The organism is Clostridium sp. SM-530-WT-3G, assembly GCF_012843905.1.
In the GTDB taxonomy this organism is placed as follows: Bacteria; Bacillota; Clostridia; order Clostridiales; family Clostridiaceae; genus Clostridium.
In genome coordinates this window covers 57,672-105,593 of the sequence record NZ_JABAGC010000007.1, presented here as the reverse complement: position 1 = coordinate 105,593, position 47,922 = coordinate 57,672, and the positions used below count along the sequence as shown (strand labels likewise).

The 47,922-nt window shown below is 28.2% G+C and carries 43 protein-coding genes, 1 pseudogene and 1 other annotated feature (1 of these 45 cut by a window edge); of the genes and pseudogenes, 11 read left to right on the top strand and 33 right to left on the bottom strand.

Features of this window, described 5'->3' with window-relative positions; translation table 11 throughout:
- Positions 1–287 precede the first annotated feature (287 nt).
- Positions 288–1,124 (bottom strand): S1-like domain-containing RNA-binding protein, encoded by an 837-nt coding sequence (locus HF850_RS04825; protein WP_169104336.1) that lies wholly within the window; start codon positions 1,122–1,124, stop codon positions 288–290.
- Between the two features lie 397 nt (positions 1,125–1,521).
- Between HF850_RS04825 and HF850_RS04820 the strand changes: the two genes are divergently transcribed.
- Positions 1,522–2,529: a CehA/McbA family metallohydrolase gene (locus tag HF850_RS04820; protein ID WP_169104335.1), complete on the top strand. Its 1,008-nt coding sequence runs from the start codon at positions 1,522–1,524 to the stop codon at positions 2,527–2,529.
- A 24-nt stretch (positions 2,530–2,553) separates the two neighbouring features.
- Here HF850_RS04820 and HF850_RS04815 read toward each other — a convergent pair whose 3' ends face one another.
- A complete protein-coding gene (locus tag HF850_RS04815) occupies positions 2,554–2,883 on the bottom strand; it encodes a hypothetical protein (protein ID WP_169104334.1) in 330 nt (109 codons plus the stop codon).
- Positions 2,884–3,122: 239 nt separating this feature from the next.
- On the opposite strand from HF850_RS04815, the gene HF850_RS04810 reads away from it, so the two are divergent.
- The 3 genes from HF850_RS04810 to HF850_RS04800 all read left to right on the top strand — a co-directional run bounded on the left by HF850_RS04810 (position 3,123) and on the right by HF850_RS04800 (position 4,757).
- Positions 3,123–3,590, top strand: a complete 468-nt coding sequence (locus tag HF850_RS04810) for an Lrp/AsnC ligand binding domain-containing protein (RefSeq protein WP_169104333.1) — start codon at positions 3,123–3,125, stop codon at positions 3,588–3,590.
- Between the two features lie 68 nt (positions 3,591–3,658).
- Complete coding sequence (locus HF850_RS04805) at positions 3,659–3,853, top strand: DUF378 domain-containing protein (protein ID WP_169104332.1); 195 nt, start codon at positions 3,659–3,661, stop codon at positions 3,851–3,853.
- A gap of 184 nt (positions 3,854–4,037) precedes the next feature.
- The gene (locus tag HF850_RS04800; RefSeq protein WP_169104331.1) at positions 4,038–4,757 is read left to right on the top strand and encodes a putative ABC transporter permease; all 720 of its coding nucleotides are present in this window, start codon (positions 4,038–4,040) and stop codon (positions 4,755–4,757) included.
- A gap of 14 nt (positions 4,758–4,771) precedes the next feature.
- Here HF850_RS04800 and HF850_RS04795 read toward each other — a convergent pair whose 3' ends face one another.
- Positions 4,772–6,529 carry a phosphoenolpyruvate carboxykinase gene (locus HF850_RS04795; RefSeq protein ID WP_169104330.1) on the bottom strand — a complete coding sequence of 586 codons (1,758 nt, stop codon included), beginning with the start codon at positions 6,527–6,529 and terminating at the stop codon, positions 4,772–4,774.
- A 345-nt stretch (positions 6,530–6,874) separates the two neighbouring features.
- Between HF850_RS04795 and HF850_RS04790 the strand changes: the two genes are divergently transcribed.
- Both HF850_RS04790 and gltX read left to right on the top strand, forming a co-directional pair.
- Positions 6,875–7,759 carry a ComEC/Rec2 family competence protein gene (locus HF850_RS04790; protein ID WP_169104329.1) on the top strand — a complete coding sequence of 295 codons (885 nt, stop codon included), beginning with the start codon at positions 6,875–6,877 and terminating at the stop codon, positions 7,757–7,759.
- Between the two features lie 206 nt (positions 7,760–7,965).
- On the top strand, positions 7,966–9,423 hold the full coding sequence (gltX, locus tag HF850_RS04785; protein ID WP_206151597.1) for a glutamate--tRNA ligase: 1,458 nt from the start codon (positions 7,966–7,968) through the stop codon (positions 9,421–9,423).
- Between the two features lie 241 nt (positions 9,424–9,664).
- Here gltX and HF850_RS04780 read toward each other — a convergent pair whose 3' ends face one another.
- From HF850_RS04780 to HF850_RS04745, 8 genes are all read right to left on the bottom strand, one after another.
- A complete protein-coding gene (locus tag HF850_RS04780) occupies positions 9,665–10,396 on the bottom strand; it encodes a ribonuclease H-like domain-containing protein (protein ID WP_169104328.1) in 732 nt (243 codons plus the stop codon).
- 14 nt (positions 10,397–10,410) lie between these two features.
- Positions 10,411–11,139: an HAD-IB family hydrolase gene (locus tag HF850_RS04775; RefSeq protein WP_169104327.1), complete on the bottom strand. Its 729-nt coding sequence runs from the start codon at positions 11,137–11,139 to the stop codon at positions 10,411–10,413.
- 226 nt (positions 11,140–11,365) lie between these two features.
- Complete coding sequence (locus HF850_RS04770) at positions 11,366–12,232, bottom strand: putative RNA methyltransferase (protein WP_169104326.1); 867 nt, start codon at positions 12,230–12,232, stop codon at positions 11,366–11,368.
- Between the two features lie 47 nt (positions 12,233–12,279).
- On the bottom strand, positions 12,280–13,449 hold the full coding sequence (locus HF850_RS04765) for an AI-2E family transporter (RefSeq protein ID WP_169104325.1): 1,170 nt from the start codon (positions 13,447–13,449) through the stop codon (positions 12,280–12,282).
- A gap of 151 nt (positions 13,450–13,600) precedes the next feature.
- Positions 13,601–15,289 (bottom strand): arginine--tRNA ligase, encoded by a 1,689-nt coding sequence (argS, locus tag HF850_RS04760; protein ID WP_169104324.1) that lies wholly within the window; start codon positions 15,287–15,289, stop codon positions 13,601–13,603.
- Positions 15,290–15,461: 172 nt separating this feature from the next.
- Positions 15,462–15,683: a binding site (T-box leader), on the bottom strand.
- A 53-nt stretch (positions 15,684–15,736) separates the two neighbouring features.
- Positions 15,737–16,375 (bottom strand): site-2 protease family protein, encoded by a 639-nt coding sequence (locus tag HF850_RS04755; RefSeq protein WP_169104323.1) that lies wholly within the window; start codon positions 16,373–16,375, stop codon positions 15,737–15,739.
- Between the two features lie 197 nt (positions 16,376–16,572).
- On the bottom strand, positions 16,573–17,622 hold the full coding sequence (locus HF850_RS04750) for a dipeptidyl-peptidase IV (protein ID WP_169104322.1): 1,050 nt from the start codon (positions 17,620–17,622) through the stop codon (positions 16,573–16,575).
- A gap of 24 nt (positions 17,623–17,646) precedes the next feature.
- Positions 17,647–18,699, bottom strand: a complete 1,053-nt coding sequence (locus HF850_RS04745; protein ID WP_169104321.1) for a phosphodiester glycosidase family protein — start codon at positions 18,697–18,699, stop codon at positions 17,647–17,649.
- Between the two features lie 244 nt (positions 18,700–18,943).
- On the opposite strand from HF850_RS04745, the gene HF850_RS04740 reads away from it, so the two are divergent.
- Positions 18,944–19,915, top strand: a complete 972-nt coding sequence (locus tag HF850_RS04740) for a biotin--[acetyl-CoA-carboxylase] ligase (RefSeq protein WP_169104320.1) — start codon at positions 18,944–18,946, stop codon at positions 19,913–19,915.
- A 105-nt stretch (positions 19,916–20,020) separates the two neighbouring features.
- Here the strand turns inward: HF850_RS04740 and asnA are convergent, their stop codons facing one another.
- Together asnA and HF850_RS04730 are read right to left on the bottom strand one after the other, a co-directional pair.
- Positions 20,021–21,028: an aspartate--ammonia ligase gene (gene asnA / locus HF850_RS04735; protein WP_347564403.1), complete on the bottom strand. Its 1,008-nt coding sequence runs from the start codon at positions 21,026–21,028 to the stop codon at positions 20,021–20,023.
- A gap of 256 nt (positions 21,029–21,284) precedes the next feature.
- On the bottom strand, positions 21,285–22,238 hold the full coding sequence (locus tag HF850_RS04730; RefSeq protein ID WP_169104318.1) for an L-lactate dehydrogenase: 954 nt from the start codon (positions 22,236–22,238) through the stop codon (positions 21,285–21,287).
- A gap of 225 nt (positions 22,239–22,463) precedes the next feature.
- On the opposite strand from HF850_RS04730, the gene HF850_RS04725 reads away from it, so the two are divergent.
- On the top strand, positions 22,464–23,078 hold the full coding sequence (locus HF850_RS04725) for a 3'-5' exonuclease (protein WP_169104317.1): 615 nt from the start codon (positions 22,464–22,466) through the stop codon (positions 23,076–23,078).
- Positions 23,079–23,225: 147 nt separating this feature from the next.
- Positions 23,226–23,399 carry a rubredoxin gene (locus tag HF850_RS04720; protein WP_169104316.1) on the top strand — a complete coding sequence of 58 codons (174 nt, stop codon included), beginning with the start codon at positions 23,226–23,228 and terminating at the stop codon, positions 23,397–23,399.
- Between the two features lie 52 nt (positions 23,400–23,451).
- On the opposite strand, the gene pflA is transcribed toward HF850_RS04720, so the two are convergent.
- The 16 genes and pseudogenes from pflA to ychF form a co-directional block, all read right to left on the bottom strand.
- Positions 23,452–24,162 (bottom strand): pyruvate formate-lyase-activating protein, encoded by a 711-nt coding sequence (pflA, locus tag HF850_RS04715; protein ID WP_169104315.1) that lies wholly within the window; start codon positions 24,160–24,162, stop codon positions 23,452–23,454.
- A gap of 165 nt (positions 24,163–24,327) precedes the next feature.
- A complete protein-coding gene (gene pflB / locus HF850_RS04710) occupies positions 24,328–26,559 on the bottom strand; it encodes a formate C-acetyltransferase (protein ID WP_169104314.1) in 2,232 nt (743 codons plus the stop codon).
- A gap of 635 nt (positions 26,560–27,194) precedes the next feature.
- Positions 27,195–27,542: a CD3324 family protein gene (locus HF850_RS04705; RefSeq protein ID WP_169104313.1), complete on the bottom strand. Its 348-nt coding sequence runs from the start codon at positions 27,540–27,542 to the stop codon at positions 27,195–27,197.
- 314 nt (positions 27,543–27,856) lie between these two features.
- Positions 27,857–28,531, bottom strand: a pseudogene (gene pyrE / locus HF850_RS04700) (orotate phosphoribosyltransferase).
- A gap of 21 nt (positions 28,532–28,552) precedes the next feature.
- Positions 28,553–29,452 carry a dihydroorotate dehydrogenase gene (locus HF850_RS04695; protein WP_169104312.1) on the bottom strand — a complete coding sequence of 300 codons (900 nt, stop codon included), beginning with the start codon at positions 29,450–29,452 and terminating at the stop codon, positions 28,553–28,555.
- Between the two features lie 20 nt (positions 29,453–29,472).
- Positions 29,473–30,216 carry a dihydroorotate dehydrogenase electron transfer subunit gene (locus HF850_RS04690; RefSeq protein WP_169104311.1) on the bottom strand — a complete coding sequence of 248 codons (744 nt, stop codon included), beginning with the start codon at positions 30,214–30,216 and terminating at the stop codon, positions 29,473–29,475.
- A gap of 44 nt (positions 30,217–30,260) precedes the next feature.
- Complete coding sequence (gene pyrF, locus HF850_RS04685) at positions 30,261–31,130, bottom strand: orotidine-5'-phosphate decarboxylase (protein WP_169104310.1); 870 nt, start codon at positions 31,128–31,130, stop codon at positions 30,261–30,263.
- Between the two features lie 200 nt (positions 31,131–31,330).
- A complete protein-coding gene (locus tag HF850_RS04680; protein WP_169104309.1) occupies positions 31,331–32,530 on the bottom strand; it encodes a dihydroorotase in 1,200 nt (399 codons plus the stop codon).
- Between the two features lie 66 nt (positions 32,531–32,596).
- Entirely contained in the window at positions 32,597–33,019 is a 423-nt protein-coding gene (locus HF850_RS04675) for an aspartate carbamoyltransferase regulatory subunit (RefSeq protein WP_169104308.1), read from the bottom strand.
- A complete protein-coding gene (gene pyrB / locus HF850_RS04670; RefSeq protein WP_169104307.1) occupies positions 33,020–33,946 on the bottom strand; it encodes an aspartate carbamoyltransferase in 927 nt (308 codons plus the stop codon). It abuts the gene before it with no gap.
- A gap of 377 nt (positions 33,947–34,323) precedes the next feature.
- Positions 34,324–35,100, bottom strand: coding sequence for a serine hydrolase (locus tag HF850_RS04665; RefSeq protein ID WP_169104306.1), 777 nt, complete (start codon positions 35,098–35,100; stop codon positions 34,324–34,326).
- A gap of 45 nt (positions 35,101–35,145) precedes the next feature.
- A complete protein-coding gene (locus HF850_RS04660) occupies positions 35,146–36,243 on the bottom strand; it encodes a 6-phosphofructokinase (RefSeq protein ID WP_169104305.1) in 1,098 nt (365 codons plus the stop codon).
- Between the two features lie 479 nt (positions 36,244–36,722).
- The gene (locus tag HF850_RS04655; protein WP_169104304.1) at positions 36,723–37,583 is read right to left on the bottom strand and encodes an undecaprenyl-diphosphate phosphatase; all 861 of its coding nucleotides are present in this window, start codon (positions 37,581–37,583) and stop codon (positions 36,723–36,725) included.
- Positions 37,584–37,672: 89 nt separating this feature from the next.
- On the bottom strand, positions 37,673–38,845 hold the full coding sequence (locus tag HF850_RS04650; protein ID WP_243159405.1) for a hypothetical protein: 1,173 nt from the start codon (positions 38,843–38,845) through the stop codon (positions 37,673–37,675).
- Positions 38,846–38,944: 99 nt separating this feature from the next.
- Positions 38,945–40,672 carry a hypothetical protein gene (locus tag HF850_RS04645; RefSeq protein WP_169104303.1) on the bottom strand — a complete coding sequence of 576 codons (1,728 nt, stop codon included), beginning with the start codon at positions 40,670–40,672 and terminating at the stop codon, positions 38,945–38,947.
- 160 nt (positions 40,673–40,832) lie between these two features.
- Entirely contained in the window at positions 40,833–41,930 is a 1,098-nt protein-coding gene (gene ychF, locus HF850_RS04640) for a redox-regulated ATPase YchF (protein WP_169104302.1), read from the bottom strand.
- 271 nt (positions 41,931–42,201) lie between these two features.
- Here ychF and pdaA point away from each other — a divergent pair, with 271 nt between their 5' ends.
- Together pdaA and HF850_RS04630 are read left to right on the top strand one after the other, a co-directional pair.
- Positions 42,202–43,071 carry a delta-lactam-biosynthetic de-N-acetylase gene (gene pdaA, locus HF850_RS04635; RefSeq protein ID WP_169104301.1) on the top strand — a complete coding sequence of 290 codons (870 nt, stop codon included), beginning with the start codon at positions 42,202–42,204 and terminating at the stop codon, positions 43,069–43,071.
- A gap of 425 nt (positions 43,072–43,496) precedes the next feature.
- On the top strand, positions 43,497–43,637 hold the full coding sequence (locus tag HF850_RS04630) for a clostri-philic family protein (RefSeq protein ID WP_169104300.1): 141 nt from the start codon (positions 43,497–43,499) through the stop codon (positions 43,635–43,637).
- Positions 43,638–43,704: 67 nt separating this feature from the next.
- Here HF850_RS04630 and HF850_RS04625 read toward each other — a convergent pair whose 3' ends face one another.
- The 4 genes in view from HF850_RS04625 to HF850_RS04610 are tightly spaced (at most 32 nt apart) and all read right to left on the bottom strand, a layout consistent with a single transcriptional unit that may run on beyond the window.
- Positions 43,705–44,346, bottom strand: a complete 642-nt coding sequence (locus HF850_RS04625; RefSeq protein ID WP_169104299.1) for a cyclodeaminase/cyclohydrolase family protein — start codon at positions 44,344–44,346, stop codon at positions 43,705–43,707.
- A 32-nt stretch (positions 44,347–44,378) separates the two neighbouring features.
- The gene (locus HF850_RS04620) at positions 44,379–45,602 is read right to left on the bottom strand and encodes an O-antigen ligase family protein (RefSeq protein ID WP_169104298.1); all 1,224 of its coding nucleotides are present in this window, start codon (positions 45,600–45,602) and stop codon (positions 44,379–44,381) included.
- Positions 45,586–46,746: a glycosyltransferase gene (locus tag HF850_RS04615; RefSeq protein ID WP_169104345.1), complete on the bottom strand. Its 1,161-nt coding sequence runs from the start codon at positions 46,744–46,746 to the stop codon at positions 45,586–45,588. Before HF850_RS04615 ends, HF850_RS04620 begins: the two co-directional genes overlap by 17 nt.
- A 4-nt stretch (positions 46,747–46,750) precedes the next feature.
- A protein-coding gene (locus tag HF850_RS04610; protein WP_169104297.1) for a glycosyl transferase group 1 crosses the window boundary here: on the bottom strand, positions 46,751–47,922 show its 3' portion. It continues 121 nt past the right edge of the window; only the last 1,172 of its 1,293 coding nucleotides appear in the window; the start codon falls outside the window, past its right edge; it ends in the stop codon at positions 46,751–46,753.

Genomic DNA, 47,922 nt, shown 5'->3' with positions numbered 1-47,922 from the left:
ATAAACAAATTACATAATAAAATACAATCAGACCGAACTGGCAAGCATTTATTTAAATCACCAAAGATTGCATAGGTCAATTTAAAAATTATTTTTAAATTGCCTTATTAAAGTGCGCCAAATTTTAAATGATGTTTGAAATTCTAATAACATATAGAAAAATAGGCTACCGCCGGAGGATTTTATCCGCCTAGTGCGACAGCCCCATTTTTTTATATAGTCTAATTATTTAAAATCTAATATTTCATAATAAACATTTTAATCATTCAAAAATAGAAATGAACAGACTAAAGTAATCTAGTTCCTTCTTTATCTTGAGCTATAAGTTTCTTTTTCATTAATCCTCCAAGAGTCATCTTGAAATAATTTTTACTTGTATTAAATTCTCTTTTTATATCTTCAGGTGATGATTTATCATTAAATGGCATAAATCCACCATTAGCCTTTAATACTTGTAATATCTTTTCGCTCAATTCTTCTCTTGCGTCAAGTCTCTTCTTTCTAGTTGATATACCTATAGTTCCGTCTTCATATATCCTTTTTACTCTAGCTTTTATTTCTTGACCTGGATATATAAATTCAAAACGTTCATTTGCTAAGATTAATCCTCTATACTTTCCATCTATAGCAACATTTAATGTATTATTTTCATTTGTTTCATATACTATTGCAGAAACTTCATCATTTACTTTATATTTTCCTTCTTCAGCTATTTCTAAGTAAGGATATATCTTTGTAGTACCAGCTAATCTATCAGTCTTATCTATGTACATATAGAATAAGTACTTTTCACCATTCTTTAATTTATAGTTTTGCTCTTTTAGAGGAATAAATAAATCTCTTTCTAACCCCATATCTACAAAAGCACCTATTCCTGTTTGAGCAACAACTTCTAAGTATGCAATTTCTCCAGAAGTTATTAATGGTTTCTTTAATGTCGATATCATCCTATCTTTTGAATCTCTATATACGAATACAGTAAGTGTATCACCTTCTTTTATGTCGTATCCTTTTGTTGCACCCTTTGGTAATAATACTTCATCTCCAAATTTATCTTCTAAATAATATCCAAATTCAACTTTTTTACTTACTTTTAATGTACAATATTGTCCTAATACTATCATTTTTACTCCTCCATCAGCTATCATCAGCTGTATATTTATAATTTCTTATTTCATCCTTTTACGTATTTTTATAGGATTTTTATTAAATTCTATTTTTATTTTATTATTTTCTTGTATCTTATATTTTATTACTTAATTAAAAGTATAATTTTTACACTTATTATTAAAATTTTTCACAATCATACCTTACTATAATATTATTACCTATCTTAACTTTGTTTAATATTATAGCTCCTACTACAATAAAAAATTTTATTCCATTGCATAATTATTTTATAATATTCATCTAAACTAATATAAATACAAAAGTTATTTTATCATTAGATTCTATTCTTGTCATTATTTTAGATTGTCCTCTAATAATATATACTATAAATAATTTTTAGGAGGTATTAAATTGGGTAAAAAGCTTTCAGATAAATCTAATACTCTTGATTTAGACAGCTTAAAATTTTATTATGGTATACCTCACTCTCATTCAGGCTTCTCCACAGGAAGAGGAACTCCCATTGAAGCTTTTGATTATGCACGTCATAATGGTCTTAATTTTTTAATATTAACAGATCATAATAATTATTTAACTAAAACTGTAAGAGTAAAAGGAAACGAATTAAGTAAATGGGAAGCTGCTAATTATCTTTCTTCCCGTTACAATAGAAAACATGAAAATTTTTTATCAATGATAGGTTTTGAAAGTAAAACTAATCCGTTTGGTGATATTAATATAGTCAATCCTTCAAGATTTTTTACTGGAACTGTAAATAATCTTCAACTATTAATGTTATGGATGATTAATAATCCAAATGCTTTTATCTGTATAAATCATCCTCATAAACAGATTGAAAACTTAGAATATAATCCAATCTTAAATAGAATCATTACATCAATTGAAGTTGGGAATGGATCTTATCCAAACAAATACACACGATATGATAAATACTATTATAATCTTCTAGATAAAGGTTGGAAATTAGGAGCTATAAATAGCCAGGATAATCATCGACTCAATTTCGGTGATGATGAAAACTTAACGTGTATTATTTCAAAAGAACTTACTTCTTCCTCTCTCGTTTCAGCTTTTAGATTAAGACATACTTACTCAACTGAATCAAGAAGTCTTATATTGTATTTTACAATTAATAATATATTTATGGGAGCTTCAGTGCCCAAAGCTGACAATAAACTACAATTCTCTATCTTCACCCAAGATTTAAATAATAAGATATCTGAAATTCAAATAATATCAAATGGAGCTACAATTATAAAAAGAATTAATGATTTAAATTTAAAAAGAATAAAATACTTATATAAACACGAGCCTAAAGAAAATGAAACATGGTATGTGATAAAAATTATTCTTGCTGATGGTAAAATTGCTATAAGTTCACCTATATTTAGAGAATAATTAAAAGTCGGAATACTCCGACTTTTAATTATCTTTCTTTCTATTTTTAACTCTATTTGGCTTTGCCTTAGGCTTAATAACAATTTTCTTTTCTTTTTTCTTTGGTCCGCCAGTTTGTAATATTTCCATAAACCATAATAAAAATAATACAATTAAAATTGACAATCCACTACTTAATATTCTATTGATAGCACCTAATCTAAGCTGAATAATAAATAAGATAATTGCAATTGCTAATGGTATCCATTTATTTATACGTACCTTAGTAAATACATACATTCTGCATAAAACATAAGCACCTATCATTACAGCAAGCAAAACTACAAAATAAAGAATAGATAATAATATACTCATTTGCTGCATATCCTCCTCAAATAAAGTCTATAACTTAATATTAAGTTAATTTAACTATATTATCAAGTAGTCTTTAATATATATGTTTCCAAACTAATCCTATTTTGTATATCTAAATACATAATTCCATTATTAATATATTAAAAAAACAAAATTATTTTCACAATATTTCATTTTTTACTTTAATTTTATACTATAATTTGATAGAATAAAAAAAATAGGTTTTAAGAGGTGATATGATGGCTTTAGTTACAAATAGTCATTTAGATGAATTGGATTTACAAATTTTAGAATTATTAATCAAAGATTGTAGAACTCCATATTTAGAAATAGCAAGAATTTGCCATGTTAGTGGTGGTACAATTCACGTAAGAATGAAGAAGATGGAGGACCTTGGTATAATCCGTGGTTCTAGAATCGTTTTAAACTTACCAAAACTAGGTTATGATGTATGCTGCTTCGTTGGTATATATGTTGATACAACTTCTTCTTTTAATTCAGTACTTGATCAAATGTCAAATATAAAAGAAGTTGTTGAATTACATTTAACAACTGGGGATTACTCTATGTTTGCAAAAATAGTTTGTAGTAATATTCTAGATTTACAAGATGTATTACTTAATAAAATAAATAATATTGCAGGTGTTCAAAGAACAGATACTTTCGTTTCTTTATCTCAACCAATAGATAGAAATATTTCTTTATAATACACTTGTATAAAAAACACTCCACTAGTAAATAATATATATATACTATTTAAAGGAGTGTTTTTTATATGAAAATTTTAGATACTATTGCACTTATTTTAATTATAGTCGGTGGAATAAACTGGGGACTTATCGGTTTTTTCCAATACAATTTAGTAGGATCACTTTTTGGTGATTTTTCAGCATTCACAAGAATAATATATGGTTTAGTTGGAATTGCTAGCTTATACTCTCTATCATTCTTTATGAAAGATAGACGTTAATCAAAAAATCACATTTATTCATAAAAGCAATACTTATCCCATTAAATTGTAAGTATTGCTTTTTATTTTTTAATATTTATTTATAAAATCAATAACAAAAATTAATGTTTTTTTAATTTTATTTCTTTCCATCAGGGTATATAATATAATAAATTTCATAATTTATAAAAGGAGGTAAAACGTATTGCATTTAATTTGGAATTTTGATTTTTATAATATAGTATACTTTTTTACTTTTTATTCCTTTTTAGGTTGGTGTATTGAAGTTGCTTATTATTATAAGAATGAACATCGTTTTGTTAACAGAGGTTTTTTAAAAGGTCCATTTTGCCCAATATACGGATGTTCTATAGTATCAATAATAATATTTTTGAGTAAATATAAAACTAATATATTAATGCTATTCTTATTAGGCTTTATATTTACGTCTCTAGTTGAATATATAACTAGCCTCTTACTTGAAAAGCTTTTTAAAGATAAATGGTGGGATTATTCTGATGATCCATTAAATATACAAGGGAGAGTTTGTGTACCATATTCTTTACTATGGGCAACAGGAGAAGTTATAATCATCGAGATTATACATCCTATAGTAAATACTTTAACTTATAAAATACCACCTTTTACAGGAATAATTTTATTTTATATGCTTATTATCTATTTTTTATTAGATTTTTCTTGTACACTAGCTTCACTCATTCAAAAAAATATTTTTTCACCACATTTTGAACTAGCTCTTAATAAGTCTACTTTAAATTCTGCATTAAGAACTTTTGGTGGTGCCGCAATTGAACATATTAGATTTAACAATAAGAAATTTATAGATTATTTTTATCCTAAAAATTTCATAGGAATACTAAATATATTAAAAAAAAAATTAAAAAAGATTAAGGTAATTCCTTAATCTTTTTAGCACATTTAATTATGTTTCATATTCTTTATTTCATTAAATAATTCTACAGCTGCATTTCTTGGTCCATTCTTTTCTTGTCCCTTTACTCCCAGGCATGTTCTTATCTGTCCTACTCTTACTCTATCACTTTCAAACATATAATTAAAATACTTATCGATAAGCTCATCAGTTTCTTTTTGTTTTTGTGCTGGCCCAAATGGATTTGCAAAATATGACTTAACTAATCCCTTTTCAGTAGTAGTTCCTTTAGCCATCCTTGCTCCATCTTTAAATACTTTTACTGCATCTTTCACATTTTCAAAATAACTCAAGTATCTATCACTTTCGCCGACCTCTTCATAATTATTAGCATAAAAGAAGAAATCTACTGGGTGTCCTTTAGTTATTTCTTTATATGATGCTACTGGTACAACCAATCTTGCATTAACTTTATCTGGATTCATGAATATACTTCTATCCATTTCTTTAAAAGCATATCCTTGATCCAAGTCATCAAGCCTTACAAATGCTCCTATTTCTGTTCCATAACCTTTAAGCTCTCCATCTTCAATCTTAAATGTACCCATATCATCAAATATTATAGTCATATCAGAAATATAATCTTCGCTAAGACTTCTGAAGGCTTCAAGGCTTTCTGATTTACCTGCACCACTATCTCCCATTACTACAACATTGGCTTCATCACCACTCTTTAATAATATATTAACCATGGAACCATGAATAGGAAGATATCCTTTTTTTATCATTAGTATATTGTATAAAGTTAATGTCATCTTCTTCATATATCCAAAATAATCTATTTTTTCTGAGTGATTTATATATCCAAGTACTATATCATTTTTCTCATCTTCATAAAATACAGTCTTTAAATCTTCTCCATCATCTTTAGCTCCAAATACAAAAATCATATCTGGTTTTCTTCCCCTAGCCTCTTCACTTCTTGCCATCTCAAATAAATTACATAGTGTTATACCATGTTCCATAAAATCCCTATGAAAATAAATAAAGATTATCTTTCCTCCGATTTTTGCTGGATAGCAAAACCAATGATCCTTATTTATATCTGTATATTTTAATGGATTATAATCTATACTAGTAAACATTCCATCTCTTGTATTTCTTTTAGGATACGTTATAAATGGAGTTTCAAGAAGTATATGATCTATAAAAGGTATATCCTCTAATGCTTCATATCCTTCAGGTCTTACCCATTCTAACTCATGTATCATAATACATGCATTTCCTCCAACTGGAATCTGTCTGTAAACTTTAGGTTGATAACCTAATACATGCATCTCAATTTTTCTATATAGGCTTAAGATTAAATTTGAAAAATTTGCATTAGCTTCAGTAAAGCTAGCAGCAGCAAGCCCTTCTTGTATCTTATACCTATGAACTATAGTATATCTCTCTAAACTTCTCCAAAACAAATAAAAATCTTCTACAAATGTAATAAATTTATCTTTATCACTAAATAGTTTTTCATAAACAGCATTAATTTTGACCACTTCTTCTGCAGTCATTATTGTTAAATATCTTATAACCTCAATTAAATCTGTTCTCATATTTATAATATCTTCAGTATTAAATGAACTATTTAAATATCTATATGATAATGAATTCTTCTTTTTTGCTCTTCTCAAATAAACTTCTAAAGTTCGCCTAAAACCATTACTTTCTAAAACAGATTCAAAACTATTACAATACTTCACTGTAAAGTTTATCATTACCTTATCATTGCTCATAGAAAATTCTTTTTTCATATACAATCCCCCAAATGAAATTTTATGTGATAAATTATTTCATTTTCAACATTTTTTATGCACATTAATTTAATTATAACATATTTTATGCAATTTTCAATTATTGTTTTTTGCATTTATTGTTTAATTTTCTCTATATTATACTTAATTCAGAGTTTATATTATCACTTACCCTCTAGGTACTTGTTTTTTTAATCTATGATCCCCAGATGTTAAATATACGAATATTAAATATTAAAATTTTAAAATAATTCGAACTTTATAGTAGTTTATTTTAAACTTCTATGGTCAATAATTTGAATAACGCACTCTTATTTTTATCTTAAACAAAGAAAGGATTATCCTATGAATTTATTAATACATAAACTAAAAAAAAATATTACTTATCTTATCCCTTTAGTTATTTTAATATTATTATATCTTTTTAATAATTTTTCTATAAATGGTTCATCATATAATTTCCCACCAAATAATATGCTTATCCACTACATTGATGTGGGACAGGGTGATTGTATATTAGTTCAAGTAAATAATAAAAATCTCTTAATTGATTCTGGCCCATCTTCCTCCAAAAATAAACTTATAAAATATCTAAAAAAATTTAATATTTCCAAATTAGATTACGTTATTGCCACACATCCTCATGAAGATCATATAGGTAACATGAGTACAATAATTAATTCATTCAATATCGTAAATTTTTATGCTCCAAAAATTTACGATAATTCTAAAGCTTTCGAAGACATGATTTATTCTCTTAAAAATAAACATCTAAAAATTTTACCTATAATACGTGGTACTGATAGCATAGATTTAGGAGATAATATTAATGTCTCTATTTTTTCACCTATTAATGATTTTTATGATAATTTAAATAATTACTCTACTGTTTTTAAAATTAAATACGGAAGTACCTCCTTTCTATTTACTGGCGATGCAGAAAAAGAAGTTGAGCAGGATATTTTAAATCATAATGATGATATAAGTGCTGATGTTATTAAGATTGGTCATCATGGTTCTACTACATCTACATCTAGTAATTTTTTAAAAGCTGTAAATCCATCTACAGCTATAATTTCTGTTGGAAAAAATAATATATATGGTCATCCAAATAAAGGTACTTTAGATTTACTTATACAAAATAAACTTTCATTATATAGAACAGATATTAATAAAAATATTCTCTTAATTTCAGATGGGAAAACTATAAAAAAGATAAAAAATTTATAACCTTGCATAACGCTAATACTTTCTTATATTATAATGTAAGAAATATTGACAGTGAATATTCATTGAGCTATCATAAAAGTATTGTATTGTTAACGTACAAGTGGCTGTAAATGATATCTAAAATATAGTTTTAGAACCATCGTATACATGCTCTTGTTTTTAAATAATTACATAGATTATTAATAAAATTCATAGGAGTGAAAATTATGTCAGGTAAAATTAGAACAAGATTTGCACCTAGTCCAACTGGCTATATGCATGTTGGTAATTTAAGAACAGCTCTTTATGCTTATCTTATTGCTAAGCATGAAGGTGGAGATTTTATATTAAGAATCGAAGATACAGACCAAGAAAGATTAGTAGAAGGTGCTGTTGATATAATATATAACACACTTAAAATGACTGGTCTTAACCACGATGAAGGTCCAGATATAGGTGGTCCAGTTGGCCCTTACGTTCAAAGTGAAAGAAAAGACATCTATCTTGAATACGCTAAAAAATTAGTAGAAAAAGGTGAAGCTTACTACTGTTTCTGCTCAAAAGATAGATTAGATATGCTTAAAGAAAATGCTGAAGCATTAAAGAGACCATTCAAATATGATAAACACTGTGCTAACCTTTCAAAAGAAGAAATCGAAGAAAATTTAGCAAAAGGTATTCCTTATGTTATAAGACAAAATAACCCAACTACTGGAACAACAACTTTTGACGATGTTATTTACGGAAAGATTTCTGTTGATAATTCAGAACTTGAAGATATGATTTTAATTAAATCAGATGGATATCCAACATATAACTTTGCAAATGTAGTTGATGACCACTTAATGGGAATCACTCATATTGTTAGAGGAAATGAATATCTTTCATCTTCTCCAAAATACAACAGATTATACCAAGCATTTGGATGGGATGTTCCTGTATATGTTCACTGTCCACCAATCATGAAGGATCAACACAACAAATTATCTAAGAGAAATGGTGATGCTTCATTTGGCGACCTTATGGATAAAGGATATTTAAAAGAAGCTGTACTTAACTATATAGCTTTACTTGGATGGAATGATGGATCTAACGAAGAAATATTCAGCTTACAAGATCTAATTGAAAAATTCGATTATAAAAATATCAGTAAGTCGCCAGCTATATTTGATAATGCTAAATTAAGATGGATGAATGGAGAATATATAAGAAAACTTTCTTTAGATGAATTCCATGAATTAGCACTTCCACAATATAAGAAAGTTCTTCATAAGGATTTTGATTTCAAATTTATATCAGAATTATTACACACTAGATGTGAAGTATTAAATGATATTCCAGAACAAATAGACTTCTTAGAAGAATTACCAGAATACTCAACTGATCTTTATGTTCATAAGAAAATGAAGAGTAATGTTGAAACTTCATTAGAAAACTTACAAAAGATTTTACCAGTCTACGAAGCTATTGATGAAGCAGACTGGAATATGGATACTCTTCATGAAAAAACATTTGAATTAATTAAATCTCTTGAAATCAAGAACGGAGTAATGCTATGGCCTATAAGAACTGCTCTTTCTGGTAAATCATTCACTCCAGGTGGTGCATTTGAAATTGCAGTATTACTTGGAAAAGAAGAATCATTAAAGAGATTACGTAAAGGTATAGAACTTTTACAAGCATAATTTTAAAAAACTGTTTCGTATGTAAGTGCGAAACAGTTTTTTAGTTAAGAGTTATAATAGAATAACAAAAAAGGCACTCCAGAATTCTGTTTTTCCAGAAACTCTGAAGTCCCTTTTTAAAAGTAATGTACTGTATTACTTCTAGAAAGTTTTATTGGTGTTTTGTTTATTATTTAATCTTCTTTAGTTAATTTTTTATATATTGCTAGTTCTTATTAATAATGCATTTAATATTACTGGATTAATCTTGATTATCGACTTCAACATCCTCAGTAAAATCTTCGTTATACTCAGCTTGTTGAATTTCCTCTACATCTTCTGCATCTTCATCTAATATATATTTTTTCCAATTGACATAGATATAATAAAGATTAACCACGTCCTGCTCATTATATAATAAAATCTTTTCTATCTTTTCTTCAGGCATTCTTTTAAAATAACTTCTATCTTTCATTACCTTATGAAATGTTTTTGCAAGATTAGACCCACTTATTACTTCGCCTTCTCTTATAATATCAAAAACTTTTTCTAAATTTTTAAGTCCAATAGAGCTGCTTTTATCTTTTTCATATTCTTTCTGAATATCGATAGAATCAAATTCTTCATTAAAATTATAGTAAATTTTATTCTTATTAAATAAATAGTTTATAACGGTAAAATCATTGTTTCCTGAGAAAGTAACAATAGCTTTTTTACCTTCATTCTTTTTTCTTATAAAATAATTTCTCGCAAGATATAGTATATCCACTGCTTCATCCTTATCCTCAATCATATACTGAGTAACCAAGATTTGTCTTTTTTTATGATTATATTCACATGCTCCAAACACCCCAATACACTTGGGTTTTTTATAAACATAATGTTCTAAATCAAAAAAGATCAGCTCATCTGGATTATACTCTCTGCCTTGAGGCTTTATCATAAATTCCTCACTATATTCTTCTACATTCACCTTGTTTTCACGAATAATCACAGTACCACTCTTTCCTATACAAATTGTATATCTTCAATATCTAAATTGTATATTACATCCTTTCTCTCAACAACAACATTAATTTTATCTATTAAACTTCTATCTTTAATTACTTTCTGTAATAACTCTTTAGTAGGATTCATACAATAGGGATGTTTTACTCTCTTAAACATAGTGTAATCTCCTGCCGTATCTCCATACGCATAACTTTCATCTAGATTAATATCATACTTTTCCACAAAGTTATCTATTGCCTTCTCTTTACTAATACTATCCCACATAGGAATTACTTCTCCAGTATATTTGTTGTTTTCATCTATTACATATTTAGCACCAATATAATCAGTAAATCCGTATTTTTCAGCCATCTCTGCAACAAGCTCTGATGGTGATCCAGATATTATTATTAAAGCATGACCATTATCTTTATGCCACTTTATTCTATCTCTTGTAAAGGTATATACTCTATCACCTTTTTGTTCAACTATCTTTTTGGCAATATACTCTATTCTATGATTTTCTAACCCTTTGATTGCTTCCATATAAATATCAATCATTTTTAAAAGGTAATCGTCGTAATCGCCTTGTCTCTTATCCCACCTCATATAATCTGGCCTTACATCATTATACCATCTTTCCTGACCTATAATTTCGTATTTAACCATTTTTTTAAATACTTCTGTAATCAAACCTTCTCTATAAAGAGTTCCATCTAAATCAAAAAAAGCTGCTACTTTTGACATTACCTCACATCCTCTTTTGCGTTTATATTCAAATTTAATTATACTTGATTTTGTTAATACAGAAAAGATTTATAATAAAATTTAATTTGTCTTACTTATATTATATATTTTAACATTCACAATGGAACTACATATATTATAAATGATTTATTTCTTCTGTATATCATAAAAAATTTCTGTATAAAATCTTATATTATATCTTATACAGAAATTATAAAAAGTAACCCTATTTATTTTTCTTAAAAACACCAATCCTCATATCTACAGTAACAGTCATAGATTCATAAGATTCAAGTTTCTCTTTATTCTCTGGAGTTGACTTCCAATAATGAGGTGTCATTTTTAATAAACTTATAAGTTCTTCATTATTTAATGTTATATCAAATGTAATATTCTCTTCTCTCACATATATATTATTCTCTTTATCTGCTTCATAAACTTTTTGATTTAAATTGACTTTATCATATAAAACATCTCTAAGTTGTATTAAATGATTTGTCCTTGGTAGAATCCTTACAAAAACACCATCATCCTTAAGCACTCTATTGCATTCATCTATATCTATAGGACTAAATACAGAAAGAATACAGTCCAAACTCTTGTCTTCTGCTGGTATATGAAAATTATTTCCTACTGCAAGTATACATTCCTTATTCGCTTTAGCTGCATACCTTACAGCATCTTTTGATACATCCATTCCATAAAAATTAGCATTAACATTTCTTTCATCCAAGTAATTTTTTAAATTAAATAAATAATAGCCTTCTCCACATCCTAAGTCTAATAATTCATATTTTCCCTTATTCACCTTTTTATTTATATGTTCAAAAATAATCTCATTAATTTTATCACATATAGGCATATAATAATTTCTATTTAAAAAATCAATTCTTGCCAGTACCATTTCCTTAGAATCTCCAGGATTTTTGCTTCTCTTTTGATTGCTTATAAGGAGATTTACATATCCTTCTTTCGCTATATCATATGAATGATTTTTTTCGCATTTATATGTCTTACCATTTACCTCATCTTTTCTTAATAAATTTTTGCATATAGGACATACTAAAACTGTATTTTCTGATATACTCTTCATAAAGTTATTAACCCCTTTCATCAATAGTGTACCCAATATAAAAAATCTTATTTTTTCTTATCTTTATCTTTGTCAGATTTTATTTCTTCTATATAACTATCTAGACCTTCTTTTTTTACAAGTTCTTCATTCTTAGCCTTAAATTTTGCAAATATCTTATGATAGTATATTCTTACAGTAGCCATTGTAGGAGAGCCTAATATCATACCGATAGGTCCAAGTATTCCCCCACCAAGTGTAACTCCAAAAATAATTGCAAGAGGACTTACTCCAACCTTTTTACCTACAAGTTTTGGTTCTAAATACCATGCATCAAATTGTTGAAGACAAAGAAGCATTATCATAACAATTATTGAAAGTATAAGTGATGAGAATATTGTTACCGTACCAGATACTATTATACCTACTAATGGTCCAAAATAAGGTATCATATTTGTTATTCCTACTACAACTGCAAGTAATGGTGCATATGGAACTCTAAGTATTAATAATCCTATTAATGATATTGTCCCTATTATTGCTGAATCTATGGCTTTAATTCCAACATATGTTCCTATCATCTTATTATAAATTCTTACAAAATTTATTACTCTTTCTCCATTTTTCTCTCTAAGCACCATAAAAGTAATAGTTCTGACTATTTTTAAAAGCTTATCCTTATCTGCTAGTACATAAATTGAAATTAAGAACCCTAAAACTACATTTACAACATTGGATGTCATTGATACTAAATACTTTGCAGATCCTTGTAGTATATCCATAGATATATTACCTATTTGTGCTGCTAAATCTTTAATATTATTCAATAATCCTGCCTGAGAAATAAGTTCATGTATTCTTTCATTCTTAATAGCTTCATTAATCCATTCTTGTGACTTAGTTATATACATCGGTATTTCTGCAGTAATATTTATTATACTATTCACTAAACTAGGAATAGTAAAGAATAGTATTATAAATATAACTGCTATAAGCATTATATATGTTATCAATATAGATATGCCTCTATTTATATGAAACTTCTTTTCTATACCATTCACTATAGGATTCAAAACATATGCACAAATAAGAGCATATATAAATGGTGTTAAAATACTTATCCCCTTATCCACAACCTTAAAAAAATAACTATAATTATCAATAAGTTTATATCCCACAATAGCAATTAATACAAAAATCAACATGTTTTTATACTTGATATTATTATTTAAAAACATGAATATTCATCTCCTTTTATTACTTAATAATATAAATAATCTATTACAAAAAATACTCCATTTATTATTAACTGTAAATTTGAATATATAACAGAAAAAGAGGATATACTTATAGATTAAGTATCCTCCTTTTTAATATTATGTTTTTTTACTACATTTTTTCTACTACATCAATTCCTAGTAATTCTAATCCATTCTTTATAACTTGAAGTGATGCTTTTACTAAATTTAATCTTGTAGCTTTTAAATCTTCATCTTCTAAATTTAATACTGAATGAGCATTATAGAACTTATTAAATCCTTTAGCAACTTCAATTACATATCTAGTTAATATTGAAGGTTCTAACTTATCTAATGCTAAATTAATTACATTATTAAAGTTTCCTAAACTCTTAACAAGTTCAAATTCTTCCTTAGAAGTTAACTTACTATAGTCAACAGTTCCTTTACATTCACCAGCTCTTGCTAAGATACTATTACCTCTTGCATATGCGTATTGAACATATGGACCAGTTTCTCCTTCAAATGATAATATTTCTTTCCAGTCAAATACAATATCTTTTTCCCTTGAATTCTTAAGATATGTAAATATAACTGCTCCAACACCAATCTTCTTAGCTACTTCTTCTTTATTCTTTATTTCATCTTTATCTTTAATAGCTTCCATTGTCTTTTCAACAGCTTCTTTTAATAAATCATCAAGTAATACTATTGAACCATCTCTTGTTGAAAGCTTTCTATCTGCAAATTTAACTAACCCAAATCCTACATGAACACAATCATTAGCCCAGTCATGTCCTGCAAGTTCTAACACTTTAAATACTTGTTTAAAATGAAGTGCTTGTGGTGTACCAACAACATACACGCACTTATAGAAATCATAAGTTTTCTTTCTATACATAGCTGCCGCTAAATCTCTTGTAGCATATATAGAAGCCCCATCAGCTTTTAATACTATACAAGGAGGCATGTTATAATCTTCAAGCATTACAACTTGTGCTCCATTACTTTCTACAAGTAATCCTTTTTCCTTTAATTCATCAACAACAACATCCATTTTATCATTGTAGAATGCTTCACCATTTAACGAATCAAATTTAACTCCTAGTATATCGTATACTCTTTCAAATTCTTTTAAACTTAAGTCTCTAAATCTCTTCCAAAGTGCAGTAGCTTCAGGGTCTCCTGTTTCTAATGCTTTAAAGTTTGCTCTAGCTTCATCTTCTAAACTAGGATCCTTTTTAGCTTCTTCATGGAATTTAACATATATTCTAAGCAATTCATCAATTGGAGCCTTTTCTAAAGCTTCTTCATCAACCCATCTATTATATGCTGATATAAGCTTACCAAATTGTGTTCCCCAGTCACCTAAATGATTTAATCCTATAGTATTGTATCCTTCTTTTTTAAACATTTTATATAAAGAATTACCAATAGCTGTAGTAAATAAGTGACCTACGTGGAAAGGCTTAGCTATATTAGGCGAAGAGTATTCAACACATACAGTTTTACCTTCTCCAATATTTGAACCACCATAATTATCTCCTTCTTCTAATACTTTTTCAATTGTATTCTTTGAAAAAGTTCCTTTATCTACGAAAAAATTTAAATATGGCCCTAAATTTTCTATTTTTTCAAAACCTTCAGTGTTCATAACTTCCTTTAATTCCGCAGCTATCATATTAGGTGCTTTCTTCATAACCTTTGCTAATTGGAAGCATGGGAATGCATAATCTCCCATTTCTGGTTTTGGTGGGATTTCTATTAATTTTTCTATTGTTTCAATATCTAAATCCACATGACTTTTTATTAAATTTGCAACTTTTAATTTATAATCCATAGTTACCTCCTATATTTAGTTGATAATGAAAACTGGTAATCTAAAATTACTAAACCAATTCTACTTACTAGAAAAAATTTAATTATCTTATTTTATCAATTAACATGAATCAATTATTTATTTTATTAATATATTTTTTGCTTTAAAACAAATAAAAATTCGCCTCCTAAAATTAAGAGACGAATTATTCGCGGTACCACTCTAATTGCATAATATCTTAAATATTATGCCACTTATATTTTAACGCAGATTATTATTCCTGCGGCCATCCTTACTCATTTCAGGCGGTTTCTCAGAGGCTCTCTTCCATCTAAATCTATCTTATGAGGCTTACACCAATCCCCTCACTCGCTTAAAGAATCAATCAATGTACTCTTCTCTTCTTCGAATATTTCTATATTAATCTTTAATCATTATACAAAGTGCATTATTCTTTGTCAAGAAATCTTAAAACAGTCCTGCAAAAGCTGATGCAATTTTCATCATAATATTAAGCAACCCATTAGAAGGTATAGATATTATTCTACTACCTGCAACAACAAAAATTACTAAAATAATCATTTGATATTCATAAAACTTTGCTTGATATTTATAAAAAACATCAGGTAATGCATCCCTTAATACATTAAATCCATCTAATCCTGGTATAGGAATCAAATTAAATATTCCTATATTTATATTTATAGAAATAGCCAAAAACAACATACTATATAATACTCCACTTAAACTTCTTGGAAGATATTTATATATTCCACCTACATAAACTCCAAGTATTATAGAAAGTACTATTGCAACTAAGAAATTCATAACAGGTCCAGCTAAGCTTACTTTCAAATCATCTTTGTAATAATTTTTATATGCTGACGGATTAGTCTGTACAGGTTTTGCCCATCCAAATCTAAAAAATATAACTGCCAAAAAGCCTAATGGATCTATATGTACTAGAGGATTTAATGTAAGCCTTCCCTGAAATCTTGGTGTTTTATCTCCTAATCTATCTGCCATAAGTGCATGTGCATATTCATGAAATGTAAAAGCTATAAGCATTCCAGGTATCATCAAGATTATATTTAATAAATAATCCATTTATCTTCTCCTTTTCTATTTTTATTCTATAAGTAAAATAAAATCTATAATTTAATAAGTTTTTATATCAAACTACTTTTTTCATAGTAAACCAATAGAAACCTATTTCAAATATTATAGCATATATCTTATATAACAAAAATAGATAAATGTCTATTTATTATCAACTATACATTTATCTATTTTATAATATTTTTCTATTTTCCAGTACTATCAGACATATTTAATTCTTTATATGATAATTTTCCTTTATTATCTACTGTAGCAATAAAATCTTCTTTAATAGCAAGAAGTTTTCCATCATAAGGTAATTCTTGTCCTGTAGTAAGATTTTTTACAACCCCTGCAAGATTATCATTAATAAGTATTTGGCTCTTATTACTAAAATAAATATCGTTTCTATTTACAACAGCTTCAAGATTCATTGTTGACCACTTTGATGTATCAGTATCAACTTTACCATATATTATACTTGAAATTTTATCTCCATTTAATTCCCCTATGTAAATGACATCTTCTCTATCTATACCTAAAAGTGTAAGATTTTTATTCGAATTAAATACAAGCTCTTTATTAGGACTTGTAACATAAAACTTATTATTAACCTCATCTTCATATACAAGTCTGTCTTCATGAGGTATAACCTGCATATTTCCAAGAACATTTGCTTGTAATGATACTTTGCTAATATCATTATTTATGTCTATTCTGTATACATTGCTCTTTAATCCACCTTTATATACATCTATATAATAAACACCTGTTATAGTAGATTCACTTATTTTTTTAACTTCCATATCTTTTTGATAATTACATATAGTATTAACATAAGTTACAGATGAATCCTTGGGGTTATATGTAATAAGCTGTATTACGCTTTCTCCATTTTTCTCAACTTTTTCAGCTATAATTATCCTATCTCTATCTGAAAGCCATTTATGATATAAAATAGTTCCCTTATCATCTGTTTTTATTTCACTTTTTGTTCCTGTTTTAGTTTCTTCTAAATATAAAGTACCATTTTCATAATAAGTTAGATACTTACCATTGTATGATATATTAATTTTTTCAGATCCTTCAGGAATATAGGCATTTATATCTTTAGTATTTTCTTTATCTATATCTATTTTATTACTCGAAAAATTTGATGAATGTTTAAAAACAAAATTATCTAGAATAAATAATCCTCCGATTTGTAGTATTATAGATAACATTGCCCAGGCAATTATCTTTCTATACCATTTCATAATGTACTTCCTCACCTTTCAGATTTATTTAACAATAACTGCCGTAGGGATAGTTCTTTCACCCATACTATATGATGGCGTATTTCTAACTTCACCATTATAATATAATGTTGTTGATTTACCACCGTCCAAATTAAGCGCATTAACTGCACCAAGTTTATATATAACCTCTTGAGCTTCTTTTAAAGTAGCACCAAGACTGCTAACTCCTCTTCCATCAATAACAAGCAGAATAATTGCACCATCCTGTCTTTGACCAATGACTGTTCTAGGAGCAATTCCCCAGCCTCCATCACCAGACATAGGTGTCATTTTACCATTTATAACAAGCGCAGGTCCAAAACTTAAAGCTTCTTGTATATCCATCTTCTTAAGTTCATCCACTGAATATTTTCCAACTACCATAACACCCTTTTTAGTGATACCAAATAAATCTGTTTTATTTCCAGCACCTAAATCATCATGAATAACTTCTCCACCAGTCATAATTACCCCACTAGGGAAACCTCCATTTCCTGTCCATTGAGCATTAGATGATTGATCTGTAAATGCACCACCATTTACAGCTGCTATTGCATCATTATTTTCTGCAATTTGAGATGTTGTTTCACCTTCAACATTAAGCTTTGAAGTATATCCCACCTTAACTCTTGTAGGATCCTTTATAACTAAATAATATCCATTAAACTTAGGATTATCTGTTAATTCATAAAATTCAATTGTTTCATCTTTTACTGTTGGTATTTTTATCTCAGATACATTTGTTGTTTCATCACTTCCATCTGCAGTGTCATTATTAGTTCCTAAAATTTTAGCTATTTTTTCATCAGACAAAAACCATGTAGCAAGATATTGATGACTCATAGATGTCATTGCAGCTCCAACAAATGTACTTTTAGCGTTTTCAAATGGCCCATATAACAACATAAATGGTGCAGTACACATAGTAAATGCAATTTCAAAAGCTAAAAATGCAATTAATGTCTTTCTTGCCATACCCTTTTTTCTCTTTTTTCCTCTTTTAATCCTTTTTTTATGTTTTTGCTTTATATTTTTACGCTTTTCATTCTTATTCATTACATTATCCTCTCTAGGAATGTCTTAAATTCGCTAACTTTTATAAATATACTAAGTTTAATTATATAGTATTTAAATTCAAAACACAATATTTTCAAATTTTATGCATAAAATACTATTTTATTATCAACAGTCTAATAATTGTTTTTTATCCTTAAGTGTTATCTTGAAATTAATTTTATATATAGTATTATTTTATAAAAACACCATTATTATGCTATAATTCATTTAGGCGGTGAGAATTATGGAAGAAAGAATTATAAACATACTAAAAACATCAAATAATTATGTTTCTGGTGAACATTTAAGTAATGAATTGAATGTATCCCGTACATCAGTATGGAAATATATAAAAAAACTAAAATCAAAAGGATATAAAATCGAAGGAATTTCAAATAAAGGTTATAAACTCATTCAGTCTCCAGATAAACTTACAGAAGTAGAGTTACAACCTCTTCTTAAAACTCATAAAATAGGACGTACTATTTATCATTTTGATAATATAGATTCTACTAATATAAAAGCCAAAGAACTTGCAAAAAGTAGTGTTCCTGATGGAAGTATAATAATAGCGGAAGAACAGACTCTTGGAAGCGGCCGTTTCAACAGAAAATGGTTCTCTCCTAACGGAGGTATTTGGTTTTCTTTATTATTAAAACCTTCTGTACCACCATCTGATGCACCTAAAATAACACAAATAGCAGGAGCTGCTGTTTATAAAACACTAGAATCTCTAAATATTCCTTCAACAATAAAATGGCCTAATGATATACTCATTAATAATAAAAAAGTATGTGGAATACTTGCTGAGATGAAATGTGATATGGAAGCAGTTCATTATTTAATTCTTGGTATAGGCATAAACGTGAACTTGGATAAAAGTGATTTTGATGATAGTATTAAAGAAACAGCTACTTCATTAAAAATAGAATATAACAAGCAGTTTTCTAAAAAGCATTTATTAGCTGATTTTCTTTTTAACTTTGAAAATTTATATAATGATTTTTTAAACAAATTAGATTTATCAAAAACAGTTGAAATATGCAGACAACACTCTAACATCTGGAATAAGAAAGCAAAACTAATCACTTATAATAAAGAAGAAATAGTAACATGTATTTCTCTTTCTGATACAGGTGATCTTATAGTAAGAGATGAAAATGGAATTGAAAAAGCTGTTCTCTCTGGAGAAATAAGCTTTAAATCACTAACATAAAATAACAAAAAATAAGACTTAGAAATTATATAATTTATATTTCTGAGTCTTATCTTCATATTTTTATACTAAGATAATCATATAAATACAACTATCATATTAATCTTATAACAATGTAATATTATGTTCTTCACATATCTTTAAATTTTTATCATCCCATACTGAAGACTGAACTTCTCCTATATGAGCTTTTCTTAATAGATACATACATATTCTTGACTGACCTATGCCCCCACCTATAGTATATGGTAATTCTCCATTTAAAAGCATTTTGTGGAATGGTAATTCTCTTCTATCATTACATCCTGAAATAGTAAGCTGTTTATCAAGTGCAGCCTCATCTACTCTAATCCCCATTGATGAAACTTCAAAAGCTCTTTCAAGTAACGGATAATAGAATATAATATCTCCATTCAATGTCCAATCATCATAATCTGGTGATCTTCCATCATGTTTTTTACCTGATTTTAAAGTTCCCCCAATCTGCATTATGAATACAGCACCTTTTTCTCTTGCAATAAGATCTTCCCTTTCTTTAGGAGTCTTATCTGGATACATATCTTCTAATTCTTGTGTTGTTATAAAGAATATATCTTCTGGCAAGAATTTTTCTTCATTAATCAGCTCATTACATGCAAAAGTTTCTGCACTCTTAAATACTTCATAAATCTTTTTAACTACAGTTTCTAAAGTATCAATATTTCTTTCACTCTTATCAATTATTTTTTCCCAGTCCCATTGATCTACATATATAGAATGAAGATTATCAAGTTCCTCATCTCTTCTTATAGCATTCATATCTGTATATAAACCTTCACCTTTTTTAAAACCATATCTATAAAGGCTATATCTCTTCCACTTTGCTAAAGAGTGGACTATTTGAACTTCCTTTTTTGATTCAAGCAAATCAAAACTCACTGGTCTTTCAACACCATTCAAATTATCATTAACCCCTGTACTTGGCTCAACAAATAAAGGTGCTGAAACTCTTATTAAATTCAATTTTTCAGCCAAAGCCCTTTCAAACATATCCTTTATCTTCTTAATTTGAATTTCTGTTTCAATTAACGAGTATTTAGCTTTGTAGTCTTTTGGAATAATTACACCGTCAATATTCATTTTTTTGCCCCCTAAATTTTATTAATAACTGACTTATATATGTAATTAATATTCAAAAAAGTCTATTATAATACATTTTCATAATTATAAAATATCGACTAATTTATAAAATATTAAAAGCATATAATAAAACAAGTCAAGAGTGCTCAAGTATTTTTAACCTGTAGTCAACTATACTATAAAATAATTTTATTTTATAAATTACTTTTTGTCAATTTATGTTGTTAAATAATCATACTGTATAAAACAACTATTTATCAATTACCTTTTTTATATTATCTCTAAGTACTCTTGCAGAATTTTGAATCTTTTCAAGTTCTTTTTGATCTTTTATTTCTGGAGCAACTATTCTAACAACTCCTGTACTATTAACTATTGTTGGGACTGCTAAAAAAACATCATTTAGTCCGTATTGTCCTTCTAATAAAGTAGATATTGTTAATACTGTATTTTCATCTCTTAAAATTGCTTCTACTATTCTAGTTGTAGCAAGACCTATTGCAAAATAAGTAGCACCTTTTCTACTAATTATTTCATAAGCAGCATTTACTACATCTTTAGCTATAACATCTTTTACACTATCATCCCATTCAAGATTATTTTTTTCACAATAGTTTTCTAATGTATCACCTGCTATTGTTGCTGTACTCCAGCTTACAACTTCACTATCACCATGTTCTCCTAAAACATACGCATGAACATTATTATTATTTACATTAAAATACTTTCCTATAACATATTTTAATCTTGATGTGTCAAGCACTGTACCTGAAGCAATAACTCTTTCCTTAGGAAATCCAGATAATTTATAAGTTATATATGCAAGCACATCGCATGGATTTGATACAACTAATAATATTGCATTTGGACTAGCCTTAGCTATTTGAGGTATAAATCCTTTAAATATATTGTAGTTTTTTTCAATAAGATCTAATCTTGTTTCACCTGGCTTTTGAGCCGCACCTGCTGTTATTATTACAATATCAGAATCCTTAGTTTCACTAATATCTCCAGCATATATATTAACTGGCTTGACAAAAGATGTTCCATGAACTAAGTCCATTACTTCTCCCATAGCTTTATCCATATTAATATCATAGATACAAATTTCTGTAGCCACTCCACTATTCATTAATGCATAAGCTGTTGTCGCTCCTACAAAACCTGCTCCTATTATAGATACTTTACGCTTTCTTTGTATCATTATTAGTTCCTCCTGTATATCTAATAATATTAGTTTATCCTAAAAACAAATTAATATTACTATGTATTACAAAGTTCCAAAGTAAATAATGTTATTGTAAATTTTACTACAGAGCTTTCACTCAAATTATATATTATTTAAATTCCATCGTAAATAATATATAATTAACTTTATCAAGTTAACAAATATATACGTATTAAACATATAAATATGGAGGTAAAACTAATGAAATTATTATTTTTTGATACAGAGACTACCAGTATAAAACCAGGGAGTATCTGCCAACTAAGTTACATAACTGTTGATGCTAGCGCAAAACCTCAAGTAACTATAGGAAAAAATTTCTTCTTTACAGTTGAAGAAATGGATCCATCAGCTGAGCAAGTACACGGCTTTTCTTTAGAAAAATTATACAACTTATCAGAAGGACAATATTTTGAAGATTTAGTGATGGATTTTATAGATGATTTTAAAAATTCCGATTTTATAATAGGACATAATGTTAATTTTGATATAAGATTTTTAAAGCACGAATTAGATCTTTTAGGTGATGATTTTGATCCGAAACATATTTTTTGTACTATGGCTTATTACAAAGATATATGTAAAATACGCAAGCCAAATGGAGATATAAAAAATCCAAAATTAGCTGAAGTAATAGAATGGCTGAATATATCTGAAAAGCAAATTACTGATACTGCAAACAGATTATTTGAAGGAAGTGGCAACTATCATGATGCAAGATTTGATACAGCAGCAACTTATTTAACTGTAATTGAAGGGTTAAAAAAAGGTTATATTCCAAAAGGTTATTTTTCTAATATATTAAATTCTAATTAAGTACATAATAGTGAGTCATTTTTAGTATCAGAATCATATATTGTATATAATAATTCTTTTAAATTTAAATAATTAAATTTAAAATTATCATACTAAAATTACTTTTTAAGTTTTACATTGTTTAACATTCTAAATGAGGTGAATAATATGAAAAAGTATATTTGCGAAGTATGTGGATATATTTATGATTCCGAACTTGGAGACGAAGACAACGGTATAGACCCTGGTGTAGATTTTAATGACCTTCCTGATTATTGGGTGTGCCCTATATGTTCTTTCACTAAAGAGAATTTTTCTGAATTAAAAGACACATCAGAATAATCTATCAATATAAAAAATAGCAGATTATCTTATTTTGATAATCTGCTATTTTTTATATACCAAATATTTCTTTTTTATATTTTTTACACAAATCTTTATCCATAGCATTTACACCATCTAAAGGATAATTGATTTTCATAATTTCATATTTATTAGCACCTAGTAAATGATATGGAAGAAGTTCAACTTTCTCTACATTTGGAATTGTATCAATAAACTCTTTTAAACCTCTAAGATGTTCTTCACTATCAGTAAGACCTGGTACAACAACATGTCTTATCCACATTTTTGTATTATTTCTCTTCATTGCTTCAATAAAATTTAATGATTCATCTATTTCTCTAAGTGTAACATTCTTATATCCTTCTTTTGTATAATGCTTAATATCAAATAAAACTAAATCTGTATACTTAAGAATTTCATCATATTCACCAAAACCATATCCAGCAGTATCTATACATGTATGTATTCCTTTTTCTTTACAAAGTTTTAATACTTCTAAAAGAAATTCAGGCTGTCTTAATGGTTCTCCTCCTGAAAAAGTAACGCCTCCACCACTTGTAGAAAAATAACTCTTAAATCTTTCTAATTTCTTTACAAGTTCTTCTGGTGTATATTCTTCTCCACCACTTTGAGCCCATGTATCAGGATTATGGCAATACTTACATCTTAATGCACATCCTTGAAAAAATACTACAACCCTTATTCCTGGACCATCCACAAGGCCCATTGTTTCAATCGAATGAATTCTTCCAGTAACCATATATTCCACCTCTTCTGTAGCAATTAATTATATTATAAATAAATCAAAATATTATTTATAAGTAAAACCTCGGATTAACAAAAGTATATCCAAGGTTCTACATAAATCACTTATCCTATTTTAAAATCTATAATAGATTTATTTTTTAATTAAATCCTAAACAGATTACATTTTTTCATGGAATGTTCTGTTTATAACATCTAATTGTTGTTCTCTAGTTAACTTAATGAAGTTTACAGCATATCCTGAAACTCTGATAGTTAATTGTGGATATTCTTCTGGATGATCCATTGCATCTAATAATGTTTCTCTGTTAAACACATTAACATTTAAGTGATGAGCATCTTGACCAAAATATCCATCCATCATAGCACTTAAGTTAGTAATTTGTTGTTCTTTAGTCTTTCCTAATGCATCTGGTACAATTGAGAATGTATTAGAAATACCATCTTGTGAATGTTCATATGGTAACTTAGCAACTGAGTTTAATGATGCTAATGAACCACTGTTATCTCTTCCGTGCATTGGATTAGCTCCTGGTGCAAATGGTTCTCCAGCTTTTCTTCCACATGGAGTTGTACCAGTCTTCTTACCATAAACAACGTTTGAAGTAATAGTTAAGATTGATTGAGTATGGTATGCATTTCTGTAAGTCTTGTTTTTTCTAATTTTATTCATCATGTTTTCAACTAAGAATACAGCTATATCATCAACTCTGTCATCATCGTTTCCGTATTTAGGGAAGTCACCTTCAACTTCGAAGTCTACAGCTATTCCTTCTTCATTTCTTATTGGCTTAACTTTAGCGTATTTGATAGCTGAAAGTGAGTCCGCACAAACTGAAAGACCAGCTATACCACAAGCCATTGTTCTGAATACATCTCTGTCATGTAAAGCCATTTGCAAGCTTTCATAAGAATATTTATCGTGCATGTAGTGGATAACATTTAAAGTATTAACATAAAGGTTAGCTAACCAGTCTGTCATTATATCAAATTTTTCCATTACTTCATCGTAATTTAAGTATTCTGAAGTGATTGGTTCCATCTTAGGTCCAACTTGAACTCCGCTCTTTTCATCTCTACCACCATTAATAGTGTAAAGTAAAGTCTTAGCAAGGTTAACTCTAGCACCGAAGAATTGCATTTGCTTACCAACTCTCATTGCAGATACACAACAAGCGATAGCGTAGTCATCTCCCCAGTATGGAGCCATTAAGTCATCATTTTCGTATTGAACTGAACTTGTATCTATAGATACTTTAGAACAGAAATCTTTGAAGCCTTGAGGTAATCTTGTTGACCATAAAACAGTTAAATTTGGTTCTGGTGATGGTCCAATTGTATATAAAGTATTAAGAATTCTAAATGAGTTCTTAGTAACTAATGTTCTTCCATCTAACCCCATACCAGCTATTGATTCAGTAACCCAAGTTGGATCTCCTGAGAATAAATCGTTGTATTCTGGAGTTCTTAAGAACTTAACTAATCTTAATTTCATTACGAAATGGTCCATTATTTCTTGAGCTTCTGCTTCAGTTATTGTCCCATTTTGTAAGTCTCTTTCAATATATATATCTAAGAAAGTAGAAGTTCTACCAAGTGACATTGCTGCACCATTTTGTTGCTTAATTGCAGCTAAGTATCCGAAGTATAACCATTGTACTGCTTCTTGAGCATTGCTAGCAGGAGCAGATATATCTATTCCATAACTTAATGCCATAGTTTTTAATTCTTTTAAAGCAACGATTTGGTCAGAGATTTCTTCTCTTAATCTGATTATTTCTTCATCTATAGTTCTAACTTCTAAAGATTTCTTTTGTGCCAATTTATCTTCAATTAATCTATCAACACCGTATAAAGCAACTCTTCTGTAGTCACCTATGATTCTTCCTCTACCATAAGCATCTGGAAGACCTGTAACGATACCTGATTTTCTTGCTAATCTCATTTCATCTGTATAAGCATCAAAAACTCCTTGGTTGTGAGTCTTTCTATACTTAGTAAATATTTCAGAAATCTTAGGATCAACTTCATATCCATAAGCTTTAGCCGCATTTTCAGCCATTCTTATTCCACCTTCAGCCATTACAGCTCTCTTTAAAGGTGCATCAGTTTGAACTCCTACTATTTTCTCTATTGCCTTGTCTATATATCCTGGTGCATAAGCATCAATTCTTGATGCTGTCTTAGTATCAACATCTAAAACACCACCATTTTCTCTTTCTTTTTTAAATAATTCGCTTACTTCACCCCATAATTTAGTAGTGTTTTCAGTAGCTCCTGCTAAGAAAGAATCATCACCTTCATAAGGAGTGTAGTTAAGTTGAATAAAGTTTCTTACATCAATACTTTTTTGCCATTGCCCATTTTTAAAACCATCCCATTGTTTAAACATAAATGTTCCTCCTCTTATGCTTGCATAAAACCCTAAAGTAAGTATGCAAATAACTTAATTAAATAAAACAAAAGTTACAAAACTTTGTTAAATCATTTTCAATATTATTGTAATATAAAATCGACACATTGAAAAGTTTTTTTTGAAAAAATAATTAATTTCTTTATTATTCTCTAGCTTTTTTTGAATAATTTTTATGCCTTTTATTTTGTTTGCCACATTTATGACATATTAATTTATTTTTTTTATAATCATCCTTAAAAGTTTGTTATTTTTTTATCAATATCTTCTTTTTTATTTTCTGATTATTCACTCAACTGATTTTACATGATTTAGCCTCTATTTTTCAATCAATTTGAATAAATCATAAAAAAATACTAAACTCTTAACTTTTTCCTATACTAGATGAAATAATTATTATTAACTAATAATTATTATCTGTTATTATAATACCAAATAAAATAATAAATTGCAAGTTTTTTATTAATTCCTAGCATAATTTTTTTTCACAATAAGTTTTATTGTTGTTATCTTGTCAATCTACTAATATATTTAGATGACAAATAAAGTTAAATATAAAAATAACCCCATTAAGACATATGTCAAAATGAAAGGTTATTGGAAATCACGTAATATTAGTTACCATATATAATTTTTTTTATACTCGCAACAGATAAGCAGTACATTTCTGCAAGGCTTTCCTTAGTAGTTCCGTTTAAGAACTTTTCTTTTATTTCACTATTTCTTTCAGCAGTAATTTTCTTAGCTCCTGAAGTACTTCCCCAAGGATTTCTTACGCCCTTTTCCTTAGGAATGTATATATATTGGCCTTTCAATATATAGTCTTCATAAGTTAATTTATTTCTATTATATTCACTATTTGTATATCTATATTCATATTTTCTCGTATTAATATAGTTTTTTATAATTCCAATTATCTTCTTGTTAATTATTTTCCCAGTTTTAATTATATACTTTCTCATTCCGTATTCTTTGTATTTCCTTTCCTAAAAAATAATTTCACCTCAAAATTAATGCTCATATTTTTTATCCTCCTTTATTATTATTTGCACTACCTATTTCACTATAATCCAATTTAATACAATTATAAAGCTAAAACTTATTTCATAATTATCTTTTATCCATATTTTCCAAATACCTTAGCTCTCAAATGTTAAATAAATCACCTATAAAACTTTCCTATAATATACTTTTTAATAGAATATCATTTAATCAAAGTATATTTTCAATAATAAAAAAGCACATAACTCCAAAAGTTACATGCTTTTTTATTATATTATTTTGCACCGTATTGTTTGTAGTAATCATCAATTCTTCCCTTAATCTCATCATCAATAATTACTTTTCCATTAATCTCTTTATTATATAAGTATTCAATTACTTCAGCCATAGTAACTATTGCACAAGTTTTAAATCCAAACTTTTCTCTTATTTCTACTAATGCTGATTCTTTTCCTTGTCCTCTTTCCATTCTATCTACAGAAATTATAAGACCTTTTACATCAACATCACCTTGGCTCTTTAATATAGGCATCGTTTCATATATTGAAGTTCCTGCTGTAGTTACATCCTCTACTATAAGAACTCTGTCTCCATCTTGTAACTTACCTCCTAAAAGAATTCCCTTATCTCAATGATCTTTAACTTCTTTTCTGTTTGAGCAGTATTTCACATCTATATCATATTTACTTGATAAAGCTATTGCTGTGGTTACTCCTAGTGGAATTCCCTTATACGCTGGTCCAAATAATACATCATAATCAGCACCAAAGTTCTCTTTTATAGCTTCTGCATAAAATTCTCCTAGTCTACTTAATTGATTTCCTGTTTGATAGTTTCCTGTATTAACGAAGAAAGGTGTCTTTCTACCACTCTTAGTAACAAAATCTCCAAAAGTTAATACTCCACATTCAATCATAAACTCAATAAATTTTTTCTTATATGCCTTCATCTCTACATCCTCCAACTTGTCTTATTTAATAATTCCCACTATTTCATTAATATCTTTAATTCCTTGTTCTTTTAAGAAAGCTTCCATTTCCTCTATTATTTCTTTCCCTGCCATAGGATTTATGAAATTAACTGTTCCTATTTGAATTGCACTTGCACCTGCCATCATAAATTCAATAGCATCAGCACCGCTCGCAATTCCACCTAGACCTATTACAGGTATATTTACAGCCTTAGCAACATCATGAACCATAGCTAATGCTACAGGCTTTACAGCTGGACCTGATAATCCTGCAGTTACATTATTGAATACTGGCTTTCTCTTATAGATATCTATAGCCATACCCTTTAATGTATTTATAAGTGATATTGAATCAGCACCAGCCTCTTCACACTTAACAGCCATATCCACAATATCTTCAGCATTTGGTGAAAGCTTAACCATAAGAGGCTTCTTAACTATAGATTTAATTTCTTTTACAACATCATAAGCCACATTTGACTTAATTCCAAATGCCATACCACCATGCTTTACATTAGGACATGAAATATTAAGCTCTATCATATCAACATCAGTTTCGTTGATCTTAGTAACAGCTTTTACGTAGTCTTCTATGCATCCACCACCAATATTGGCAATAACATTAGTTCCTAGCTTTTTCATTTTAGGAAGTTCAGTTTCTATAAATGCATCTATACCTGGATTGTTAAGTCCTACTGAGTTCATCATTCCAGATGCTGTTTCATATACTCTAAGTCCATCATTACCTGCCTTAGGGTTTATAGTAAGACCTTTAGAAGATATACCTCCAAGGATTCCTACATCATAGAAATTGTTATACTCAGCACCAAATCCAAAGGTTCCTGATGCAGCAATTACAGGATTTTTAAATTCTACTCCATTAATATTAACTTTCATCATTTTATCTTCCCCCTTGAATCTTATAGCTCAACATAGTATCCATCAAATACTGGACCATCTTTACATGTTCTCTTATTTCCATCTTTAGTCTTACATGTACATACTAAACATGCTCCAACTCCACATGCCATATGCTTTTCCATAGAAACATATACAGCAACGTTCTTTTCTTTACACATTTCAATTACTTTTTTCATCATGACTTCAGGACCACAGCATAATACTGTATCGTATTCTTCAACCTTTAATAAATCAGTTACGAAACCTTTATGTCCATGCTTTCCTGTATTAGTAGAAACCTTTATGTCATTAACATATTCCTTAAAGTCATCTACTAAATATATATCATCTCTGAATCCGCTATATAAATCAATCTTTCCATCAGGATTTTTCCCTCTTAATCTCTTAGCAAGTTCAAACATAGGTGCAGTACCTATTCCCCCTGATACTAAAGCCACTTTTCCATAATCCTTTTCTATGTCAAATCCATTTCCAAGTGGACCAGTAAGGCTTATTTCATCACTTTCTCTAAGCTTAGTAAATTCCTTAGTACCATTACCTACTACAGCATATAGGAATGTAAGTGTATCTCCATCCTTGCTGCATATACTTATAGGTCTTGGAAGGAAAGTCCCTCCATTAACCTTAAGCATGTAAAATTGACCTGCTTTTATTTCATTTTTATCTTCTACAACTAATTTATATATATCCTTTGAAACTTCTTCATTTGAAATAACTCTTGCTTTTCTATATTCTATGGCCATTCTAAAGTCCTCCCCATATTTCAATTATCATTTGAACTTTTATATTACTTATTTACTGCGTTTCTTATTGCATCTCTCATCTTTATAGCTTCTTCTCTTGCACATTCTGCAAATTGTTCTGGCTTTCCAGCTTTCTTGTATGCAAGTAATATTCCTCTTGAAGAATTTACTACTCCACCATTTCCATTGTTAAGGTATAATGCTACATCTTCAGCAGTTCCACCTTGTGCACCATATCCAGGTATTAAGAAGAACATGTTGTTATAGTTTGCTCTTATCTTCTTACCTTCATCTACGTGAGTACATCCTATAACTCCACCTATTGCAGTGTAACCAGATTCACCTGTACATTTACTTCCTAGTTCAGTAATCTTATCAGCTACTACTTCATAAACCTTCTTGCCATCCTTAGTATCGATATATTCAATATCTTCAGCACCTGGATTTGAAGTTCTAACTAAGCTGAATATACCTTTCTTACCACTTTCTAAATAAGGCATATATGGTTCTATACTATCCATTCCCATGTATGGGCTAAGTGTTATAAAGTCAGCTTCAAAATCTCCTTCAAAGTGAGCTTTTGCATACATTTTAGCTGTAGCTGCTATATCACCTCTCTTAATATCAGCTATTATTATTTCACCTTTTTCTCTTAAGTAAGCTAATGTATTCTTGTATGCTGTTAATCCTTCTAGCCCCAAAGCTTCATAATAAGCTATTTGAACTTTAAAACATGCTGCCACGTCATATGTAGAATCTATAATTGCTTTATTAAATTCGAATATTGCTTCACCTGGTGTTCTACCTTCTTTTATATGATCAGGTACATAATCTATCGATGTATCAAGACCAACACATACAACACCTCTTTCTTCAACTCTATCATATAGTCTATCTATTATGTTCTTTGCCATTTTAAAGCCCCTCCACATTTTCATTTATAATTGCTTTTAGTATCTATGATATGTAAGTTATCTTACTCTTAATTCTATCTTATTAACTTTGTCTAAACACACCTACACATCATAGATTTATCTTTATAATTTAATCTAATTTCTTTTTCAATCTATATATGTAAAAATATTCAGCCCACTATTTTATTTGCTTTTAATGCTTATTTAATACTATACTTAATTTCTCCGCCCTTTATTGTATTTAATATTTCCCCATAAAACTCCATTCCTTCAAAAGGTGTATTTCTTCCCTTTGAAGCAAATTTGCTGCTATCTACCTTAATCTTTTTGTCTAAGTCTACTACAACTAAGTCAGCATCTATACCTATACTTATCTTACCTTTATTCATGCCTAAAAGCTTTGCCCCATTATAAGACATAAGTTCACTTAACTTATTTATAGATATTCCATTTTCTTTTACCAGCTTTGTGTAGCATATAGAAAATGCCGTTTCTAGTCCAACCATTCCTGGAGAACCATTTTTCTTTTCTTCTGCTGTATGAGGTGCATGATCAGTTCCTATGCAATAAACCATATCCGTCTTTATAGCATTTATTATAGAATCCACATCTTCCTTTTCTCTTATTGGAGGATTTACTCTATAATCATTTATATCTCTCGTAAGTCCTATATGATGAGGTGTAATTTCCATAGTTACATTTGCACCGCTCATTTTAGCATCTATTATATAATTAACAGCTTCTTTTGTACTTACATGACACATATGAAGTCTTGCACCGCTCATTTTAGCAAGTTCTAAATCTCTAAGTGTCATCATATTTTCAGCTATTCTCATATCTACTTTAGAGAATTCTGGACTTTCTGCATGAGACATTATAACCCAGTCATTTTCCTTTGCTATCTTCATAGCTTCAAGCATTGTATTGGAATTTGATACACCTACACCATCATCAGAAATTGCTTTAATTCCTTTATCCTCACTTAATTCTTTTAGATGATCTAATGTTATACCATCAAAATTCTTTGTAACTGATAAACATTGATGTACATCTATTAAGTTTAATTCCTTAGATTTATTTCTTACATATTCTAATGTTTCTCTATCAGAACATATTGGTTTAGTGTTAGCCATTAGGCATACCCCAGTATATCCACCTCTAAGTGCAGCTTTAGAGCCAGTTTCTATATCTTCCTTCCAAGTAAGACCTGGATCTCTAAAATGTGTGTGAGTGTCTATGAATGACGGCATTACAACTTTACCTTTGCAATCTAGAACTTCAATATTTTCCTTCACTAATTCTACACCTATTTCACAGATTAATCCGTCCTTTATATATATATCACCTTTAAAATCCTGAGTAGAATCAATTATTCTCGCATTTTTAATTAATAGTTCCATAAAACACCATCCCATCCTTTCAGTTAGCAATTTACAGTTTACAGTTAACTGTTACTTGTTAACTGATTATAGTTTTGTTATAGTATCACAGTATTCACATCTATATCTTCCTGTTTCTTTATCTACCAATATAAATGAATGTGGTACATATTTTTCTAGAACTGTTATACAGCTTGGATTCTTACATTTGATAATGTTTTGAACCTTTTCTGGAAGCTGTGGATATACTTTGTTAACTATTTTTTCATCTTTAACTTCACATATAGTTATTGATGGCGAAAGAAGTCCAAGTACTGTGTAATCTATCTTGTCACAGTTTTCTATCTTTATGATGTCCTTTTTCCCTAGCTTTTTGCTGTCTGCATTTATTATAAGTGCCACACTGCAATTACTATCTGCAAGTCCCAAATAGTCAAATATCTTTATTCCTGTTCCTGCTTTAATATGATCTAATACAATTCCGTTCTTTATGCTAGTTATCTCTAACATTTACATCACCCCCAAAAGTTTAACTATTAATGCCATTCTTACATACATTCCGTACTCAGCCTGCTTGAAGTAACATGCTCTCGTATCATTATCTACTTCGCATGAAATTTCATTTACCCTTGGAAGGGGATGCATTACTATCATATCTTCACGAGCCATGTTCATCTTAGCTTTATCTAATATGTAGCTATCTTTAAGCCTTAAGTATTCTTCTTCATTAAAGAACCTTTCCTTTTGAATTCTTGTCATATAAAGAATATCTAATTCTCCAATTACATCCTCAAGTTTTTCTACTTCTCTGTATTCTATATTATTCTTTTCTAATATTTCTTCTCTTATATACTGTGGAATAGCTAATTCCTTTGGTGATATGAGTACAAACTTATTTCCAGTATATCTCGACATTGCCTTTATTAAAGAGTGCACTGTTCGTCCAAACTTTAAGTCTCCGCATATTCCTATAGTATGGTTGTGAAGTCCGTCTTTAAGACTTGATATAGTAAGTAAATCAGTTAATGTTTGTGTTGGGTGTTGATGCCCACCATCTCCTGCATTTATAATAGGAACTCCTGAATAAAGGCTCGCCACCTTTGCAGCTCCTTCTTTTGGATGTCTCATAGCAATTATATCTGAGTATATTGATACCATCTTAATAGTATCGGCTAGTGTTTCTCCTTTTGCAATTGATGTTGAACTTGGCTCAGAAAAGCCTAAGATTTTTCCACCAAGCTTCATCATAGCTGCTTCAAAGCTAAGTCTTGTTCTTGTGCTTGGCTCATAGAATAGTGTCCCTAAAATCTTTCCATCACAAATGTGGGAAAATTCCTTTGGGCAATCCATTATTTTGTGTGCTAATTCAAAGATTTCATCAAGTTCTTCAACTGTAAAATCTCTTGGTTCTATTAAATGTCGTATGTTTGTTGTCATTTTTGTCACTCCTTCTTAACCTCTCTGTGTTAATTTAAAGGTGGAAATTATATATTAACATGAAAAAAACCTTCCTTTAACTTAAAGGAAGGTATAATAATCCCAATAAAATTATATCACTATATAACTTCCTTATTGATCTCTCTGTATCAAATTAAAGGTTATTCTTTGTGTAAGAATAACACTTATTTGAAATTGTGTCAATATAAATATTTATTTTACAAAGTGCTTAAATAAAATATTTAAACAAATAAGTTAATTTATAAAATTATTATTATACTTTAAAACATATAATTCTAGATATCTATTTAAAACTAATACTATATTTTAATATGCAAAAAAATGGCTCTTATACTACATAAAAGCCATTTGAAATATTAAAAATTATTCATAACACAATCCCACATCATCTTACCACATTTTGCAAGAGTAACTGTTCCATAAACACTATTAGGAATTCCCATTGATAAAACTGTAAATGTAAAATCTCCTTTTTGAAGGTGGAGAAGCGCTGTATCATTTTCAACACCAGTTTTATCTCCAGTTTTGCTTGAAATCTCATACTTCAAATCATCAGGAATATATAATGCCAGCTTATTTTTCATCTGCTGCCTCTGCAAAATATCTATAAGCATCTGACTGTTCTTTTCATCCAAGAATTCTGCGTTATGAAGTACCTTCCATATTCTTGATAAATCATAAGCACTAGTTATATTTTCAATTCCAGTACTTACTGCTCTTTCATCAGATGTCTTTCTATTAAGCTTTGTATTTTTTAATCCTAACGAACAGATGTCTTCATTTATTGTATCCATTCCAACTATATCTATAAGTTTATTAGCTGCAGTATTATCACTTTGTATAAGCATGGCTACAAGTAATTCAAAAATAGTATAGTCTCTATTATCAAACTCATGTAATATTCCAGTGCCATATATCTTATCATTTTCTTCTATCTTAATTCTATCTAAAAATGAACAATTTCCATTCTGTACATATTTAATAACAGAAACAGCAATAGGAAGCTTCATACATCCAGCACTTGTCATTTGAACATTTTCATTGTACCCGTAAGAAAATCCACTTTCAAAATCTTCAAAGAAAAAAGAATATGTCCCTATTCTTGATTCTAAATACCTCTTTATTTCCTTCATAATACTTCACCGCTTTCTAATATTATCTTATGTCAGATATAGCTATTAATCTGCAAATGATATACCTATCTTCTTAGCCATAGTTACCAGCTCGCCATTTATATCAACATTTTTATTATTTCCTATAACATTTTCAAGACTGTCATATGTTATTTCATTGCCTTTCAAACAGACCATACTTCCAAATTTACCTTGATTAATAAGTTCTACTGCTGCAACTCCATATCTTGTAGATAAGATTCTATCAAAAGTACATGTTGTACCGCCTCTTTGAATATGTCCAAGAACTGTACATCTTACTTCTCTTTCTTCAATAAGCTTTTCTAAGTCATCTGCAAGTTTATCCCCAATTCCTCCAAGTCTTATTGGATCAGGACTATCTGCAACTATCTTAGCTACACTTATTTCTCCATCTTTAGGCTTAGCACCTTCTGCTACAACAATAATCGTAAACAATTTTCCTTCCTTTTTCCTTTCTTCAACCTTGTCTACAATTTTATTAATATCATAAGGAATCTCTGGTAATAAAATTACATCTGCTGACCCTGCAATGCCTGACTCTAATGCTATAAATCCAGCATTTCTTCCCATAACCTCTAGTATCATGATTCTATGATGAGATTCTGCAGTAGTATGAAGGCGGTCCAATGCTTCTGTTGCAACATCAATAGCAGTATTAAATCCAAATGTAATATCAGTAGATCCTAAATCATTATCAATTGTTTTTGGTACTCCAATAACATTTACACCTTTCCTAGAAAAATCCCTTGCAGATGTTAATGTTCCATCTCCTCCAATTACTACTAATACATCTACCCCTTCTTTTTTTAAATTCTCAACTGCAACATCAGATACATCTTTTTTTACTTTTTGACCATTCTCAATAACTTGATAATCAAATAAATTATCTTTATTTGAACTATACAATATAGTTCCTCCTCTAGGTAAAAGACCTGATACAGTAGACAAATCTAATTTCACAAAATCATTATTGTATAGACCTCTATATCCAAATTTATACCCAATGACTTCATAACCATAATTTAATATAGCCGATTTAGTAACTGCCCTTATAACTGCATTTAATCCTGGGCAATCTCCTCCCCCAGTTAACAAAGCTATTTTTTTAATACCTTTATTCATTTTTTAAATCCCCCCATACCATAATCTTTCCTCAATAAATTTTCACTATTTTCTGACTATTTAATTCAAAAAATATATAAATACCATATTTAAATAGGAATACAACACAAAGTATACGATTACTCCTACTTATTTTATAATATCATAAACGCAATTCATTTTAAAGAATATTTTTACATATAATACTTTTATTTCAATAAAGTTAATCTTCTATTTTGATATTTTATAATGAACTCCTTCAAGCATATCCTTATATAAACTATCTTACTCTTTTAACATAAATAAATTTATAATATAAGTAATAACTAGATAATTAATTTATATACACCAGAATAAAAATATATGAGTATAATTCAAAATATATTAAATTAATTAATACAATTCTGCTATTATATAACTTTTAATAGTACTTGTATTTAGCAAAATTAGATTAATAAAAAAAGATTGAGAAACTCATAATAGCTTCTCAATCTCTTAACTTAAGCAGTAATTACTTTCATAAATACAAGTATTCCAAATACAATTCCTAGTCCAATTCTATATACAGCAAATACTCTCATAGGTTTTTTCTTTAGATATGCTACGAATTTTTCCATAACAATTATAGACACTACAAATGCTACAATAAATCCTAAAGCTAAAGAAAGCCATAATAACATATTCATTTGAGAATAATCAAATTTTAAAAGATCTAATCCACTAGATCCAATCATAGCTGGAATAGCTAAAAAGAATGAAAATTCAGCAGCAATTGGTGTTGAAAATCCAGCTACCCAGCCCCCCATTATTGTTGAGGCACTTCTTGACATTCCTGGCCATGCTGCAAGTATTTGAAAGCATCCAACTATAAGAGCTTGAACAGGAGTTATATTATCTATATTTCTAGTAGCTTTTTTCTTATTCTTTCTAAATTTATTTTCAATTATTATTAATAAGATACCACCAACTATAAGACCAACAACAACTGCATCAACATTAAATAAGCTTTTAATCTTCTTATAAAATGTAAGACCAAAAATCATCATTGGAATTGATCCTACAATTACATTAATTCCAAATTTAAAACCTGTTTTACCTTCTTGACCTTTAGTAAAGATATAAGTGAAAAATTCAATTATACTGTCCTTAATCTTTTTCCAATATAAAACCACAACAGCAAGTATTGCTCCCAATTGGATAACAACTTCAAACATATCAACAAATTCTTTTGGTTTATCAAAACCAATAATACTTGATGCTAATATCATATGACCTGTTGATGATACTGGAATAAATTCTGTCAATCCTTCTATAATAGCTATAAATAATGCTTTAAGTACAAATATAATATCTAATATCACTAATTATCACCCTCTTTCTTAATCATTCTGTCTAATTATAATAGTATATTACCTTATTGTAAATATTAGTTTATTTTTCTAATCTAAAATTATTTCTTATCAATTGTAACGCTACTTACCACTGTACTTCCATCAATCGACAAATCTATCTTTGTTGTACCTTTTTCCAACACCTGTTCTTTGTAATTTTCTATTTTTTCAAACTCAGATCCATTTATGCTTAAATAAAATGATTTAAGTACTTTATCATTCTTAAATGCAGAAATCATTATTTTATCACCTATTATTTTTTCTTTTTTATCACCTATACTGCTTGTTTCTGTTTTTAATACATTATTATCATTCTTATCTTTATTTTCTTCAGTTAACTTTGAAGCAGTTATCAGTAAATATTCTTTTGAATCATCTTTTAACAAATCATTAAATGGACTCTTTTCAAATAATTGAGTCTGCTTTGTAAATATTGTTGGTGCAGGGTATTTACTTTTAAATTTTATTTCTAATGCCTCATCGTTTTTTATATAAGTTACAATACAATTACTTCTCATATTTGCATTACTATTTTCAATATTTAATGAATATGAATCTAGATATTTATTTAGATTATTCTTATAATCTTGTTGTGATGTATTCCCTAAATAAGGTGTTTTTCTTAAATTACACTTTAAAACCTCTATTGCAGATAATTTATTATCTCCATCAAAAAAATATCCTTGATCTAAGAAATCTACCATAACCCATTTGTTTAATTCTGTACTCCAATATTCAATTACGTAATATTCACAATTATTTTCGTACTGAGCACCACCTTTTCTAAATATACCTATTCTTGTCTTTACGCCAGTACAATTTATTATATCTCTAGCTATTATAGCAGCATCCTTAAAATTGACCTTCTTAGAATCAGCTTTCTTTTCCAAAATATCAAAAGCACTTCTTAATCCTGTCTCTGGAACATCATCTTTTTCAATTAATCCTTTTACTATATTAGTGCATTTTAAAACTCTATCAAATTCACTTTGTTCTGTATTTACAAAATCATTAATTTGATATTTTTCGTTTAATTTAATATTTTTTTGATTATTTAAAGACTCATAAAATAGTACAATATTACCTTCATCATAATAGTTATTCCAATTTTTTATAATTATTCCTTGAGAAAACATAGTTTTACCAAATAAAAATAAAATCGGTAACCCAAAAACTATTATTGTTCCAGAAATTATCTTTAACTTATTAGATTTCATGCTCTTTCCACTCATACTCCTTCATACCTTCTTCTCAAATTTCTTTACTCATAAATTTAGACTATCTAACACAAGATAGTCTAAATTAAAATATTCTATATAATTATCGTTATATTAATATATAAGCTTAAGTTCTGAAATCTTTGTTTTAGAATTGCCATCTTTTTGAGAAGAATCAAAAGCTGATTTTATTCTATTATAATTATCACTTATAATATTTTTATTTTCTTCTTTTGTTTCCTCATTTATTCCATCATATGCTGACTTTATATTAGTCATTGCTCTATCTACGTTATTATCTATCATTGCATAATAACAAGCAGCATCATTTAGTGTTAAAATATCTTTATCATCAAGGTCGTATGCTTTTCTTATATATTCTATAGATTTTTCATCATCTTTTTTATCAAGATAAATACATCCTAACGCTCTATAGTACTTAGGATTACTTTCACTTATTGAAATACTCTTCTTTATTGATTCAATAGCATCATCTATTCTTTGATTATTAAGCTGAATTAATCCAATATTATAGAATATATCTGCATCTTTTGGATTTACATGTCCAGCTAACTCATAATAATGAATTGCCTTATTACTATCCTTAAGAACATTCTTATAATATTCTGCTGTTTTTACTATAGTATTATAATTATACTCTTCATTATACATAGCATCTATAACAAATGGTTCAGCTAATTGTGGTTTTTGCTGTGCAGATTTTATATTTTCTATAAGATAATATGTACCATTATAATTTTTATCAATAACAATGCATTTCTTCGCATATTTAAATGCTTCATCATATTTTTTATTTTCATAATTTTCAATTGCTCTAATATAGCATCCCATAAGTGTAGTTTCATCATACTTATCCTTTAAAGTATCGATAATCTCTTGGCCATCTTTATCTTTTAAAAGGTCATATTTTAATAAATCCACATTGGCACTATCAACATTTTCCTTATCCATTTTTTCAACAAGGGCCAATGCTTTTTCCTTATCAGCTTCATTTAATGAATAAATTTTAGCTAAAACTGCATTATGAAATTCTTCATTTTTATTTTCTTCTTTTGCTTTATCAACATCATTTAGTAATGTTGTTCTATCACTTACTTGTTCTACTGCATCGAATATTTTCAATGAATTTTTGTCTACATTCCATGCTTCATTTAAAAGTTTTAATCCAATATCATAGTTTCCAAGTATAAAATTCATTTGAGCTAATGAAACTATATCATCAGAATTTTGCTCATCTAAACTATAATTTTTAACTATATACTTTGCTTTTTCACTTTCGTTATTACTTAAATATACAGTGAACATAGTCTGCTGTAATTTTGATTCTTGTGGATAAATATTCAAATAAAATTCACCATAATCTAAAGCTTTCTTATATTCACCATTCAAAAAATATGTAAATACTATCTGACTTGCTAAGTCTACATCTTTTTCCTTTATATTATCGTTTTGCGCACTCTTTGTATCTATTACTTTATTTCTTCCCTCATATGCTTTTTGTAATGTACTATTGGATTTAACATAATTTCCTTGTATTGATTGAATTTTTGCTGTATCAGCAGTATATGAAGGCCAATTATCCTTTTCTTGTAATGAAGTAAATTCAGTTATTGCAGAATCATACTTATCATTAAAATAAAATTCTTCTCCAGAATTATCTGAGATCTTTATACTTTCATCCTCTTTTTGATTTCCAAATACCGATCTTACTCCCAAAGTAATAAATAATGCTATACATAGATAAATAATCATTAATAGTATTGGCATAAAATATTTACTTTTATTTAAAGAATGATTATTTGATTTATTCGACTTTTCCATTAGAAATCACCTCTAATTTTTTCCTATGCAATCCTAAATTTTATTTTAACAAACATTCTAATAAAAATCTACTTTGTTATATAATCTTCATTTATTATTAATACTTTCTATAACAAAAAAAGTTTCTCGATAATATATCGAAAAACTTCTTTTATTCAAACTAAACGTTAAATCTAAAGTTTACAACGTCTCCGTCCTGCATTACATAATCTTTTCCTTCTAGTCTGAACTTACCATGTTCTTTAGCAGCAGCTTCAGAACCACATTCAACTAAATCATCATAACCTACAACTTCAGCTCTTATAAATCCTCTTTCTATATCTGAGTGAATCTTTCCAGCTGCTTGAGGAGCTTTAGTTCCTCTTTTAATTGTCCATGCTCTTACTTCTTGAACTCCAGCAGTTAAGAAACTCATAAGACCTAATAATCTGTAGCTTGTTTCAATTAACTTATCTAATCCTGATTCTTCTAATCCATATTCTGCAAGTATTTCAGCTTTTTCGTCATCTTCAAGACCAGACATTTCTTCTTCGATCTTAGCACTTACAACCATAACTTCAGAATTTTCGCTTGCAGCATATTCTTTAACCTTCTTAACATAATCGTTATCGAAGTTTCCTTCCATAACATCATCTTCAGAAATATTACATGCATATAAAACTGGTTTTGAAGTGATTAAAAATAAACCTTTTACAAAAGCTTTTTCTTCATCTGTGAATTCAAGAGTTCTTGCAGGTTTGTTAGCTTCAAGCTGTTCTTTAATTCTTTCCATTACTCCATATTCAAATTTAGCAGTTTTATCACCTGATCTTACAAGTTTAATTGTCTTTTCCATTCTTCTTTCAAGCATTTCTAAATCAGAGAATATTAATTCTAAGTTGATAGTTTCAATATCTCTAATTGGATCAACACTTCCTTCAACGTGAACAACATTTTCATCGTCAAAACATCTTACTACATGAACTATAGCTGCAACTTCTCTTATATTAGCTAAGAATTTATTTCCTAACCCTTCACCTTTTGAAGCACCTTTAACTAATCCTGCTATATCATAGAATTCTATTGCTGTATAAACCTTTTTCTTAGTATTATACATTTTTTCTAATACATCTAATCTTTTATCTGGTACACTTACAACACCAACGTTTGGTTCAATTGTACAGAATGGATAGTTAGCTGATTCTGCTCCTGCTTTTGTTATTGCATTAAACAATGTGCTCTTTCCTACATTAGGAAGACCTACCATACCTAATTTCATCTATGTACATTCCTTTCTAAACTCAGTTATTATTAATCTAATTATTTTCTAATAGTTAACTATTACTCGCTAATTATTAACTTTAAGAATATATCTTAGAAAATTATACTCTAGATAATTTTTTATTTCAACTTCTCTATTAAAAATACTAATATTTCACAATCCAAAATATTATATTTTCAATATAAATTACCAACATTATTTTATAAGTTCCTACAAATAATACTAATGATTAGTATTTCAGATTAATATAATAACAGAAGGTGGATTTATGAAAAAAACTTTTTTAAGGTTAGCTTCTGCGCAACTAGCCTTTAATTTATTTTTTACTCTTCCCGCTTGGAGTATTGATAATGATAATAATAACAGTATACCTACAATTGAAGAAAATACATTAGGAGACTTTAATGATTTTTCAGATGATATAGACATATCTATATTTACAAACGACCAAGGCGAATTAAACTGGTATTACGTAGGCAAAGGAAAAGACAATATTGCCGAAGGACCTAAAGAATCAATTGATTTCTTACAGGAAAATAATGCTTATTTTTTAGGAGACACTTCAAATAAAGTTATGTACCTCACATTTGATGAAGGCTATGAAAATGGAAATACAGCAGCTATTCTAGATACTTTAAAAGAAGTTAATGTTCCAGCAGCATTCTTTGTAGTCAAACCATATATAGATAAAGAGCCTGAATTAATAAAAAGAATGGTTAATGAAGGCCATATAGTAGGCAATCACTCTGTACATCATCCTTCAATGGCTCAAATCCATGATAAATCAAAATTTGAACAAGAACTTACAGGCGTAGAAGAAGCCTATAAAGAACTTATAGGAGAGGATATGCCTAAATTCTTCAGACCTCCAATGGGTAAATACTCAAAGGAATCTCTTCAAATAACTAAGGAATTAGGTTATAAGACTATTTTTTGGAGCTTCGCATATAAAGATTGGCTTATAAATGATCAGCCTTCAGAAGGATATGCTTTAAGTAAAATTTCTTCTGGCTCACACCCCGGATGTATAATGCTTTTACATGCAGTCTCAAATACTAATACTAAAATACTAAAAAAAGTTCTTAATGACTTAAAATCAGAAGGATATGAATTTAAATCATTAAATGAACTCCCATAAAAATAGAGTAAAACTTTTGAGTTTTACTCTATTTCTATTATCTTCTATTTAAATAATCATCTAATTCTTTAGTTATTTTTATATTTGAATTCTTTTCAGTAATAACTTCAATAATCTTTTTTAAATCTTTTAAACTATAATAAGACAAGTCTACTAAATACTTTTCTTTTTTTCCTTCTAATCTTTTCTTCTTTTTATTGCTAAATTGAAAAAATGATATTACAAGAAAATCTTTTCTTTTTGCTTTTCCTTCTTCCCCCCCTCGCTTTAGCTTCTTATTCCAGCTAATTCATATCACACAATAATTATACAATATTTAGAAAACTATTACATTATTTATTATTTTGTAAATTTAATGTATTTCCTCTTATATAGTATTAAAATTTCATACTAGTATAAAATAATCTTGAAAGGATGTGTTTATTATGGCAACTAATAGACCTGGTGCTTCTAATCCTATGCAAAAAGGTGAAAGAAGACAAAGATTACATGATAATCAGAATAATGTGGGTAATCCAAAAAATAAGTCACAATATACAACTTATGATGGAAATCCTATAAAATAACCCAATATTAAAGGACCCTCATGTGTTACTCAATCACACACGAGGATCCTGATTAACTTAAGTTAAGCTAATAAATAATTTTTTCTATGCTCTCGCATATTTCTTTTTTATTTCTTTCTGATTCTTCTTGAATATTTATTAATTCCTTATCAATAGACTCAAAAAACTCTTCATTTCTAAGACTATTTAGATTTACCTTTACATTAATTATTGAACTTTCTATTGCACTATTTAACAATATAGCAGAGATACTTAAATCAGACAAAAGCATTTTATTACCATACTTGTTCATAACTTTCAGACTATCATAAAACCTCAAACTTTCTCTTGCTAAAGCTAAAGGTGCTTCCATTGATTTTATAGTATTATCCCTTATAGCTTTTTTTCTTAACTGTATTTCATCTTCTGTATTTTTAGGAAGTTTATATGACTCCATCAACTCAAGAAAATTTTCTTTATCTAAATCCATTAACTCTAAACTTCTTATTGTAAATCTTCTGCTTTCTTCCTGAAAATTATTAATTAATTCCTTTTCACTTTCTTCTAAATTCATATATGCTTTTTTACCTACAGTAAGTGAATATACCATAGAATTTAAAGCACCTGCTAATGCACTTATAAGTCCAGCTACACTTCCACCACCTGGGGCTGGTAAATCTGATTCTAAATCTCTTAAAAATTCTTTAATACTTTGTTCCTTAAAATTCATCTTTCTCTCCCTCTATCTTAATTATTTAAATACTATAAGTTTTTATTACCCACTATAGAAATTATATATCCCAAATATACCCAGAAAATTATTGATATAAAACTAGTTCCATAAATCAATGCACTTTCAAATAGATTTACTACAAGAATACCAACTAGTATAGATGCTATTATTGTCATATGCATTTTTTCTTTTTTTCTTAGCCCATCAATCTTTTTTACTATAAAAATTGATGCAAGTAATATAAATAGTAAGAATAATATCAATGAAACAAGTCCGTTTACAGTAGCTATTTGAATATATATATTATGTAATCCACCAGTCTGTAATCCTGGTAAATCACTAGTTGGTCTTGCATTAATCACTTTTTCTACCATATTGACATTTCCAACACCAGCAATAGGATTATGCTCTATTACTATTTTTGCAGAATCCCATAAACTAGTTCTTCCACTTGTAAAATCTCTAATGTGGTTTCCTTCATAAAAACTTCCCCCTATTCCTAATAAAATAGGTAGAATAATCAAAAGACCTCTTATATATTTATTTTTATTATAAATAAAAACAAAAGTATATATTACTGCTATAACTATTAAATATGCACTTCTTCCTTTAAAAGAAATCATTGTTAATACCTGAAGTATTATATTTATAAACCAAAATATTTTTAATCTAAAGTTTTTACTTATATAATTTAAATAAATACACATTACTATAGCTAAAGCAGCAGCTATAGATATTGCATTTTCATTTTCAAACAATCCACCATTAGCTCCTGAAAAAAAATATTCTCCAATAGTGATACTTTTATCAAACACCTTCATCTCCAAGGAAATAAAAGATAATATAAACATAATTCCAACATAAAAATATGTTATTATATTCATTTCTTTAATAAGATTTTTCTTATTATTGAATACATCTACTGAAAAAACTATTACAAATAAAATTAAATTTACTGCCCATATTTTAATATTATATGAGCTTTTATAAACAAATATATTGAATATAAATGTTATTACAATAAAAAGATCTAAAGGTATATCAAATTTATAAATCTTTCTTCTTTTATAATCATTAAAAATCATGAAAATTAATAATAAAAATCCCCATGCAAATGCTATATCTTTTAATATATTAATTTTTGGAATACATTTTAATATAGTTACAAATGTTAAACTCACAAATAAATACAATAGTCTAAAATAAAATTTATTATCTAGTATGTTATAAACTTTCTTAAGTTGCTCTTTCATAAATCTTTTTATACACTCCTTTTAGCTTTTCAACTATTACTTTTTCTGAATAGCTAAGAATTGTTTTTTCTCTTATTTCATTTTTATCATACATATTATATTCACGCTCCATTTGCAACAAAGCATGCCCTAATGCATCAACATTATTCTTTTCTACAATTATTCCATTGTAATCTTTTATTATATCTTCTGCTCCTCCATTATATGTTCCAATAACAGGTTTTCCACATGCAAGAGCTTCTATATATACAACTCCAAAAGTTTCATGTTCAGATGCTAATACAAATGCATGACATTTTCTCATTTCCTCTGCAACCTCTTCTCGAGACAATGCTCCAAGAAGTATTATTTTATCTTCCATACCGTTTTCTTCAATAAGCTTTCGTAGCTCACTTCTTATAGGACCATCTCCTCCTATTCTCAGAACTCCAGGCTTATCCTTAAATTCCTTTGAAAATGCTTTAATTAATACCTCCATGCCTTTTCCTTCTACTAAAAAACTGCATGAAAAATACTTAAAGCACTCATCTTTAGTAAATTTATTATTATTTCTTTCATTTGTAAATATATTAAGATCAATAGTGTTAGGAATTACAGTTATATCCCTATTCACATATTGTTTAAGTTCATTTTTCAATCCATTTCCAACAGCAATAAGTTCATCTGCATCAGTATAAGATTTAAAAATATACTTTTCATAACTTTTCTTTGAATATGCTGCATATTTTAATGAAGAATGTTCTGTAATAACAAGTGGTATATTATATTTCTTACTTATATAATCAGCTGCAATTGCACCCCAAAATGCAGAGTGAGCGTGGATTATATCTACTTTCCCTTCATTTTTTACTATTTCTTTATAAAGTTTATCCATTCTTTTATTAAAACTTCTAAACATCATAGGATTTTTAGGAAAGTAATTAAAATCTTTATATCTGTAAGTTCTGAGGCCTTCATCAATTTCAAATGAAATTCCTCTCTTTTCTTTAATCTTTCCTAGCATTGTTAAGGGCCAGATTTCATTATATGCAACAGTAACTTTTTCACCACTTGCACTTAATGCCTTAAACTGCTCCTTAAAAAAACTTCCATGCACCTTGTTTCTAGGATTCGCATACCATGAAGGAATAACCATTATATGCACAACATCACTTCCCACCTAAAATTTTATTCAACCTATCTACAATTGAATTCCACTCATAATAAAAATCCGGATCACTCTCTAAAGTTTTATCTTCATACATATTTATAATCTTATAAATATTCTGTTTGATTTGGTAGCATGTATTTTCTGTATTTATACATTTGTCATTATTTTCAACAATTGATTTTATTGGGTCATTCTTATCTCCATAAATGACAAATATCCTTCCTTTAGCTCCAAAATAATCATATATTTTTGCTGGTATCTGTTTAGAGTTCTTATTACCAAATAAAAGAAGAACATCTCCATTAAGCATATACTTTAAAGCTTCATTGAATGGAATTCTTCCTGACACACGAACCGAATCTAATTTTTCCATTCTTTTTTTACTTTCAATGTCATCAATATTTCCAAAGAATAGTATATTTAAAAGTTCATAACTCTTTTTGTCTTCTCTTTTTATCTCTTCAACAGCCTGTATGAAAGGTCTTATATCTCTAAGCTTTGAAAATATTTCTCCTGTATAAATTATATTTATTTTATCACTTTTTATATATTCGGGAATATTATCAAATGATAATCTATAATATAATTTAGAATCAAATCCTCTATTCAATATAAATGACTCTTTTTCTCCAGTTCTAAGCTTTTTATAATCTTTAAAGTATTCCTGTCTATTAGCCTCTGTAACAAAAATAAATTTGTCTGCTGTATCTATAATCTTCTTTTCCATTCTCTTTTCAATAATCTTTTTTATAAAAAATGACTTTTGTCTAGTAGAATCCTTGAGCCATGGGTCACTCCAATATGTAATCCAAGGAGTATCTCTAAAAGCTTTCTTGACTTCATATGCACATAAGTGAGATGAAGGAGGTTCATGCATTGAAAATATTACATCAAACTTTTCCTTTTTCATTAATTCTCTGCCATACTCTCCAGCTTTTTTAGACCAGACATAATACATATCAGGAATAACCAATGCATTTTTTACTTTTCTAAGTATTTTTTTAAGTCCTGAGCTTTGATTTTCAGATGAACCGTTATTATCTCTAATTTTTTTTCTAGGTATTAATCTATTGAAAATCTTACCACCGTCAATTAAGTGAAGTTTTATATCTTTATCCATCATTTCAAGAAGTGTCTCATCATAATAAACAGAATCTTTGGGAAAATCAA

Excerpts from the sequence above, each read along its gene's own strand:
- HF850_RS04740 (WP_169104320.1), top strand. The coding sequence starts at position 18,944 with ATGGAAGAAAGAATTATAAACATACTAAAAACATCAAATAATTATGTT.
- HF850_RS04745 (WP_169104321.1), bottom strand. The coding sequence starts at position 18,699 with ATGAATAAGAATGAAAAGCGTAAAAATATAAAGCAAAAACATAAAAAA.
- HF850_RS04730 (WP_169104318.1), bottom strand. The coding sequence starts at position 22,238 with ATGATACAAAGAAAGCGTAAAGTATCTATAATAGGAGCAGGTTTTGTA.
- pflA (WP_169104315.1), bottom strand. The coding sequence starts at position 24,162 with ATGGTTACTGGAAGAATTCATTCGATTGAAACAATGGGCCTTGTGGAT.
- pyrF (WP_169104310.1), bottom strand. The coding sequence starts at position 31,130 with ATGGCAAAGAACATAATAGATAGACTATATGATAGAGTTGAAGAAAGA.
- HF850_RS04665 (WP_169104306.1), bottom strand. The coding sequence starts at position 35,100 with ATGAAGGAAATAAAGAGGTATTTAGAATCAAGAATAGGGACATATTCT.
- HF850_RS04815 (WP_169104334.1), bottom strand. The coding sequence starts at position 2,883 with ATGAGTATATTATTATCTATTCTTTATTTTGTAGTTTTGCTTGCTGTA.
- HF850_RS04805 (WP_169104332.1), top strand. The coding sequence starts at position 3,659 with ATGAAAATTTTAGATACTATTGCACTTATTTTAATTATAGTCGGTGGA.
- HF850_RS04630 (WP_169104300.1), top strand. The coding sequence starts at position 43,497 with ATGGCAACTAATAGACCTGGTGCTTCTAATCCTATGCAAAAAGGTGAA.
- HF850_RS04720 (WP_169104316.1), top strand. The coding sequence starts at position 23,226 with ATGAAAAAGTATATTTGCGAAGTATGTGGATATATTTATGATTCCGAA.
- pflB (WP_169104314.1), bottom strand. The coding sequence starts at position 26,559 with ATGTTTAAACAATGGGATGGTTTTAAAAATGGGCAATGGCAAAAAAGT.
- pdaA (WP_169104301.1), top strand. The coding sequence starts at position 42,202 with ATGAAAAAAACTTTTTTAAGGTTAGCTTCTGCGCAACTAGCCTTTAAT.
- HF850_RS04750 (WP_169104322.1), bottom strand. The coding sequence starts at position 17,622 with ATGAAATGGTATAGAAAGATAATTGCCTGGGCAATGTTATCTATAATA.
- HF850_RS04680 (WP_169104309.1), bottom strand. The coding sequence starts at position 32,530 with ATGGAACTATTAATTAAAAATGCGAGAATAATTGATTCTACTCAGGAT.
- argS (WP_169104324.1), bottom strand. The coding sequence starts at position 15,289 with ATGGATTATAAATTAAAAGTTGCAAATTTAATAAAAAGTCATGTGGAT.
- ychF (WP_169104302.1), bottom strand. The coding sequence starts at position 41,930 with ATGAAATTAGGTATGGTAGGTCTTCCTAATGTAGGAAAGAGCACATTG.
- HF850_RS04725 (WP_169104317.1), top strand. The coding sequence starts at position 22,464 with ATGAAATTATTATTTTTTGATACAGAGACTACCAGTATAAAACCAGGG.
- HF850_RS04775 (WP_169104327.1), bottom strand. The coding sequence starts at position 11,139 with ATGTCAAAAGTAGCAGCTTTTTTTGATTTAGATGGAACTCTTTATAGA.
- HF850_RS04790 (WP_169104329.1), top strand. The coding sequence starts at position 6,875 with ATGAATTTATTAATACATAAACTAAAAAAAAATATTACTTATCTTATC.
- HF850_RS04770 (WP_169104326.1), bottom strand. The coding sequence starts at position 12,232 with ATGAAGAGTATATCAGAAAATACAGTTTTAGTATGTCCTATATGCAAA.
- HF850_RS04825 (WP_169104336.1), bottom strand. The coding sequence starts at position 1,124 with ATGATAGTATTAGGACAATATTGTACATTAAAAGTAAGTAAAAAAGTT.
- HF850_RS04645 (WP_169104303.1), bottom strand. The coding sequence starts at position 40,672 with ATGGAAAAGTCGAATAAATCAAATAATCATTCTTTAAATAAAAGTAAA.
- HF850_RS04705 (WP_169104313.1), bottom strand. The coding sequence starts at position 27,542 with ATGAGAAAGTATATAATTAAAACTGGGAAAATAATTAACAAGAAGATA.
- HF850_RS04695 (WP_169104312.1), bottom strand. The coding sequence starts at position 29,452 with ATGATGAAAGTTAATATTAATGGAGTAGAATTTAAAAATCCTGTAATT.
- HF850_RS04650 (WP_243159405.1), bottom strand. The coding sequence starts at position 38,845 with ATGAGTGGAAAGAGCATGAAATCTAATAAGTTAAAGATAATTTCTGGA.
- HF850_RS04755 (WP_169104323.1), bottom strand. The coding sequence starts at position 16,375 with ATGGATTATTTATTAAATATAATCTTGATGATACCTGGAATGCTTATA.
- HF850_RS04795 (WP_169104330.1), bottom strand. The coding sequence starts at position 6,529 with ATGAAAAAAGAATTTTCTATGAGCAATGATAAGGTAATGATAAACTTT.
- HF850_RS04660 (WP_169104305.1), bottom strand. The coding sequence starts at position 36,243 with ATGAATAAAGGTATTAAAAAAATAGCTTTGTTAACTGGGGGAGGAGAT.
- gltX (WP_206151597.1), top strand. The coding sequence starts at position 7,966 with ATGTCAGGTAAAATTAGAACAAGATTTGCACCTAGTCCAACTGGCTAT.
- HF850_RS04625 (WP_169104299.1), bottom strand. The coding sequence starts at position 44,346 with ATGAATTTTAAGGAACAAAGTATTAAAGAATTTTTAAGAGATTTAGAA.
- pyrB (WP_169104307.1), bottom strand. The coding sequence starts at position 33,946 with ATGACAACAAACATACGACATTTAATAGAACCAAGAGATTTTACAGTT.
- HF850_RS04690 (WP_169104311.1), bottom strand. The coding sequence starts at position 30,216 with ATGGCCATAGAATATAGAAAAGCAAGAGTTATTTCAAATGAAGAAGTT.
- HF850_RS04810 (WP_169104333.1), top strand. The coding sequence starts at position 3,123 with ATGGCTTTAGTTACAAATAGTCATTTAGATGAATTGGATTTACAAATT.
- HF850_RS04620 (WP_169104298.1), bottom strand. The coding sequence starts at position 45,602 with ATGAAAGAGCAACTTAAGAAAGTTTATAACATACTAGATAATAAATTT.
- HF850_RS04765 (WP_169104325.1), bottom strand. The coding sequence starts at position 13,449 with ATGTTTTTAAATAATAATATCAAGTATAAAAACATGTTGATTTTTGTA.
- HF850_RS04675 (WP_169104308.1), bottom strand. The coding sequence starts at position 33,019 with ATGTTAGAGATAACTAGCATAAAGAACGGAATTGTATTAGATCATATT.